Raw genomic sequence first — 57,671 nt, forward strand, 5'->3', positions numbered from 1 at the left:
ACACCATTATTACGCAAAGAATTCATCATCGATGAGTACCAAATTTTAGAAGCCAAAGCCAATGGTGCCGATGCTATTTTGCTGATTGCCGCGGTTTTGACCAAAGCCGAAATCAAATCATTATCAGAGTTTGCCCATTCTATTGCTTTGGAAGTATTATTAGAAGTACACAATGTCGAAGAATTGGAGAAAAGCATTATGCCGAGTCTTGATATCATTGGCGTGAATAATAGAAATCTCAAGACATTCGAAGTGAGTTTGCAGACCAGCATTGATTTGGTTACCCAAATCCCGAATGACTTTGTTAAGATTTCTGAAAGTGGTTTGACAACAACTGATGACATACGATTGCTAAAAAGCTACGGATTTCAAGGCTTTCTAATCGGAGAAAACTTTATGAAAACGGATGATCCCGGTGCGGCTTTGGAACAATTCATCAATCAATTGAAAGCGTAATGGAAACAAAAATCAAAATATGCGGCATGAAGTTTCCTGAAAACATTATGGAAATAGCAGCAGTACAACCTGATTATTTAGGCTTTATTTTCTACGACAAATCGCCGAGAAACTTTGAAAATGAAATCCCTGAATTGAATAACTCGATCCAAAAAGTAGGCGTTTTCGTCAATGCTACTTTGGAATATATTATGGAAAAAGTCCACCAAAACAATTTGGATTTAGTACAATTACACGGTGAAGAAAGTCCGGAACTTTGCCATCTATTACAACAAAGAAAACTTAAAGTAATAAAATCGTTTAATATAGATAACCAATTTAATTTTAATAGTTTAAGCATTTATTACAATTACTGCAACTACTTTTTATTCGACACCAAAGGCAAGTTATACGGAGGCAACGGAACCGCATTCGATTGGCGTATTTTGGAAAGGTATTATTTAAACAAGCCTTACTTTCTCAGTGGCGGCATTGGTCAAGAAAGCCTAAGCGATTTAAAAACATTCTTCCAAAAAGACTATGCTAAGAAATGCCTAGCCATCGACCTCAACAGTCGATTCGAGATTGAACCCGGATTAAAAGAATCGATAGCTCTAAAAACATTCATTCAAAATTTAAAACAACAACCATGAAATCAAGATACAGTGTCAACGAAAAAGGCTTCTACGGCGAATTTGGCGGTGCTTTTATCCCCGAAATGCTCTACCCAAATGTGGAAAAATTGCGCCGGCAGTATTTAAAAATCTCATCCGAACCTTCTTTTCAAGACGAATTTAAAGCACTTCTAAAGGATTATGTCGGTCGCCCTACTCCGTTATACTATGCTGAGCGACTTTCGGGACAATTCGGCGCTAAAATCTACCTTAAACGCGAAGACTTGTGTCACACCGGCGCACACAAAATCAACAACACGATAGGACAAATCATTTTAGCCAAGCGATTGGGCAAAACCCGAATTATAGCCGAAACCGGCGCGGGCCAACACGGCGTTGCCACTGCAACGGTTTGTGCGTTAATGGGTTTGCAATGTATTGTGTATATGGGAGAAGTCGATATCGAACGCCAAGCACCTAATGTAGCGCGCATGAAAATGCTCGGTGCCGAAGTTCGTCCGGCGAGTTCCGGGTCTAAAACCTTGAAAGATGCTACCAATGAAGCCATTCGCGATTGGATTAGCAATCCCGAAGATACGTTTTATATCATCGGTTCTGTAGTTGGCCCACATCCTTATCCCGACATGGTCGCGCGGTTCCAAAGCGTGATTTCAGAAGAGATCAAAAGTCAGTTACTCGAAAAAGAAAACCGTAAAAACCCTGATTACATCATCGCCTGTGTTGGAGGCGGAAGCAATGCTGCCGGGGCTTTCTATCACTTTTTAGATGAAAAAAGCGTAAAGTTGATTGCCGTGGAAGCTGCCGGAAAAGGTGTTGATTCCGGCGAAAGTGCCGCGACTTCAGTCTCGGGCAAAATAGGCATTATTCACGGAAGCAAGACTTTGTTGATGCAAACGAATGATGGCCAAATCACCGAACCCTACTCTATTTCAGCGGGATTGGATTATCCCGGCGTTGGCCCGATGCACGCTAATTTACACCAAACCCAAAGAGCCGAATTCATCGCTATTAAAGATGATGATGCGATGCAAGCCGGAATCGAATTAGCCCAAACCGAAGGCATCATTCCGGCGATAGAAAGCGCTCATGCTTTTGCCGTTTTGAAGCACAAAAAATTCCTACCAAATGATGTGGTGGTTATCAATTTATCCGGTCGTGGCGACAAAGACTTGAATACTTATATTAACTATTTTAAATTGTAGAAATGAATCGTATCCAACATAAATTATCAAACGAAAAAAAAATACTATCTATCTATTTTACAGCAGGATTTCCTATGTTAAACGATACTAAAAGTTTAATAGAGAAATTAGCTAAAAACAACGTTGACATGATAGAAATCGGACTGCCTTTCAGCGATCCTTTAGCCGATGGTCCTACCATACAAGCAAGCTCTACGCAAGCATTAAAAAATGGCATGACAACAACTATTCTTTTTGAGCAATTAAAAGACATCCGAAGCACGATTGATATCCCGCTGATCATTATGGGTTATTTTAATCCCATGCTACAATTTGGCGTAGAACATTTCTTGAAAAACTGTCAAGAAACCGGTATCGATGGCTTAATCATCCCTGATTTACCGCTTGAAATCTACCTTTCAGAATACAAAGAACTGTTTGATAACTTCGGCATTGCAATGATTTTCCTGATTACACCACAAACTTCTGAGGAAAGAATTCGATTGATCGATGCCAATTCGAATTCTTTTATCTACTTGGTCAGCAGTGCGAGTGTAACGGGAAGTAGAGATAGTTTTGACGAAAATCAGCTGGCGTATTTTGAGAGAATTGCGGCTATGAAGTTAAAAAATCCTCAAATTATCGGATTCGGAATTAGCAACAAAAGGACGTTTAAACAAGCTATCAAACATCAAAAAGGCACCATTATCGGAAGCAGTTTTATACAATATATCTCGGAAAACGGAATTAACAATATTGAAAATTTCATTCGAAATATACTTTAGATAAATTACCATATAACTCTGAAAAACAATTTTTTAAATAGCCAGCATAGATTTTACTTATAATGACTTATTTGAGACTACTACCGCCCTACTTATTAAGCTAATCACTTAGTTATTAACAATTTGTATTGTTTCTGAAAACAATTTGCTAAATTTGGTTTAATACTGTCAAAAACAACCAACAAAACCAAATTATCATGGGACTATTTAACAACCGAGAAAAGAAACTCATTGAGGAACTTCACCAAAAAAGCGAAAGCCACCACAAAGAGATCAGCAAAGAAATTGAGGACCTGTTAGAAGACCTAACTACTGAGTATGACGAAAATCAAGAAGTAGTAAGTGAGTTCTCTTATTTTGTAGAAGAACTGCAAACCAAGTTAAGCCCGGAAGATGCGCAACGACTCCAAGACTTCACCTCTCGCCTAACGAAAGTAAAGCGATGCGCTAAGAAAGGCGTTGAAGCCATGCGCGAACTAGCACGAGACCAACGAAAGATTAGCCGGGAAACCAGTTTAGAATATCAAGAATATTATTATATGCGATAATGCAAAGCCTCTTTTTTAAGGGGCTTTTTTTCTTTTGGTTTGCTTGTAGGTTGGGTTTTGTAGTTATTTTATACTCTTTTTTATATATTTGATATGGGAGAAAGTAAGCTTCTTGCCTGCTTATTGATAATGAAAAGGCAGATATATCTGAAAGCTTTAGATACTACTTTACAGAACGACCTTGCAGACATTTGACAGCTGCGAAAAACAACATAAGTTAATAAATATGGAAATATCGAACTGATTTAAACTTTTTAAAAATAAAGGAAGCCATGCAAAAATTACAATTTAAAAAAGAAATAAACGCATCAGCTCAAAAAGTATATGAAACGATGCTGGGCTTAAAGAACAAAGCCACTTACGAATATTGGACAGCAACTTTTAACCCTACTTCCAGTTACGAGGGTAGCTGGAACAAAGGAAGCAAAATCCTTTTTGTGGGGACAGATGAAAATGGTAAAAAAGGAGGAATGGTTTCTGAAATTGTAGAACACAAGCCTGCCCATTTTATTTCCATTCGGCATTACGGATTTTTGGACGGAGATACCGAAGTAACCATAGGCGAACAAGTAGAAAAATGGGCAGGTGGACACGAAAATTATAGCTTTCAGGAAAATAATGGCATTACAACAGTAGCTGTGGAGATGGATACTATTGATGAATATTTGGAGTATTTCAATAACACTTATCCAAAAGCATTGGAAAAATTAAAAGAAATTTCAGAACAGTAAAAAGAACAATTGATACTGATAATAAAACTACACCTAACAGCCGTTCGCAAGCAACTGTTCCAACCTTTCATCCATCAACAACCTTAAACCCAAACTTAACTCACAACAAAAATGACACTTAAAATGCGACATATAATCATAGCGTTGTTTTTTTCGCTTTTCGGCACTATTTTGTTTGCACAAAATTCTCAGACAGACTACATCAAGAAAGACAGTATAATTATTATTGAAAAACAGCCCGATAAAGGATTTTACAACGATTATATTCTATTTATTCCGAAAGGAACTAAACTGAACAAAAAGACATTCCTACTTGTAGAACCTAACAACACGGGTAAATTAACAGACAGCATTGAAATTCATAAAAAACATGCTATCGACTTAGCCTCTGTAAGTTCCGTAGGGAATAATATCTCTACTGAGTTAAGAATACCTTTACTCGTCCCCATTTTTCCAAGACCGGCATCAAAACCATTGACTTATACCCACGCCTTAGACAGAGATGTTATACTAGAACAATCAACCAATTTGAAACGACTCGACTTGCAGTTGTTGGAAATGATAAATGATTCCAAAAAAGTTTTAAAGGCATTGCAAATTGAAGTAGAAGATAAATTTTTTATGAGCGGTTTTTCAGCTTCTGCGACTTTTACCAATCGTTTTTCATTTTTACATCCTAACAAAATACAAGCATTAGCCATCGGTGGGTTTAACGGAGAACTAATGCTTCCGCAAAATGAAATCAACGGCAATAAACTCAACTATCCGCTGGGAACGAATGATTATGAAAAAATAGTCCAGCAAAAATTTGACTTTAAAACCTACCAATCAATTCCTCAAATGATCTACATGGGTGCATTAGATGATAACGATGCGGTGCAATTTGATGATGCATACAGCAAAAAAGAACGAAAAATAATCAATGACAACATCGGGGCAACCGTACAAAAAAGATATGTAGCCTGTCAAGATTTCTATTTGAAGTCTAACATCAATGTCACCTTTAAAACATATGAAAATGTGGGACACTGGACTACCTCAAATATGAATCTGGAAGTTATTAAATTCTTCTTAGGCCAAATGAATGCAAAATAGAAAACTACCGCTAACCACAGTTTCAAGTAATAACCCATTCTGTCTTCCTAAACCAAAAAAACTACTACCTAGAAGTTTAACTATCTCTAGAATTGAATAACATCCTACTACTTCATCCCCGGAAAGGTTTTAATCTTCACCCGAAAAGTATTTTTGTAATTTCAACAAGCTTTTTCACTCAAAATCCTCTAACACCAAAGTGAGCCTCTTTCCCATCACTTCCAATCTCCTTCCCACAACTCTCCTAACAACATTCATTTTAAGTTAATTTTTTGATGAAATAACTCTCTTTTTATATATTTGAAAAATAGATAATTTTTAAAAAAAAGCAGAATTCAAGTACACAATCAACTCAAATACAGTCATAAAATAATGAAATCAAGAAATCTATTAAAACTGTCACTTTTGTTTATTGGAATCTTATTATCCGGTAACTTCATTTTTGCGCAAACCAAGACAGAAAAAGAAACTTTAAGCATTGATACGGACCATGCTGCTATAACCATGGAAGCTAAAAAAGTTGGTTCTTATCTAGAAGTAAGAGTGTATAACAATCACAATATTACTTATAACATAACCTTTTCTACTGAGGTAACCTTAAGAGGAAACAAAGGTGAGATAACGAAAACACTCCAAACATCCGGCGAAGTAGCACCTAACAAAAGTAATTATGCTTATGCCCATATTGGCGAAGCTGATCCGGCCACTACTACTTATTTCTCCTTAGAAAATGCTAGAAATATTAATTTCTCCGCAAAACCCATCAATACACAAGCAGCGCAAGAAAGCACCACTAACAATCATCAAAACACTAACACCACCACCACAGCCAACAGCGACCCAAGACCCGGAGCCAATGCATCAGTACAAGAACTGGCCGCCTGGCAAAAAAGACAATATGCTAACACCTCCAGAACTTCAAACAATACAAGTCAAAATAATTATACTAGTAACAACACTGCTACATCTACCCAAAACACCTCAAACAACGGAGTAACCCAAGCAGACCTTAATGATTTATTAGAACGAAACAGACAAGAAAGCAACAGAATTTTAGGCCTGTCTCCCTCTACTGCCAATAAAACAGCAGAACAAACAGCCGGTGACGGAATAATGGGAATAGCTGATGCCTGGGTCAAATCTCGACAAGAACGAGAAGAACGGGAAGAACGTGAAGAAGAAAAAAAACGCATAAGAGCAGAAAACGAAAGAATTGAAAGAGAGGAAAGGCTAAGAAAAATCAGCAACCGAAGTATCATTATCAATAAATACCAACCCAAAGAAATCCCACTATCTTCCAGGGAAAAAGCTCCTAAGCTCTTTTACTTTATCTATGCCTTTGATAACGCTAATTTAAACCAAGAATATGGTGCCGCGGTTTATGTGTCTAACGTATTCGAAATAGGCACTTTTAATGATGGAACCAGAGCTTATACCTCAACCGTCAAAAAAGAAATTGAATTCCTAACCAAATACACCGAAACACTACATGGTTATTATTACACCGCCGATGAAGCCGAGAAGCTCCGTCAGTCTTTTATTTCTTTGCTGCAAGATAATGGTGTAGCCATTTACAATATTAGCTACAAAGGAAAGCCAAGCACTAAAAAAGACAATGCAAACTCGGAAACCAATAAAAAACCCGACTCCAAATATGGAAAATCCATTATTATAAACGACCAAAATTTAGCTCCGGCAAAAATAAACACTTCTAAACCAACAGAAGTACCAAAAAGAAACATCGAAAAAGCAGAAGAAGAAAAGAAAAAAAGCAAATACGGTAAAACCATTAAAATAGAGTAATCATGAAACAATTAATTATATTTTTTTTAGTTTGTTGCAATCTAGTAACTTTCGCTCAAGGCGGTGCTCTGGCAGACCTTAAATTTGAAGAAGTCGAAATAGCCTTCAACAAACAAGATTATGAAACCACAATTAAAAAACTAGATGAGTTTGATAAGGTTTTTGGCTCGGTTACTTCAAAGTCTTTGTATTTGAGAATTGTTTCGCAGGACATCATACACGATTATTATGATATTAAATCTCCAATTCTTATAAATCTCAGTAAAAATACGAATGCTTATTTAAAAGCGTTTCAGGACGGCGAATTAGACGATAGGTATAGAGAGGTTTATGCGATATCTGAAAGAGTGAGTAAAGCTTTAGAAGTAAAAAAATGGAAAGAAGCTTCTGAATATTTAAAAGGTGTGAACGCGTATGACAGGAAAGCCTATGACGAAGCCATTAACTGGTTTAAAAAAGCAGAGCTAAACGGAAACCTTGCTGCAAAACATCATATTGGTTTAATTCAGTACACTCAAAAAAACGAAAAGGAAGCAATTGAGTACTACTATAAAGCTGCCAATGCTGGATACACGCCTGCAATGAGGATTATAGCTCGTATTTTAAATAGAGGAATTGATGGCATTCTAGTTAAAAGCCAAAGAGAATCATTAGAATGGTTTTTAAAAGCCGCTGAGAATGGCGATTCGGAAGCAAATTATTACGTAGGGGCAATGTACTATTATGGCGAAGGTGCTGAAATTAATAAACCAGAAGCTTATAAATGGTATTTAAAGGCAACCTATAAGGGTAATGCTGACGCAATGGAAGCGATTGCAATGCAATATCATTCAGGCCAAGGAGTAACTCAGGATTTTGAAAAAGCTATGTATTGGTATAAAAAAGCACTAGATAAAGGTAAAACGCCTTACAATAATATTGGTGCACTTTACTATAGTGGTAGCGGCGTTTCTAAAGATTATGCTGTAGCATTAAGTTGGTATGCAAAAGCGGCAAACGCTGGCGACATGAGAGCATCAAATAATGTTGGGGAAATGTATTTAAATGGAGAAGGTGTTGAAAAAAATTATGACGAAGCGTTGAATTGGTTTAAAAAAGCACTTGAGAGCAACTCAACGGAACATAAGGAAAGAGCTAAAAAAGGAATAGGAACCTGTTATTATGAACTTGGGAATGATTTTTTTAATAAGCATGATTATACAAACGCCCTTGAGAATTATAAAAATGCTTTTTCATATGATAAAATAAGTGCTAAATATAAAATTGCCGAAATGTATCGTAATGGTTTTGGCGTTGAAAAAAATAAAAAGACCGCAAAAGAATGGGAAAATAAAATGGGTACAAAAATGGAAATGACAAATTCTTTAATGGAGAGCCTAATTAAAAAAGATTAAATTTCGGTATACCTTTAAAATTAAATCATGAAAAATATAGCTAGTACAATATTTTTATTCCTATCCATCTTAACTTTCGCACAAGAAAGCGCCTTAGCCGATCTTAAATTCGAAGAAGCAGAAATAGCCTTCAACAACAAAAACTACTCCTTAGCCCTTAACAAAGTAGACGAGTTTGATAAACTACTCGGAACCATTTCAGATAAATCATTATACATCAGAATCATCTCTTTGCGCAAATTGTTCAATGACCAAAAACTCTGGGAAGACAAAGCGCAATCAGCATTACTCTTCTCACTCCAAAAATACACGGCTGCTTATGTAAATCAGGTGACCGATTTAGACGACAGATACCGCGAAGTATATGACATAAGCCAAGAATTAAAATTTCTTCCTAAAACCGAAGCAGACTATAAAGTCGGCTTGCTAGATCTCAATATAGCCTCCGGAGAATACTTCGCAAAAGTTAAAAATGCAACTTGCGAATACTATAAAAACAACAATAGAAAAATGATTTATGAATGGAAAGGAGTTTGCGAAAACGGCTTTGTTTCGGGTGATGGTATTCTAACGGGTTACTACTTAGGCACCAAAGAAGTGTCTTATCAGTACACTGGAAAAATGAAAGAAGGAAAAGAAAATGGCATCGGTACAGCATTTTGGTATAACTACGAACAAGGGCAAGCGAAGTACGAAGGAAATTTTGTTAATGGTTCTTTAGAAGGATACGGTGTCTATGAAAACTATAATGTAAAAGCAAGCGGATTATTTAAAGACAATGCCCCTAACGGAGAAGGCAAATTCCTTTTCAAAAGCTCAAACACCGAGTTCAGCGGAATTTTACAAAACGGAAAGCCTTATAACGGCAAACTCGTCAACTTAAACTCCGGTAAAGTCACCCGAATTTATACCAATGGTACTTATCAAGAACAATAACAGAACATCATTTTTCAATAACCTCGCATGAAAAAAATATTTCTATCCTTCCTCTTTCTTAGTATTCAAAGTGCAATGGCTCAAAACGCTATCGCCGATCTTAAATTTGAAGAAGCAGAAACAGCCTTCAACCACCAAAACTACACAGTCACTCTTGACAAACTTGATGAGTTTGATAAAGCCTATGGTACTTTAGCCTCTAAATCACTTTATCTTAGAATTGTTTGTCAAGATAAATTGCTCAATAAAGACATCCTATTTGAAAGCGAAGAACAGTTTGCCTTAATGGCTGCCTTGCGTAAAAATACTACTGCCTATATAAAAGCCATGGAAAGCGAAGAACTCGACGATAAATTTCGGGAAGTATATAGCATTAACGAAAATCTTACTACATACCCTGAAACCCTCAAAGAGTATAAAGAAGCATTAATACAACTTGAGCAAGCCAGTACTATTGATGATTTTGTAAACGTTAAAAACACTACTAACTGTAAATACTTTAAAGACGATAAAAAAAAAGTCATTTACACATGGGAAAGCTCATGCGAAAACGGATTTTTATCGGGCAAAGGTATTTTAACCGGCTATTTTTTAGGCACTAAAGTTGTGTATTCCCGAACGGAAGGTTATTTTGCCAACGGAAGAGAAGAAGGTTACTGCACGGTAACCTGGCAAAACGGAAATAAATTTCAAGGCAATTTCAGCAAGGGCAAAAAAGAAGGTCATGGAGTACTAACCGGCCCTAAAGTAAACTATACAGGCAATTGGGTAAATGATAAACTCGAAGGGTATGGAAAATACAGTGATTCCCAAAAAGTAACTATTGAAGGACAATTCAAAGACGGCAAACCCAGCGGACAAGTTATCATCATAAAAAACAAAAACAACACCAAATACGAAGGAACTTATTATAACGACAAACCTGATACCGGCCGTTGGACAGACAAAAACTCAGGTCGTATACTTGAAGAATACATCAACGGAATTTTACAATAACAACCATGAAAAAACTATTTATAACACTACTCCTGCTTACTGCCCAAATCACTTTGGCGCAAAACGCCATGGCCGACCTTAAATTTGAAGAAGCTGAAACAGCCTTTAACAATCAAAACTATACAACTACTATTAAACATCTCGACGAGTTTGATAAACTATATGGTTCAATTACCGCTAAATCATTATACCTTCGAATTGTATCTCAAGACAAACTATTTGAGCCTTCAAAACTTTACGAAAAACAAGATCAATTTACCTTACTCACGTCTCTACGTAAAAATGCGAGTGCCTATCTAAAAGCCATGGAGAGCGAAGGGCTCGATGACCGATACCGCGAAGTTTACACCATCAATCAAAAACTCCAACAATACCCACAAGACAAAGCTACTTTACAAGCAGAAATACAAGCCATCAATGACAATCTGAACAAATACGTCGGTATTTACAACTCAGACCCCATGTATGCCCTGCAAGTTGAAATCACAAAACAAGGCAATACTTTATTCACAGAACTTTTAAACAAAACAGGGCCCAAATCAGAAAAACAACCCCTAAAGTTTGTCCGAAAAGACGAATACATCATTGAAGTGTCAAACACCTCACTTAAATTCAACCCAGCAAACGCTTCCTTCACCATGAATCTACAAGGAATAGAATTTGTTTTCAAAAAACAATAACCATAAAACGCATCACCAACAACCGCTTTCAATTTTTTTGAACGGTATACATAAAAACCATGCCTTCATCTTAAGATAAGGTTTCTCTTGGCACGCAGATGGTTTTGAAAAGTGCGAAAAAGATATTTTCAGGGTTTATAATGGGCTTATCTTTCCCTTTGTTGGTAATATAAATATGTGCAGAAAATCAGTCCTCAATTAAGCTTATGCAAGTTGAAAATACAATAAAACTTAATCGCTACTACTTCTTAACAATCATTTTGGTAAACGTTGCTCCTGAGACATCCTTCAAAGTCATTAGATAAACACCCTGATTCAAAGAAGAAACATCAATTCTGGTAGCGTCTTTAACCGAAAGCACCAATTGCCCCAAGTGATTATAAAGATCAATGGTCGCAATAGAAACCTCAGAAACAATATTCAAAACGCCATTCGTTGGATTAGGATAAACAGACACCTTATTAGCATCAAAATCTACCACAGACAACGTTTGAACAAATTCAGTCGAGGCGGTATTGGTAATAATAGGAGGATTAAAATCAAAATAAATACCCGCAGTCGCGTTGATAACATCACCCAAGACTACATTATTCTTTGGTTTAATTTTAAAAGCGACAAAGCCATGAGAGTTGGGTTCATCATTAGTGCTGTCGGGTAAATTAATGTTGTTAAACACAAAACTTACCTCGCTACCGTTACGAATGGTAACGTTACCGTCATGGCTCAAGCTTTCCAATTGCATCGTGGTCCAATCTAGTTTGCTATCCAAAACATGGTCTACACGAACATTAACTGCCTCGGCAGTACCGGTGTTTTGAAAACGGATCAGGTAGTGCAAGTATTCATCGGCATCTTCTATCAGCACTTGGTCACCTTCAACACAAGTAATATCATTAGGGTCATAGGCACCTTCTGCGGTTATTTTACCGGAAAATACATTGTCGTTTTCAGTATTGTCTCCTGTTATCGGGTTTATGGTTGCGGTGATGGTTAATACATCACCAATATTGGTCGTAGGTGGCGCAAAGACATTAAAATACAAGTCGATGATTCTGTATTCAAAAGGATAAATACCGGTAAAATTAAAGGTCAAACTGTTAGAGGTTTGAGAAGATACTGTTTCGCTTGCATTGAGGAAGCTTAATTTCGTACCATCAAACTCAAAAACAACAGAACCACTCAAGAGCGTCAGACCTGCATTTCTATAGACTATACGATAGTTAGTATCAAATCCCGGTCTTGTTCGGGTGATAGGATAAAAACTCACCGCTAAATCATCGATATCACCAATAGGTTCTACACAAAAATTGACTACGTCATTGTTGCCCAACCCAGTGAAGTTAGACACAAAAGTGGCCGGACTTGGGGTGTAATAATCAGCTTCAGAGGCAACTCTTGTGGTTACACTCCCTACTCCGGTCGTATAAATCTGAAACTGTCCGTTTTCCTGCGTAAACGTAGCGTTGGTCGTTGTGTTGTCTGTAGCAACTACTAAAATGCCACTCAATAACGGATCGGTTCCGTCGCAACCATCGTTTAGCAAATCAAAACGCACGGAACCACTAATACTATTCGCAGGCAGTACGCCTAAATTCTTATGCCATGAAATCTTATCCACTTCAGAGATAGAGACAATATCGAGGGTGTTATTGTTATCAATATCAGCAGCATATAAGTTGTTCGGGCTGATGATTGTTTGCGAAATAATCTGTTGTGTGTTGGCAAAAGCTCCTTGACCGTCTGTATTCTCATACAACGCTATCAAATAGTTATTGCCGGCAGAGGAAGAAGCTATATCTATATCACCATCATTATCAAAATCGCCCACAATGACACTTTTAGGATAAGAAAAAAGCGTGCTTATGATTTGAATTGGACCAAAGCTTCCTAAACCATTCAAATTTTTAGACCAACCCAAATAAGAGTTGGAAGAGGTTTGACCAATATCCCCAATGTATACCAAATCCTTATCGCCATCGCCATCAAAGTCGGCTATTTTAGTTGAGTAGGCTTTATAGTTACTGGTCTCAATAAGTTGTCTGGTACCAAAGGTTCCCTGACCATTGAGGTTCAGAAAACGCATCATGCCATAGCTTCCCGCTACGGAAATATCTAAATCACCATCGCCATCCAAATCACCAAAATCGATATCATACATGGTGAAATTAGCAATGTTGTCTATCGTTTGTTGCGGACCAAAGCTCCCTAGCCCAAGGTTCTTGTACCATGCAATTCGGGTGGTTCCCAACGCAAACACATCCATATCGCCATCACTGTCAATATCTGAAAGGTACACCCTAGAGGAATTATACAAGTTCGTATCAATAAATTGTGGCGCGGCAAAGGTGCCCAATCCATCCGTGTTTTTATACCACACCACCGCATTATCTAAATAAGCCGTAGCCAACACATCCTTAAACCCATCACCATCAACGTCACCAACAAACACCGAAGTCGCGCCATTAATCGTAGTAGATATAATGGTTTGCGAATTATGAAAATTACCTTGACCATCTAAGTTTTTGAACCATGATATTTTATCATCCCAATAGGATGCCGCTACAATGTCCTTATCGCCATCGCCATCAATGTCTTCAGCCACGACAATACGACCACCATCAATGTGCTTGGTTAGGATATCAGGAGCGAAAGCGCCTGTGCCATCAGTATTTTTATACAACGTAATGTTGTTGTCCGTATTGGTTGCTGTCAGAAAATCTAAATCGCCATCGCCATCCATATCAGCAAAATAAATATCACGTATGTCTCCGGAATTTGGCCCAATGAAGATTTCACTACTGAAATTGCCCGTGCCATCTACATTCTTGAACCAACCGATGGTTTTATCGTCATTAGACCCAAAAATCACATCCTTATCTCCATCACCATCTGCATCCGCTATGCGAACTACCATAGCGCCATCAGCGGTGACAGACAACACTTGTTGTGCCCCAAAAGTACCTAGGCCGTCTAAGTTTTCATACCACGCAATTTTATCATCAGTGGCTGATGCCGATACTACATCCATATCGCCATCACCATCTAAATCACCGGCATATACCGAAGTAACATAGTTTACTGCTGTCGATATTACTATGCGAGTGCTAAAGGTTCCCAAACCATTATTGTTGTTTTTATACCATGAAACACCGTGAGAACCCGATGATGATGCGTAAGAAGACACTATATCCTTGGCGCCATCGCCATCAAGGTCGGCCAGATAAAAACCCGGAACACCGGAAGCATTGGCATCCACATTTACGGTTGAGCTAAAAGTTCCTAAGCCATCGCTGTTTTTCAACCATCTTAACTTACTATCGCTGGCAGAGGACCACACCAAATCTAAATCGCCATCATTGTCGATATCTGCCGCCATCACTTTGTTGACCAATGTGGCAAACAAAGCCTGTTTCATTACAAACGTACCGTTGCCATCGGTGTTTTCATACCACACCACGTTATTGCCTCCTAGGGAAGCAGCCACCACGTCTATATCGCCATCATCATCAATATCGGCGGCACAAACGCCCCAAGGCGCCTGAATGGTCGTTGAAATAGACCGCAGCGTTACTTCATGACCGGTACCATCAAGATTTTCTAACCATACTAATCGATTGCCAAAGTATGACGAGGCCAAGACATCTTGGTCGCCATCGCCATCAAAATCGGCAGAGGCTACCCCATTAGGCGATTGCACATAGCGCGAAGGGTCTATAACCACATTTTCGACAAACCCGACTTGAGCCTTTGCCAATAGAGCAGAGAATAGTATTAATGAGAAGGTAATTTTTAATTTCATGGCGTTCTTTTTAAAGATTTACAAACTTAAACAATTATCAATCAGTAGCAAGTGCTAATTTAGGATTTGGGATTTAAGGGTTCGCTTGAGCGAGAACGCCATTGGTAAGGTTAGGATATGACGTTACATAGGCGCGCGGACGCCTTACTCAGGTGCGCGGCCCTTGTGCAAGCGCAGGATATAGGTTTTGACAAGCGCGCGGATGCTTTTGTTAAGTGCGCGGACGCTTCTGTTAGGCACGCGAAAGACTTTGACAAGTGCGCGGACGGGTTTGACAAGCACGCGAAGGACTTTGACAAGCGTGCGGACTGTTTTGACAAGCGCGCACTCCTTTGGCAAGCGCAGGATATTAGGTATTTAACGGTTTGGAATGGGAGTATTTTACCTTTTATCGGCTTTTTTTTCCTTTGGTCTGCTTGTGGGTTTGGTTTTGTAGTGGTTTTGCACGCTTTATATATATTTGAGTAAGAAAATATAGCTCTTAAGCATCTATTTAGTTATCATATATATAGGTACATCATCAGCTACAGTAGAGGACATTGCTAACTTTGAATATTTAGATTTAAACAAACAGGCAATTTTAAACTATTGATGTCCGACCTAACAATAACCTAATCCTAACAACTCACAAGAATGTAGAAAAGTTGTAAATAACATTATAAAATAGTAGTTTATGGAAGAGATACTTAATGGGTTTATCAAGCCCATCATCAAACAACCCTCATATATTATTCTAGGTTCTATAATTGGGGCTTTCGGAATGGTTAATGTTCTGGATTCTATTATATTTGCTTTTCTCAAACAACCTTGGTCTCTTATTCCTGTTTGGTTCAGAGAGCTTCTTTTGGTATTTCGAGCTATTCTTCATCCTATGTTTGATTTTTTACTTGGTTGGTTGTCAATTGAACTAGCGGGAGTATGGAAAGATTATTTATCCATGGGAATAATTGTTATGTTCATGCGCGTTAGGTCAACCTCTGTAATCACGGAAGGAATCAAAAAAGAAACCCTGAATTCCTATAAACAGAAAGTACTCCATAAAGAAATAGTGCTCACCAAGAATTCGAACCGTTTTACATGGTTTTTGTTTTACTCAAGCCGCTTGGCTTATGCTCTATTACTATGGCCTGAAAAACTCTTTGGAGCCATGATGCGTTTTTGTACTGGTAATAAGAAAATAGTTGCAGAAGGTTCTCAAGTAAAAGAAGTAGTTCAATCTCAATATGTGGTATTCTTTTCGAGCGTATTTTGGTTTTTAATTATTCTTGTGTTATTTGCCATTTTCAAAGCCGCAAGCATCTCATAGAAACTTTAAGTTGTGCATTATCAGAAAAGCACGACAGCTGCTAACATTATGCTTTTGCTTCCACTGTCACCCTAAGCTCGCCTGTCCTGAGCCCAACGAAGGGTCAAAGGCCTTTTCATAAGAATTTTATGTTAATAACTTAACTAAAAACCACTACTCTTGAGGATTGTTTGCCCTTGACTAATTTTGTAAGTTTGAGAGATTACAAAATAAAACTATGGCATTAAGTTGGAATGAGATAAAAGACCGAGCGATTAAATTTTCTAAAGAATGGGCTGACACTGCTAATGAAGAAGCAGATGCAAAACCTTTTTTAGATGCGTTCTTTGATGTCTTTGGTATTACCCGAAAAAAAATAGGAACATTTGAACACCGTGTCAAAAAAATTTCTGATGCCGATGGTTATATTGACCTGCTATGGAAAGGCACCATTTTAGTGGAAATGAAGAGCCGCGGCAAAAACCTTGACAAAGCTTTTATACAAGCCAAAGATTATACCCACGGACTAAAACAAAACGAACTTCCTAAGTACATCTTGGTTTGCGATTTTGATATTTTCCGCTTGTATGACACCGAAGAACAAAAAACAACCGAGTTCAAACTCGCTGACCTTTACCTAAACGTGCAAAGCTTTGGTTACTTACTTGGTTACCAAAAGAAAGTTTACAAAGAACAAGACCCTGCCAATATCAAAGCGGCGGAGCTGATGGGCAAACTCCATGACCGATTAGAAGAAATAGGTTATGACGGTCATCCGCTAGAAGTGTACTTAGTCCGAATTCTTTTTTGTCTTTTTGCCGAAGACACCACCATATTCAACAAGCAACAATTTCAAGATTATATAGAACAACGAACTGCCGATGATGGTTCAGACCTTGCCGCCCGCATACAAGAACTCTTTCAAGTACTCAACACTCCTATTGACAAACGATTTAAAAATCTTGATGAGCAACTCAATGAGTTTCCTTATGTGAATGGCAAACTGTTTGAAGAGGTATTGCCCTCAGCCAGTTTTGATACTAAGATGCGACAAGCTTTGCTTGACTGTTGCTATATTGATTGGAGTAAAATATCGCCTGCCATCTTTGGATCTATGTTTCAAAGTGTAATGAACCCTAAAGAGCGCCGAAACTTGGGTGCGCATTACACCAGCGAGACCAACATATTAAAACTCATCAAACCTTTGTTTCTTGATGACCTTTGGACAGAGTTTAAAAGCATTAAAACCAACAAAAACAAACTAGCCGAGTTTCACAAACGCATTAGCACTTTAAAGTTCCTTGACCCGGCTTGTGGTTGTGGAAATTTCTTAGTAATTACCTATAGAGAATTGCGTTTGCTAGAACTTGAAATCCTCCGCGCTACCTACAAATCAGGGCAAGGCGTTTTAGACGTTCGCGAGATTATGTATCTCGATGTCGATATGATGTATGGCATAGAGTATGAAGAATTCCCTGCTCGTATTGCCGAAGTAGCCATGTGGCTCATTGACCATCAAATGAACATGATGATAAGCAATGAGTTTGGGCAATACTTTGTACGACTGCCGTTAAAAAAAGCCGCTAAGATTGTGCATGGTAATGCGCTAAGAATTGATTGGAATAATTTAGATGATGCAACACATTTTAACATTAAAGCTAATGTTACCAATATTTATAATGTAAATGAACCTATTGAAACCTATGATGTATTAAACATTTATTCAAAAACAGTAAACGTAAATCCAGTTCATTCGTTGCAAAACTCTAATAGTGGTAAATGTTCATTTGATTATATCGTTGGTAATCCACCTTTTATTGGTAAAAAAGAACAAAATGCAAGTCAAAAAAATGATGTAGAAATTATTTTTAAAGGAATTAAAGGAACAGGTCTAATGGATTATGTTTCTTGTTGGTATGTAAAAGCTGCTCAGTTAATTCATAATACAAAAACCAAAGTTGCTTTTGTTTCAACAAACTCAATAACCCAAGGTGAGCAAGTAAATATTTTATGGAATTTGTTATTAAATTACTACCGTGTTAAAATACATTTTGCTCATAGAACATTTAGTTGGAGCAATGAAGCCAAAGGAAATGCAGCTGTTCATTGTGTAATTGTTGGTTTTGCCAATTTTGACACTAAAAACAAAACAATATATGAATATGAAGATATCAAAGGTGAATCTCATGCAATTAAAGTAAAAAACATAAATCCCTATTTAGTTGAAGCAAAAGATATCTTTATTGATTCCAAAAGGAATCCAATTTGTGTTGTTCCAGAAATAAATTATGGGAGTTTTGCTTTAGATGATGGTAAATATACTTTATCAGAGAAAGACCGTCAAGAAATAATTGCAGAAAATAAAAATTCAGAAACCCTTATTAAACCATTCATAGGAGGAAGAGAGTTACTACACTCTGAAAAGAGATATTGTTTATGGCTCTTTAATGTTAATCCAAATAAAATTAGAGAAAACTCTAAGATAATCGAAAGAGTCAATGCTGTCAAAAAATGGAGGGCAAATAGTGACAGAGTCACTACAAAGAAACTTTCAGAAACACCAACAGTATTTGCTGAAATAAGACAACCGAATTCAAATTATTTAGCTTTTCCAACTGTATCTTCAGTTAATAGGAAATATATTCCTATAGGATTTTTAGAACCAAATATTATTGCTTCAAACCAACTATATATTATACCAAATGCAACTCTTTTTCATTTCGGAGTATTAACATCTCTAATGCATATTAGTTGGATTAAAAATATTTGTGGTAGATTAAAGAGTGATTATAGATATTCAAGCTCTATAGTCTACAACAACTACCCATGGCCGGAAAACCCTACAGACAAACAAGTCAAAGCCATAGAAGAAAAAGCACAAGCTGTACTTGATGCTCGCGCGGCTTTTCCAAATAGTTCATTGGCTGATTTATATGACCCATTAACTATGCCGCCTGCCCTAGTCAAAGCCCACAATGAGTTAGACAAAGCGGTTGATACCGCTTATAGCAAACAAGCCTTTACCAGCGAAGCCAAGCGCATGGAGTTTCTGTTTGAATTATATGAAAAGTATACTGCGGATTTGTTTAGTAAGGAGAAGAAAGGGAAAAAGAATTAGTTTATGGGGAAAGAAGATAAAATTCAAAAAAAAGAAAACAAAAGATTAAAAAATGAATGGAATGCATTTAGAAATTCTGTTTATGAAACTAAATCTAAAAGTCAGGATGATTTTGAAAAATATATTAATATTATCGCAAGTGGTGGTTTAGCTATTACAATAGCTTTTTTTGATAAGATAGTTGATATTAAAATTGCTGAATACATAGCATTAATTATAATTGGCTGGATATTATTAGTTTTAACTTTGGTATCAAATTTAATTTCTCATTATATCTCAATTGACTATTCTCAAAAAACAATTAATGAAATTGATAATGAAGATTACGATAACGTTTTAAATAACGTTGGTAAAAGAATTAAAATAGTAAATCAGATAAATCTATTTTCAATAGGAAGTTTAATAGGCGGAATAACTTTTATAATTGTATTTGTAATTTTAAATGTATCTAATATGAATAATGACAAACCTACTCCAAAACCACAAACACCAAAACCATTAACAGAAGAAAAAGGAAGGCCAATAAATAATCCTCCTCAAAGTAAACCCTCTACAAATCCAAAAAAATAAAAAATGGAAAAGAATTCAAAAAAAGAAATGAAACATGTTGAAGTAAAAGCAGGTCGTACAATTCAAACTCCTTCAAATGCTTTAAAACCCAAAGTTACTCCGTCTCAAGGCATAACAAAGAAAAAATAAATGTCGAAGTGTATTGAATGTGGTCAACACTTATCGTACAAGGTAGTTAATTATTCTTCTAATAACTATGGTGTCCTATTATGTATTAAGCATCAAGATTGGATTGAATACATTAGTACCATAACAACACAAGAAAGCTGGGCTTGGAAAATCAAACAAATTCGAATTAGTAATTTTAAAGTAAAAAAATAAACACTACTGTCAACAGCCGTTTCTCGCAATAGCTAAGTTGCTTAGTTACCTTGACGTTTTTTCTTCGCTAAAAAACTTTATCTTTAACAGTAAATAATCTGTTCCACAATTCGCAACTGTAGCAATCTGCGGCACGTTATAGGTAACCTTCACTACGATTGTAAAAAAAACATTGCTAACCATGTGATTGGTAACATTTTTCTATTATATTTGAATTAACAAATTTCAATTAATTTTATTAAGACAAATACCACTCCAAGTCTTAAGAAATAAATAACTAGACACTTTTTTGGTGTGCGTTATTCTTATATCTAGCCATTATAGTACAAATAGTATCGTTTTACTTCCCAGTAAAAGGAAGAAACTTTAATATGTAAACATGAAATAAAAAAACTAAAAAGAGAAAGCCACTACAAGACGTAATAGCTCTCACTGTCAAAAGAAACAATCTTCCAAAAAAGCTAAAATTAACATGTTAAAATTATGAAAAACATATTTAGAAAAATCTTAATTCCTTCAATGATTTGTATTTTGTGCATTATATCAAGTTGCGAAAAAGAGATTTATGAAAATCATCTTAAAAAAGAAGGGAAAAGTAGTGTGACATTCAGGGAATTTCTTTCTGAAACACAAATTAAAAATTTCAAAAAACAAATTAAATTAAAAAATAACCTAACTAATTCTCAAGCTAAGTTTGAAGAAATTCAAAGCTATTACATTATAGACACCACATTAGTAATGAAATACATAGACCCGAACTTAAATGAAAAATACACCTTTAAAATTGTGCCTGTAATTGAAATACCCGACCCAAATGAGCTATATAATTTAGTTTATAGTAAAGAAAATGATGTTTGGGAGTTTAGCATATACATTCTAGAAAAAAACGAAGCAATTATAGATTATTATGATTATGAAAGTTTAACTAAAATCTATGATAGTAACCAAGTAAATTTTACCCCAACTATGCTTTGTTTTAGTACCATTTATCACTGTACTCGAACAGGGAGTTGTACTGCCACATTCTGTGATCAATGTCTTTTGTGTACCACCCCTATAATTAATCCTTGTGATGATCCAAGCCTAGCAGTCGGATTATATGCAATACAAGACTTGTTTTTAGCAAACAATGGTCCAAGCGGAGGCGGCGGAAGTCCATTAACAGAACCATGCACTTCATTAAAAAATCTTGCAAATCCGCAGAGAGGAAATATAAAACCGTTAATTGATTCCCTAACACAAAAGGTAACCTCTCCAAATTCTAATAAAGAATTCGCTATAAGTTTTAAAAGAAACTCGAATCCAAATCCAACCTCTGAGGATGATGAAAATATTTACACCAACACACTAATAAACACTGGGTTAGAATCAACTGTGCCAATACCTTACGGTGATGAATACATTGGTGGCGCACATAATCATACTGAAAAAGGTCATGATATGTTTTCATTTAGCGATGTCAGAGTTTTAATGAAAGCCTATAATGGTGCGTCACTGGGTAGGAAATCAGATGTTGTATTAATACTAGTTTGTAAAGATAATTATACTGGGGTAGTACATAAATATGCTATAAAAGTTGATAATATTGATAGTTTAAATAATCAAGTATTTACAAAAATGAATGACGCAGATTATGCAGGTCTCCCCGAAATAGACATACTAGATAGGCTAAATAAAAAAATAGGTCAAAAATATGATAATAATTTACCTACGCTAGAAAAATGCTTTCTTCAACAATTTGGTGCGTTTGGCATATCTTTATATAAAACTGACAACGACGATTTATCAAATTGGCAAAAATTAGAGCTAGAATCAACAGGTAATCTTGGAACTGGAAATCAATTAAATGTAAAACACACACCTTGTAATTAAAAAATATAATCATGAAAAATATAGTCAAAATATTATACGTATTCATAATCGTAACTAGCTGTAAAGCTCAAGTAATTGACATTGCGCAGCAAACCGGAGATCAAATAACAGGAGCTTATTATAAAGATACGCAAAACTTATTGAACACATTTGAGGGAACTTATTTTTATACAGATGGATTAACCTCTCTAAAAATTATATTTCAAAAGAAAGTAATGTCTACGCCAGCAAATAACAGATTCTATGAAGATTTACTTATAGGTGAATACCAGTATGTTGAAAACGGAGTAGAAAAATCAAATACACTTTCTAATTTAAATACTAATTATTCAAACGGATGGAAATACAGCATAGATGGAAACTCAGTTATAGGTTTTGGAAACCCCGGATGTAACGAATGTTTATCAAATGAAAAAGCATTAAAATTAGGAATAGTTGAAGACTCAACCAATAATCAAGGTATTTTATATGTTAGAAAAACAATAATTCAAGGTCAACAAGCTATTGAAGTTACAGTTGAATGGGAAGGAATAAAAGCTAGGGATATAAATGATTCAGAAATACAACAACCAACAATACCTAGCCAAACTTTTATTTTAATAAAGCAATAATATCATTCGAAAAAATAAAATCAAGAACACCTTAAATTTTTAAACACTATGTCATCAACATCATAAGTAGACACGCAAAAAACATCAATAAAAAATAACCCTCTAAACAAAAACCACAACCGCCGGTAGCACTATGGCGCAACCAACAAGCAAACTAACTGCTAGCCCACTTAGGAAAAAGTGTTTAACATAGTTAATTATAAAGTTTTTAATTCGTGAAATCAATAGTGCTTTTTGAGGATTTTTAGTGTTAGAAGTTTGACTTGCGAGAAAAAGGGTTATTTTTGTTTAAAGCTATTGCCAAAACCAAAAGACACTAATAGGACAACAGTAAAATACTACCGTGATTAGTACTTAACCAAACGAGAAAACAACATCGATTGTATATATTTAGACTATGAATACAGCAACTAAACCCAAACACATTGGTCGCAACATCAGCCGCATCCGCGAACTCCGTCAAATGAAACAAGAAGTATTGGCGATGGCTATAGGTGTGAGCCAGCAAACTATTTCTACCATTGAAAACAGCGAAACTGTTGATGAAGAAAAGCTAAAACAAATTGCAGAAGCTTTAGGAGTTAGTGCAGAAGCCATTAAAAATTTTACAGAAGAATCATTGATAAATATCATTAACAATACATTCTCAGACTTTAAAGATAATTCATCAGCCATTAATTATGGCTGTACCTTTAATCCTTTAGATAAAGTGATAGAACTTTATGATGAAAAAGAAAAACTTTATGAACGGTTATTACAAGTCGAAAAAGACAAAGTAAGCTACTTAGAAAAGTTGCTTAATAAATAAACCCATAATTATAGTTTACGTTTGCAAAAGCCTTTCGAAAGAGAGGCTTTTTTGTTAGCTAAGTTGTTGATAATTACAACCTCAAAAATCACAAACATTAAAAATTTGTAATATTTTTACATACAATGCTTTACTCAAAAAGTATGTTGCTATTAATTCTTACAAGTCTAAATTAGGAATAGATGTATGATAAAATAATACAACATATAAATTAGATAGCTGAAATGATTTTGACGTATAGAATATTCAACAACATATAGACAAAAATAAAATGATTAAATATTTAGAAAAATTACTTTATCAGAAAACCGAAGGAACTCAAAGCGAAATTTTATTTGCTCAATGGAATTATGATAAAAAAGTAATACCTACTGCGTTAAATGCTGTTTCTAATTTGTTTCCACATTACAGTCTTCATGACGAATCGCATTCAATTACAATAATTAACAACATAGTTAGAGTATTAGGCAAGGAAAAAATAGAGAACCTTTCCGCTATTGATATTTGGTTGATTTTAGAAGCTAGTTATAGTCACGACATTGGTATGGTGGTATCTAGCGAAAAACTCATAGAAGCTTTAGGCTCTAGTGATTTTATAGATTTTTTTATTGAAATTCAACAGGATAAAAAGAATGGTTTAAATGATTTTGCAAATCAATTCAAAATTGAAGAAAGAAAAATAAAATACAACTCAAGTGAATTAAACCTTGAATTTCACGATGGCATTAAATTTATCCTTGCTGAGTACTTTAGAAGAAAACATTCAGACAGATCAAAAGATATTATAATTAATCCTAAAGATGAGTTACAATTATCATCACCAAGAGGTGTAATTCCACAAAGAATTTTTAAAATATTGGCTGACATATGTTCAAGTCATACAAAAAACTTTGATGATGTAATGAAATTGCCTTTTTGTGAAGTTGGGATTGATATTGAAGATTCACATCCAAGATTCATTTCTTGTCTCTTAAGGATTGGTGATTTATTAGACTTGGATAACAATAGGTTTTCTGAGGTGATGTTAAGAACATTAAGTAAAATACCTATAGACACATTAAATCATAAAGCAAAACACCTTTCAATAGAATCATTTAGAGTTGATAATGAAATAATTGAAGTTGAAGCTAAATGTTTTGATTATGACACTGCAAATATTACTCAACATTGGTTCAATTATTTAAATTCTGAAATAACTCAACAAATGATTAATTGGAACAAAATTGTTCCTTTTAAAGAATTCGGTTATTTACCTACCATTGGGAATTTAAAGGTAGAACTTTTAAATTATGATTATATTGATGGTAAAAAGAAACCAAAATTTTCAGTAGATACTGATAAAGCGCTGGAATTATTACAAGGCGCTGGTATTTACGAAGGTGCTTATCAATGTATTCGAGAAATTTTACAAAATGCTGTTGATGCATCATTATTGAGAATTTGGCTGGAGTATAAAGATGAATTGGATTTAGTATCTCCAAATACGATTGATTTCAATAAAATTACAAAACAATTTGCAATTAATGTAGAAATAAACGAAAAGGAAGTAATTGGTGATAATAAAATTTGGGAATTCAGTATTACTGATAAAGGAATCGGTTTATCAACATACGATTTAAACTATTTGATGAATACAGGAAGTTCATCAAAAAATCGTAAAAAATTAAATATTATTGATACAATGCCAATATGGCTTCGTCCTTCTGGAACTTTTGGAATTGGTTTTCAAAGTATATTTATGCTTACAGAGCAAGTAAACATAGAAACTAAAAGTTTTTTTAATGAAGAATTTCAAATTATAGAACTTAATAGTCCAAACTCCATTAAAGATGGAGGGATTCTAGTACAAAAGAAAAAAACAAGTCATAAAATAAAGCCTAGTACAAAACTATCATTTAATCATAAAACTAAGGCAATCCCAGATAGTTGGTCAATAAAAAGTGAACATAAAAATGCTAGCAGAATTGCTCATAATTATGATCCTTTCTCACATGAATCTTTAGATATAGAATTAGGAAAAATATTCGACGAAATATTTGATTTCTCATTAAAAAGCTATATTCCAATTAAGTTGCATCTTAATAAAACTGAAATTGATACACATAGCAATAAAAATAAATTCAAATATTTTGATGAAGAAAATTCATTGGAATTAAATATCCATCATGGTAAAAAAGAAAATGGTTGGAGAGTTGTCACTTATTATAAAAATCAAAAAGCGGACAATAGTCTTAATACAATGTTTTTAGGTTTTGAATTAAATATTCACAAACACAAAGCCTCAGAGGTTTTAACCTTAAATCGAAATAAGATTAAACCTGAATACAATCACAAATTAAGAGAACAACTTTTCACAAGTGCCTTCAAAGTAATTATTGAAAACTTTTTTGAAATATTTCAGGATGAAGAGTCCAGAAGTATTGGAAGTATGTTTTTAAATTATTACCATAATTATTATAATTTTTTAGGACATTTCGACATTAAAAAATTTAATCAATGGCAGAAACTAAAAATAGCTGTTGCAGACAAAAGTATTGAAATGTATAAACTTCTTAATAGTATTGAGACAGTAAAATTAGTTTATGACAATAGAGATTATTTAAAATACGGTGATCTTTATGAATTAAAAGGAAAAGAACTTATCATCAACTTTAGAGGAACAAGACCTGCGTATGATTATACTACTTTTCTTTTACATAAAATAAGTGAAGTTATGTCTTCAATAGTAAAAATTGAAAATGTTGAAACTAGTTTAAAAGAAATTTATTTTTCAAAAAAGAAACAAAAAAGTTCTGTAAATGAATCCGAAATAAAAAAGATTTTAATCAAAACCAAAACAAGTTTTTATTCGTCAAGAAGTATTATTCCATGTACAGAAAAATACCTCAAATTAAGATTAAATGATAATGCAAATGAAAGTTATGTATATCAATATGTATTTGATTATAATATTAATTTACCCTATCCAAAGATGCTTTCTCCATTTATTTCATGTGAAGGTGAAAATGACATTACTAATCTAGAAATTGTATTAAACGACAAACTTTATGAATGGGTTTATAAAAATAGATATGATAGTAAAACAAAATTAATTGAGATAAAAAATAGTTACGAAGAATTTATTAAAGAATTTAAAATTGAAGAACTAAATTAGTATAATCACCCAGATAACATATGTTAAAACTCATGGCTAGTTTTTCGGTAAGTTGCCCGACAGCGAGGATTTACAATCCGTGCCTAAAAAACATCAAACCTTTAAAAAGGTAGAGGGCTTGAACAGTTTCCCGTCCGCGCCCTCATACAACTTGTAGCAGGAACGGAACGTTAATTTTCCGTTCCTGCGTTTATTATAATACAAATGTAAACAAAACATTTATATCTTTATGAAAGAAAGGATCTCATAGAACCTAAACAGTTCTGATGAGGCAATCAGTTCTACTAAGCGAAAGAAGTCACTCTTTCGCTTTTTTTTTTTATAAAAGCCACCAAAACCCAACAGCCCAGATTTACAATCCGTGAAAATCTGTCTAATCTGTGTTATCCGTGGCCAAAAACTTTGCAACACATAACAGCGCTATTTTAAACCCAAAAAGTGCCTGTCAAACATCGAAAAGTACCTAACAAAACCCGAAAAGTGCTGAACGAAACCCGAAAAGTGCCTGAGCCTCTTCAAAAAGTGCTGATGCATTTCGTAAAAAGCCCAAAACCTTCCCCAAAACACACATTTTAAACCATTTATGCCTTTTCACGACGTTTTTTTGTCAAAAATATCTTCCTACAATCGCAACAACCGTCATTATTACAAAAAAGTACGACAACAAATCTTACATTTTATTGAAAATACTTCAAAACCAACAAGTTAAAAAATAATTTTGTTACGATATTCTTACAATATCATTCAAAACACTAACAATCCAATAAAAATGTATTTTCTGTCATTTTTAATTTGTTTCGTACGAAAATCTTTCTATAACTTTGACCCGAAGATAGAACCCAAATCTATCAAAGTATTAACTTAATTTGTTTATTATGAATCAATTACAAGAGCGAAAACGCTCCATGTACTACGTTGTCGAAGATTTTCTGGCAACCGTACCAGCGGCTACTTTAGCCACACTACCACAGTTTGAAAACAACCTTGTGCTATTTACCGATACGGTTGGACTCATCAGAGCCGAAAGCGAAAGCCAAACCACCAACAGAATCGGGTATAGAATTGTAAAAGACGATTTGAAACTAACCATGACGCGTGAAGCTATTGACGTTGCCACGCGCATTAGAGCCTATGCCATTAACGAAGGGAACACTGTACTGCGTGAAGAGATGAATCAAAGGATGAGTAATCTTTATAAAAGAGCTGACACGGTGTGTGCCGATATCTGTTGGTTTATCCACGGAAAAGGCACGGAGCTCTTAGCCGATGTTGATCCCTATGGCGTAAAACAAGATATGCTCGATGAACTTAGCGCCAGTATCACCGAGTATGTTGCTTATATCCCTAAACCAAGGGCCGGTATTGTAGAACGCAAACAAGCCACCGCCGAAATGCTGCAACTGTTTGCCAACAGCGACAGCATCCTTAAAACAATGGATGCACTCATGACCATGCTACAGTTTACCGACCCCGAAGTATACAAAAGCTATTTCTCGAGCCGAAAAATCATTCGTCCCGGCTATCGCACACTTTCCCTGCGTGGCCTAGTGACAGACACCGAAGGTTTACCTATTGCAAAAGCCAATGTAATCATAGAGAACGCCAACATTTATAGAAAAACAACAGACGTTGGTGGCTTTGAAATAAAAGACCTCGCCAGCGGTATGTATACAGTAACCATCAACAAGCCGGGCTTTGTAGAAATGCGCACCGTAGTAGCAGTTACCGCTACACAACGCAGCGAAATAAATATTGTCCTTTCAGAAGTGGCAAACAAAACCGCAAAAGTAGCTTAGTAATTAGATACCACTCAATAATGCGGAAAAGCACCTTGTTTTGAGGTGCTTTTTTTGTTTTGTAAACCTGAGTTTAGGTTATCGTGTAAAAACCAACGTATTCCCTTTACTCAAATTAGCATCAAAGGCATAGCCTTCGTAGTTAAATCCTTTTAAATCATCAATGGTTTCAGCATTGGTGTCTATAATATAACGCACCATCATGCCTCTCGCCTTTTTGGCAAAAAAACTAATCATCTTGAGCTTGCCGTCTTTATAGTCTTTGAATTCCGGCGTAATAACCGGCACTTTCAACGCCTTAGTATCCACCGCGCTAAAGTATTCATTACTCGCCAAGTTAATAAACAGTTCGTCCTTTTTCAATTCGTCATTCAAGGCTTTGGTAATGGTTTTTTTCCAGAACTCATAAAGGTTTTTGTTTTTACCAATCGCCATAGACGTTCCCATTTCCAGTCGGTACGCCTGCATTAAATCTAACGGTTTGAGCAAGCCATACAACCCTGATAAAATGCGAAGCTTGTCTTGTAAAACCGCTAACTTCTCTTCGGGCAAAGTATAAATGTCCAAACCAATATATACATCACCATCAAAAGTAAAAATGGCCGGTCTGGCATTCTCAGTAGTAAACGGCGTATGCCATTCTTGATTGCGTTGCCAATTGAGGTCTGCCAACTTATCCGAAATGTCCATCAGTTCCATCAGCTGCTTGGGCTTTTTCTTCTTCAACGTTTTCTGAATCGTTTCGGCTTGTTTCAAAAACAAAGGTTGCGTACCGGCAATGGCGGGAATTTCTTTCTCAAAATTAAGTGACTTGGCGGGCGATATAACAATCTTCATGTGGTATACTTTATAGAAATCAAAAATACTAATTCGGGAACTAAAATCATATACGGAAAAATGATTTGTTTTGATGTCACTATTGGCAAATCTTATAAATATTGACCAAAATCATATAACACCACAACGGCTTCGCCTCCATACATTTGCAATAGTAAAACCTTGACAAACCCATTTTACCCTATTAAAAATCAATGCCTTATGAAAATAGCTTTTATGTTTTGCCGTGTATTGCTAGTGATTTTCTTCGTCAGTTCGTTGACGCTTGTGTCCTGTAAAAGTAAAAAAACCGCCGTGGAGAAAACCACAGAAATCGTAAAACCCGTAGAAGTAGCGGCAGTGAAAAAAGACCGGGCTTATGATTTAGGCAAAAGACTGTTAGAAACCTGTAACACTTCGCGCTTCAAAGCCTTTAGTACTACAGAAGCTACAGATAAGGTTCGCCAAAACGCTACTAAGGAAAAGATATCCATCATTTGCAAAAAGATCAACATGAGAAACGGTCGGTTTCAAGGGCTTAGCCTCATTGACGTTACCCATAACAAAATCACCGATGAATATACTTTTCGCTATAACATTGATTATGAAAAGAAACTATACAAACGCGAACTTTATGTAACGGTTGACACCGATAATAAGGTCTCCGCCATTGCTACCAAAGAAGTCAACCCCAAACCAATGTAACGATTGCCTTGGGCCTAAAGTACTATCGCTTAGTTCTTTTAACCCATTGTCTTTATCGGGTAATGCTTTTTTTGCTAAATTTGAGTGTTGTAATCCTTTCCATTTTTAAAATACAAACGCCATGACTAAAAAAGCAGTCTTATTGTGTACCCTATTTTCGATATTGTTTTCAGCTTGTTGCGCTACTAAAACCAACGACGTCAAAACAACCACCGGCAAAACTGCATTTTATGATGAGGCTTGGGAACTCGAATACATTTCGGGAACGCGCATTGCGTTTGAAGGTTTGTATCCGGAAAAGAAGCCTTATATCATGTTCAAAGATATATCCAATGAATTCAGCGGCAACACCAGTTGCAATGGCTATAGCGGCAAATACACTAAGAAAGAAAACAGCATCCAATTTGGTGATGCCATCAAAACCATGATATTCTGCGAAGGCGGTGGCGAAGAAGCTTTTCTTAAAATGTTGGGAAAAGTAAACAAATTTGCCATTGATAGCGACAATAAATTACTGTTACTGATGGATGATGTTCCAATGATGCGCTTTAAAAAGATTGCTAAACCCCAACAATAAACTGTGATGAAAAAATCTATCTTCTTGCTCCTGGCCTTGCCACTATTACTCGTTGGCTGTAAAAAAAATGAAGTGGTTGTTTTTGGAGAACCGGTTACAGTGAAACCAACCACCGTTTCCCCCGAAGCATGTTATGCTTATGACAAAGACGGTACTGCTATTTCCTTACAAATAAAAACTACCGGCGAAGAGGTAACAGGCACTATGGAGTATGCCATTGCAGAAAAAGACAAAAACACCGGCGCAATAAAAGGAAAATGGACCAAAGACATACTATTGCTTGACTATACTTTTCAATCAGAAGGAACAGAAAGCACACGCCAAGTGGCTTTTCAACTGAAAGACAACCAACTCGTTGAAGGTTATGGCGAAATGAATGAAGACGGCACAAAATTCAAAGATGCTTCTCAACTGACATTCACCTCAACCATGCCCTTAAGTAAAACCGATTGTCCTAAATAATTGGTTTTGATGTCCGATTCTCTAAAAGATAAAGCTATTTTTATTGGTGCCGCTTTAGGTTGGTTTGCTGTTATCATGCAGTTTGTCTTGATGATGCAAAACAGAGTCGAATCGTTAACCGAAACCACGATAAGGTTTTTTAGTTTCTTTACCATACTAACCAATAGTTTGGTGGCTTTATACTTTTCGGTGCTGTGGTACAAAAAGCCAACTTCACTTCTCACCCGATTTGTAAAACCCGGCTTTCTTACTGCCATAACGCTCTATATTACGATTGTCAGCGTGGTTTATCAATTTGTATTGCGCGGTATTTGGGAACCCACAGGCATGCAAAGACTGGTAGATGAAATGCTTCACACCATCATTCCGATTTACGTTGTGGTGTTTTGGTTTATCTATGAAAACAAAATGAGCGTTGCTTGGAAATCAATTCCAAGTTGGTTGCTTTATCCCTTTTCATACTTAGTTTTTATTCTTTTCAGAGGACATCTTTCAGGGTTTTATCCTTATCCGTTTGTCAATGTAACCGAATTGGGTTTAGAGAAAGTCCTAATCAATAGTGGCGCTTTGGTCTTTGCCTTTTTGGTATTGGCTTTTGTTTTTGTCGGTATTGGAAAGTCGATGAAGTTTAAAACGCCCAATAATACAACTCCGGATTCTTAACCTTACTCACATCCAAAACTGCATTTTTATCATACGCTTTCCAAGGTGAATTGGCGAAGAAATACAACTTGTTTCCCACCATGGTAGCCAAAGCCGGTTCGTCAAATTCAGGACGATTGTTATCAAGAATGCGGAAACTTTCGATTCCGTTTTGAGCACTATTCAAGTTCAACTGTGTTAGTCTTATCGGTGCTACGCCATTTTGCACGGCTATCAATTTGTTTTTGTAAAACACCAAGCCGTCAATGCCTTTACCAATAGTTCCTTCGGGAAGTTGTAACCAAGTTTTAGATAAAGTTTTCACATCAACCACTGCAATTCCTTTCAAATAATCGGCAACGAAAAGCCTATCTTCTTGATCATTAATCGTTATACCTTGCAGATTAAACCCTTCGTTTTCAAAAGACACCCATGGTTTCATTTCCTCGTTTTCAATCTTGTAAAGCATTGGTTTGGCACTATCGGAAACATACACCACATTGTTTTTAGTCACCAATAAATCCCCGAAAACGTGATGACCTTCTACCGTAAAACGCCTTACTATTTGCTTGGTTTTGATATCCACTTTCAGGATTTCAGCTTTGCCCTCAAATTCTTTTGAGAAATTTTCCATTTCCGGCATAGCCGAAGTCGCTACCCATAAGTATTGCTCTTTGGCATCGGCTTTCATGGCAAAAACAGCGAACACATTGGCTTCTGCCAACCAATCTTTACAAACTCCGGTTTTATGATTAAAAGAAACAATCTTTCTTTTGTGAATACTAGACGCTAACCACGTTTTGGCTTTCGCCAAATAAGTAACACCTTCAGGATGCAAAGTCGTTTCAGACAAGGTGACCACTTTATTAGAATGGGCAATCAAAGTATTCTGAGTAGATTTTAAGTCCAGAACAGCTTTAAAACCTTCGGTGTTTTGTATCGAACTGAAATCGGTGTCTTTCTCGAATTCGGTGGTATTGTTCATTAAAACCAATCGCTTTAAAACTGCCAAAGAAGCATCGGTTTTGCCGTTCAAAGCATAAGCAGAAGCGAGATTGTAAGTAAACGTTGGATGAAAAGGTCTAAGACTGTCGAGTGTTTTAGTCAACTTTAAAAAAGTGACGTAGTCTTTCGCTTCATAAGCTTTGACACTGTTGTTGTACATTTCTCTTTGCGATTGCGCCGAAACAAAAGGGCTGATCAGCCATAAAAGTAATAGTAGAGACTTTTTCATGATGGTAAATTTTAAACAATAAAGGTTTGACGCAGAAAATGATAATTTATTACAATGGTCTTGAAATCCTTTTGCATTTTGACTATTTTTACGCAACACATTATAACTACAATGAAACACCGTAATCAAACCCGCAAAGAAGAATTGGCCAACGCCATTTCGCATGGTTTGGGTGTGCTGTTTTGTATTATCGCCATGCCGATTGTTTTGGCTATTACTTATGACAGTAACGATTTAAGCACTTTTTATTCGGTGGCGGCTTTTGCCATCGGGATGTTTTTAGTGTACAGTTGTTCTACTTTTTATCATTTTGTTCAAAAAGAGAAGTCGAAAAACTTACTTAAAATAGCCGATCACATCAGTATTTATTTTCTCATTGCCGGCACTTATACGCCATTGATGATAAAATACCTGCCTTCAGAAACAGCTTTTATCTTTCTTACCACGATGTGGACAGTGGTTTTCTTGGGCATGTTTTTCAAAATCTTTTTCATCAACAGGTTTGAATGGTTGTCAGTTGTTCTTTATTTGATAATGGGCTGGATGATTGTTTTTGTGATAAAGCCTTTAATCGACACCGTTCCGTTGGAAGTCTTTTGGTGGATTTTAGGTGGCGGTTTGAGTTATACTATTGGCGTTTATTTTTATGTCAAAAGTTATAAGCTGTATTTTCATACCATTTGGCACGGCTTTGTTTTATTGGGAACAATACTTCATTTTGTAGCGATATATAAAAGCCTTTAATTTATCATGGAAATCTTTATCATTTGTGTTGTTGCGTTTATTGCTGCTATTCTGACCTTCTTTTCCGGATTTGGATTGGGAACCATCTTAACGCCTGTATTCATGATTTTCTTCCCGGTTAATATTGCCATCGGATTAACAGGCGTAGTTCACTTTTTTAATAATGTCTTCAAATTGATTTTAGTTGGCAAAATAGCCGACAAAAATGTTGTTTTGCGTTTTGGAATTCCTGCAATAATAGCGGCGGCTTTAGGTTCGTGGTTGTTGTCAAACATTTCAGATATAGCACCACTTTTTACCTATAGTCTTTTTAACAGAACCTTTGAAGTCTTTCCGGTGAAGTTCATCTTGGCAGTGTTGTTAATCATTTTTGCTTGTCTTGACCTTATACCCTATTTCAGCAAATTGGAATTTGGCAAAGAAAAGTTACCGCTTGGTGGCCTCTTAAGTGGTTTCTTTGGCGGATTGACTGGTGTTCAAGGTGCATTGCGCAGTGCTTTTCTTATCAAAGCCGGATTGTCTAAAGAATCTTTTATCGCTACGACTGTTGTGGTTTCTACTTTTGTTGACGTTACTCGTTTGAGTGTTTACACCACACGATTTGACAAAGCCGAATTAACCGATAACATGACCTTGGTGATTTGTGCGACTCTATCAGCAATTGTTGGTGCTTACATTGGCAACAAGTTATTGAAAAAGGTGACCTTGCATTTTGTAAAAATAACAGTAGCCATATTACTAATCCTTCTTTCAATTGGATTAGGTTCCGGATTGTTATAATGCTCTTTCTACATTAATGTAGGAATTATAAAAACAATCCCAAGAATTCTACAACGGACTAACAAATGGAATGCTAGACCTTTACTTAAAAATCACATGCAAACCGATGTTCATACCGCCAAGCTTTTAAGGAATGAAAAAGAAGTTCCTAAATCGATTGCTCATATCGTCCTTGAAATCGTTGAATATGTTCCGCATAGCATAGCGCGCAAAACCATTATAGAGAATAAAAACAATAGCTTGACTGCAGTTTCATTTGATGAAGGCGAAATATTTTGCGAAAAGACCACGGAATATGATACCTATATACAAGTAATTGATGGCAATGCCGATTTGACTATGGGTAAAAAAGACATAAAACTCAAGTTAGGCGAAAGCATAATAATTCCGGAAAACACCCTGTTCTGTTTTATTGCTAATGAACCTTTTAAAGTGACGATAACCATCATTAAAAACTCCATTTAACTCTTTCATAATGGCCAAAAAAAATACAGCAGAACAACTCAAAGAAGTACGCGAAGGGGTTAATGAAAATCAAAAAGCATTGGAAAAATGTCATAATGATTTAAAAATTGCGAACAAAAAGGTAGACAAGAGTATCGTCGATAAGGAAAAGGTATCGATAGCCCTAAAAAGTGATTTGGAAGAAATGATGTTCACCATCTCACATAGAGTTAGAAGTTCGGTAGCCAATATCTTAGCCATTTCCACTTTAATTAATGAAGATGACACCATTGAAGCTGACGAACTCAAAGAAATGATTAATATTATTTTTACCTCAGCAGAATCTTTAAATAAAGCTACTGAAGAGTTATCAAAATTCATTCGAAACCGAAAAAACAAATTACAGCCTAAATAACTTTTTAACAATTTCATAATCCACAGTATACTTTTAAAAGTGAAAAATATTTTATCTTTATATAAAACTGAAAATCATGGAAATCAATTGGATTGTAATCGTAATCGTAGCAATCGTTGCTTTAGGATTAGTTGCCTACTTGGTTCGTCAAAATCAAAAAGACAAAAAAAAGGTGACCAAATATTTCAATGCCAATCCCTCTGAATTGAGCGAAGAGGAAGAAGAACTGAACAACCTGAGATAAAACCAAACTGACCGATATACCAACTTCTTGCCTATTCTTGCGATGGTCTTTTTTTGTATTTTAGCTTAATCTAAAATCAAAAGCATGTTTACTATAGAGCAAATCAAAGCCGCGCATTCCAAAGTAAAATCGGGTGCCGATTTTCCCAATTATGTTCAAGACCTTATTCAATTGGGTGTAACCCATTATGAAGCCTTTGTTATCGACGGACATACCGATTATTTTGGCAAAGCCGATTATAAAACTTCTTCAACGGCAAAGTATGAAGCTTTAATTTTAGCCGATGAAAGTAACATCGACCAATTCACAGCCGACTTAAAAGCACACCAACAAGGTAAAACTGATTATATGACTTTTTGCAATGACGCTGCCAAATCCGGTGTTGAAAAATGGGTAGTTTGTATGGACAAAATGACTTGTGCTTATTATGACAAAGCCGGAAAAGAAATGCTGGTGGAAATAATTCCGGGTTAAAAACAAAAAAAGCAGCTGTCGCTGCTTTTTCTATTTATTATCCTTTTATACCTATTCTTTCAAAGAAGCCATATCAATTACAAAACGATAACGCACATCGCTTTTTAGCATTCTTTCATAAGCCTCATTAATATCTTGCATTTTGATGATTTCTATTTCCGAAACAATGTTGTGTTTACCACAAAAATCAAGCATTTCTTGTGTTTCAGCGATTCCGCCTATTAAAGAAGCGGCAACTGATTTTCTTCCCATAATCATTGGAACCGTATTCAAAATTGGCTCTAATCCACCTAAATAACCGACCAAAACCAACGTTCCACTAATTCCTAAAGTCCCGATGTAAGGATTCACGTCATGTACATAAGGAACCGTATCAATGATCACATCAAATTTTCCGGCTACCGAAGCCATTTGAGCTTCATCTGTAGAAATGATTACGGCATCAGCACCTAAGTCTTTAGCATCTTTTTCTTTATCAGGCGTTCTGGAGAAAAGGGTTACTTCGGCCCCTAAACCTTTGGCCAATTTGATGGCCATGTGACCTAATCCGCCAAGACCTACTACGGCAACTTTAGTGCCTTTGCCTACATTCCAATGGCGTAATGGTGACCAAGTGGTAATTCCGGCACAAAGAAGCGGCGCCACAGCAGCCAAATCTAAATTAGCCGGTACTTTTAATACAAAATGTTCATCGACTACAATTTTTTGAGAATAACCACCATGAGTGGGTTGATTTAAATGCTTATCAAATCCGCCATAAGTTCCTGTCCAACCGTTTAAGCAGTATTGTTCTAAGTCTTTTTCGCAACTACTACAAGTTCTGCAAGAGTCTACTAAGCAACCTACGGCAGCAAAATCGCCTACTTTAAGGTTGGTTACTCCACTTCCTACTCGAGTTATTTTACCCACGATTTCGTGTCCGGGCACAACCGGATAAGTAGTCATTCCCCAATCGTTCTTTGCAAAATGCAAATCAGAATGGCACACGCCGCAATACATAATTTCGATTTCAATATCTTTAGCTAAAACGTCTCTGCGTTCGATAGTCATTTCGGCCAAAGGAGCATCCGAAGCACCCGTACCATAAGCTTTTACATTTGTTGTTGCCATTTTTTATATAGTTAATTGTTTGATTATGAATTATCCTTTAAAGGTAAGTAAAATTTGATTTACAATATCTTCTCTAATCTTTTTTATATATTAGTTATAACAATAAATTCACTTTCAACTAATTGATTTTAATATTAATATTTCCTGTTTTTAACATTTGTACACCTCCAACTCATTGATTTGGTCTTTATAGTCAGCTGGAAGTAAGATGCCTTTGAGTAGCCAATCCATTTTCATCAATCTGCTCACTTTATACACGGGCACTATAGGCGTCAGCAATGAAAAATCACTAAAGTCTAATAATGTTTTGACTCTATCCGGACACACTAATTTTTGCCCTTCAATCAATACTTTAAAACGCATGATACCGAGGTGTTTTTTATATTGTTTAAAAAGATCAGCTGTAAACTCACTTTTTTGCAAGTCTGCTATTAAATGGGCTTCTCTTACCGGAAGCCATTCGATATAATTCGATGGCAGTTCTTTCAATCCCATTCTGAGACCAACGCGGTAAAAAACATTATACACCTCTTCCTTTTCTGCGTCGGTTAGCTTTTCTTCGAGCAACTCGTGGGCCGAAATCGAATAATGTATCAACATAAATAATACATCTCGGTAAGCCCAATCAGGTATGGTAGCACCCCGATTTTCTTCTACAGCAGAATGTATTTTCCGCATCGTATCAATGGCTTTATTCGCTTCGACCATAGGCGAAAACACTATCATTTTGGCATATCTTACCGTAGAAAACAATCGACCTAAAGGATCCGAAGGCAACTTACCCGTAAAATAAAGCCAATCAACTGCTTTATTCAAAGCAAATTCTGCCGCCGCGCCGGCAAAAATGAAAAGTATCGTATCACTCTTTCCCCAAATTTTTCTCACTACCGAATGTTGTTCCACAAATAATTCCATAACGTACAATTGATTTTAAGCTAAATTACAAATAATTTTAATTCAAAGCACTTTGTTTTTCAAAGTTTATTTTTTTTTACAAACAATAACTGTCATACCAATTCATTTGTCTTGAAAAAACCAGAAAATCCAAAACCTAAACCCAGTCAACTGTACACTAATTTCAATATCTTTGTCTCAACTAAATCGATATAGTAATGGAAGAATGCATTTCGGTATTTGATATGCTTAAAATTGGTGTCGGACCATCTAGTTCTCACACACTTGGCCCATGGCGAGCCGCAGAACGTTTTTTAAACGAGTTAAAAGAGGACAATCAATTAGATAAAATCACTCATGTAAAAGTAGATTTATACGGTTCGTTATCCCTAACGGGTAAAGGTCACGCGACTGATTATGCTGTAATGCTCGGATTAAGCGGTCAAGATCCGGAATATATTCCGGTGCAAAATATCGATAGTATCATTCAATCAATTGCTAAAACACACCAAATCAATTTGGCAAACGCTTTAGTAATCACTTTCAACCCTGAAACAGATATTGTTTTCAACAAGAACTTTCTGCCGTTTCATGCCAATGGAATGACTTTTACAGCTACTACCAATGACGGTCAAGAAATCATTTCTACCTTTTACTCTATCGGTGGCGGATTTGTGGTTAAAGAAGAGCGCGTTAATGCCCAAAAGAAACACCAAATCAAATGTGCGTTTCCCTTTCCAATTCAAAATGCGGAAGAATTATTGCAATACACGATAAAAGAAAACAAATTGATTTCCGAGATTGTCTATGCCAATGAAATCTCTATGCGTCCCGAAACAGAAGTCCATAGCGAACTTATGCGCATTTGGAACACGATGCTCGAATGCATGTTTATTGGTTGTCACTCTGAAGGAATTCTTCCCGGCGGTTTGAACGTACGCCGTCGTGCTTTTGACATGCATCAAGGTTTGATTGGATTATCCAATTACAATTCGCCACAAGAATGGCTTGAATGTATTAGAAAAACCGAAGTAAAATTTCGCCAAATCCTCAAATGGGTAAGTTGTTTTGCTTTAGCAGTCAACGAGGTGAACGCCGCCTTAGGTAGAGTAGTTACAGCACCAACAAACGGTAGCGCAGGAGTTATTCCTGCCGTATTAATGTACTACTTAGTCATCGAAAACCACCAAGCCGACGAAAAGCAAATCAAACAATTTTTAATGGTGGCCGGAGAAATCGGTAGTATCTTCAAAAAAGGTTCAACCATCTCCGCTGCAATGGGAGGTTGTCAAGCCGAAATAGGCGTTTCTTCCGCTATGGCGGCCGGAGCTTTGTGCGAAGTCATGGGCGGAACACCGGATCAAGTTTTAATGGCTGCCGAAATCGCCATGGAACATCACTTGGGCTTAACCTGTGATCCAATTGGCGGATTGGTGCAAATTCCGTGCATCGAAAGAAATACCATGGGTGCTATAAAAGCTATAAACGCTGCAGAATTGGCTATGGAAACTGATGCTAAAAACGCCAAAGTTCCTTTAGACAAAGTAATCGATACGATGTGGCAAACGGCTAAAGACATGAACTCCAAGTACAAAGAAACTTCTGAAGGCGGTTTAGCTGTGGCTGTAAACATGGCAGATTGCTAAATAATTCATTCATTTAAATGAATGAATTATGCAATTTTTTTCAACAATAGTATAATGGTATCTTAGGCAGATAATAGTAGTTTCGTTTATTAGAATTACTATGTTATGAAGCTATCACAATCAATCTATTATGTTGATCCTGAAACTGAAAATGCCTTAGTATTTAAAAATACTTTTGAAGGCCTTCGTCACAGTGTACAAAACTTTAGTGACGGACATGAACTCATACACAATTTGGAATTTTCAACCCAACTTCCGGATATTATATTTTTGGCCTATCAAATGCCTGTTATTAACGGAAAAGAAGTCCTTGATATTATTAAAGAATCCAAACAATGGCATAAAATTCCAATCGTTGTATTATCGGACGTTTTTCCCAGAAAAATGGTACGCCGTTATATTAAATCAGGCGTAAACTTACTAATGAAAACACCACGTCACAAAAATTATATTTCCGATTTCAACCAAGTAATTCATTCAAAATTCAATCCTCCCGAAGAATTTAAAGTGAATGTTTTAAGCGAAAGTTTTTAATGACAATTCAGCTTGAAGTAAAAAGTGCTACCCAATCCGAGTTGGCTTTCCAATCCAATAGTTCCGTTTTGAGCTTCTATAAATTCTTTGGAAATTGCCAAACCCAATCCGGTTCCCGATTTATAACTGCCCGGAATTTGAAAATACTTGTCAAACACTTTCATTTGGTAACGCTTATCAATTCCTTTCCCTTTATCGGTGACTTGAAAAACAATCTGATTATTTTCTAGTTTCAACTTTACAATTACAGTACTATTTTCGGAAGAATACCGAATGGCATTCGTTAAGAAATTAATCAAAACCCAAGACGTTTTTTCACTATCAGCTTTAACTTGCGGTAAGTCCGTTTCTGCTTCAATCAATAATTCTATTTGCTTTTGGTCTGCTTGTACACGAACGGCTTCAATAGCATAATTTATAATCTCATACGGACTACTTTTATCGATGCTCAACTGAATATTTCCTGTTTCCAGTTGGGACAATTCTAATAGTTCGCCAGTTATTTTCAACAAGCGTTGACTATCCTCTTTTATACTGTCTATCAATTGTTTTTGGTCATCATTTATACTTCCTGTAGCATTATTTTCAAGTAATTGCAAACTCATTTTGATGGAAGAAATGGGTGTTTTCAACTCATGAGAAACAGTTGCAATAAAATTGGTTTTGGCAAAATCTAATTCTTTAAAAATGGTAATATTTCGCAATATAATTACGTTTCCAATATCTATTAATTGCTCTTCACCGGTTGGTTTTATGGTAATATTTACAGTTTCCTTTTCAAAATAACTCTCTTTCCCATCGGCAAAAATCTTCATTGGATGTGCTTTTGAACTTTCCAATTCATTGACGATTAAAGACTTTATCAAATCATTCTTCAAAGCTAAGGTTGTAGCCAATTGTCCAATGACTTCTTCCTGTTTTAAACCAATAATCTTTAAAGCTTCATCGTTTACAAACAAAATAACTCCGTGATGATCCAAACCAATTATCGGATCGTGCATATTATTAATTAAGGTTTCCAATCGTTTCTTTTCGAAGGTCAATTTGTGCAAATTACTGTTCGAGTACTCTTCTAGCTTTTCAGCCATGGTATTGAATGATTTCGCCAAATCACCAAACTCGTTGTGATTGGTAAAATGTACTCGCTCACTATAATTTTTATTGGCAATTTCTTTGATACTGGCAGTCAATTCCTTTATTGGATTGGCAATATTATTGGGTAGATTGACCAACAAATTAAAGGCTATCAAAAAACAAAATGTCCCGACAATCGCAATCCATAAATTGGCCGTTTCTGCCGTTTGTTGCGCAATATCACTTTTGACTTTTATAGCATTCATATTGAGCTTCATAATCTCAAAGATGTCTTGCCGAATCAATGCTTTTATCTTTTCATCTGTTCTGTTTTTCTCTAATAAAAGAAAGTTTTTTTGCAGGTTATAGGTCACTTTATCTTCACCAACTTCAGTAATATTGGTTAATTGCTTTTTTAAATTGGTTTCAAAAAGAAGAATGGCTTTAGGTTCATCAACAGCTATTTCATCCAACGAAGAGAGCATATTTCTGGAATATTCCAAAGTAATATAGTTGGCATTGAGAATGTTTTGAGTGTCTTTCTTAATCATAAAAATATAATAAGCACTCAACATGGAAAGGATAATTATTAGGGTAAATAACAATCCGACACCGAGATTTAATTTGGTTTTAATCTTCATGACATTATTTTACCGCGAATTCGCGAATTATATTTTTTGAAAAAGGTTTAACTGCACATCAGGATTAAATCTGCAAATCTTCTGTAAATTTTCATGATAAAATCACTAAATCAACATTCGATTTCGACAAACTATTCAATAGTCTTCTAAAAATAGTAGTGGACAAAATTACTTTAAATAAATTGAAATGGGGTTTGCCAATACAAACAGTGGTAATGTCTTTCTGCTCCACAATTTTCAACATCGCATCGGTGATATTGGAACTTTCAATCTTAATCACTTCGGCTCCTAATTGTGTGGCCAATTTGAAGTTATTAATCAAATGACGCTGTTTGTCGAGTGCAATTTTATTCGGACTTTCCTTTGGCGTTTCCACATACAAAACATACCAGCTTCCGTTGTAATAACTCGCCAATCGTGCTGCTTTCCTGATGACAATTTTAGCTGTTTTATCATTGCTACTAATGCATGCCAATACTTTTTCATGTCTTAATGCAACGTTTTTCGGCACTTCATTTTCAACTTTTCGAACCACTTGACTCGCTACTTCTTTCAAAGCCAATTCACGCAATTGCAGAATTTGATCGGCTTTAAAAAAATTGGTTAGCGCCGTTTGGATTTTATCTTGCGTGTAAATTTTGCCTTCTTTCAAACGCGTAATTAAATCCTCAGAAGTCAAATCGATGTTCACCACTTCATCAGCTTGTCGCAATACGTTATCGGGAACGCGTTCTTGGACATCAACACCGGTGATGCGCTTTACATCTTCATTCAAACTCTCAATATGCTGAATATTTACAGCAGAAATCACATTGATTCCGGCTTCCAGAATTTCCAAAACATCTTGCCAACGTTTTTCATTTTTGCTACCTTCAATATTGGTGTGTGCGAGTTCATCAACAATGACTACTTCAGGACGCAAATTGATAATGGCTTGCACATCCATTTCCTCCAAATGCTTTCCTTTATAGAAAATACTTCTGCGCGGAATGATAGGTAAACCCTCTAATAATTCGTGTGTTTCTTTTCGAAAATGGGTTTCGATGTAGCCAATTTTGACATCAATTCCATTTTTCACCAAAGTATGCGCTTCTTGCAGCATACGAAAAGTTTTGCCTACACCGGCACTCATGCCAATGTAGACTTTAAACTTTCCTTTGCGCGATTTCTGAATTAAATCGAGGAAATGCTGGGCGTTATTTTGTTTTTCTTGTTCCATAGTCATTGCGAGGTACGAAGCAATCTTTTAAATTTCTCGCAAAGACGCGAAGTCGCAAGTTATACTATCAAAATCTTTGCATCACTGCGTCTTTGCGAGACCATATATTTAAAACGAAATCGCCAACGAAGTCGTTAAAAAAGTATTGTTATCTGTCGGATTTCCATCTTTCAAAAACACTTCGTCTTTGCTCGATAAATTTCTAGCTTCAATTCTGAACATCACATTATCGGAAACTAAATAATCAAAGTTTGCAGAAAATCCGTAGGTCTTAAATCCGTTTTCAGTTCCGGTTGCAATAATGACACCTTGCTTGTCTTGGTAATATTCACCACGTACCGCAATCTGAGTTTTAGCTGTTGGCTTGTGTTGCAAAATCACTACCGGCGAATACCAAACGTCATAATCACTGCTTCCATTCACAGTTTGTTGCGCTCCAATATCAAATCCCGCAGTTAAATTCGTTTTGTCTGAAAATTTAAATTGACCATAAATGTTGTTAAAATAGCGCCACTTTCTGTCGTTATCCGGTTGTTCGTTTCCAACATACGTACTCCAATTTAAAGTCGTTTTTCCGCTTGGTTTATACGTGATTTGCGTTCCAAAAGCCGGTGTTTGATTACCGTCAATCTTTTGTATGCGTTGCCAACCATTCAAATACATCGCTGCCAAATACCATTTTTCAGAAGGCGAAGTATATCCAATTTTGGCTCCGGCTTCATAATAAGGTGAATTATCAGCCAAAATACTTCGGGTCAAATTCTGGCAATCTTTTCCTATTGCACTTTCAAAACCAATGTGTGATGGCATAATTCCGGCATCAATCCATAAATTATGTTTCGAAGATATTTTCACCCCAACGTTGGCTTCAAACACATTTTTCAACAAATCTTGCTCAGCAGCCAAGTTATATTCGGCATACGTTCCGGCCATAATCGCGAAATTTCCTCGCACATTGTCTTTGGCATAATTCACTTTGGCCAATCCTAAATTCAAATTCAACTCATTGTGTTTGTTGTGGCTGTACACAAATCCGGGACGCAAATGGTTGTCCGGATTCCCAAAATCATAACTGTAATACGTTTCAATATACCCCGAAAACGTTAATGGGCTTTTTTCATTTGTTGCTTCTTGAGCGTTAACTGTTGTAAATCCGAAGGCTACTAATGTAGTAATTATTATTTTTTTCATTTTGTATAATTTTTATTTGATGCTAATCCGGCTATCCGTTGCAATCTTTTACTTTTTAAAGAAAAAGTAAAAGGATTTCTCCCGAAACTTCGGGACTATCCGGGCTAGGGGTTTTCGTTTTTTAAGAACTTCTATTTCAATTTATCTAATTCAATATTCAATCGCAACACATTTATTTTTTCTGTCCCTAACATTCCCAAAAGAGGTTTTTCAGTATTTTCGACAATTAAATGTAACACTTTTTGTTTGTCAATATTACGTGTTTTTGCAATGCGGTCTGCTTGAACTTTCGCCCCTTGAACCGAAATATTCGGATCCAATCCACTTCCCGAAGCTGTCACCAATTCCGAAGGAACTTCACTACGTTGTACTGATGGATTTTTCAATAAAAAGGTATCTATTCTGGTTTTTACTTCTGCCAAATAATCAGGATTGTTCGGTCCTTTATTGCTTCCTCCGGAACCTGCTGCATTATAATCTACCGCTGATGGTCTAGACCAAAAGTACTTGTTTTGAGTAAATTTTTGCGCCACATTGATATGGTGATTTTTTCCGTTCACGGTGACGATTTCACCTTTTCCCTGATTAGGAGCCAACTGTGCAATTCCAAGAATACTCAACGTGTAAATTCCGGAGAAAAACACGGCACAAAACAGTGTTAATCTAATTGCTGGTATTATATTTTCTTTCATAATTATTGTTCTATTATTATGTGTTTTTATTAAATTTTACTTTCTATCCGTCTATTATCTATTTGTCTATCATCTCCCTAAACAAAGACCGACACTAGTAAATCAATCAACTTAATTCCAATAAACGGAATGATTACACCGCCAATTCCGTAGATAAATAAGTTTCTACGCAACAAGGCCGAAGCACCAATTGGTTTGTACGCTACGCCTCTTAATGCTAACGGAATCAAGAACGGAATGACAATCGCATTAAAAATCACCGCCGATAGAATGGCGCTTTCGGGACTGTGTAATCCCATGATATTCAAACCTTGCAACGCCGGAATGGCTGTAATAAATAATGCCGGAATAATCGCAAAATATTTTGCTACGTCATTCGCAATAGAGAAAGTCGTAAGTGTTCCTCTGGTCATTAACAGTTGCTTTCCAATTTCTACAATTTCAATTAGCTTCGTTGGATCATTGTCTAAATCGACCATATTTCCGGCTTCTTTGGCAGCTTGCGTTCCGCTGTTCATGGCTACACCAACATTGGCTTGTGCCAACGCCGGCGCATCGTTAGTTCCATCACCCATCATGGCAACCAATCTTCCTTCGGCTTGCTCTTTCTTGATGTAATTCATTTTATCTTCGGGTTTGGCTTCAGCGATAAAATCATCTACACCAGCTTTCTCCGCAATAAATTTGGCTGTCAACGGATTATCTCCCGTAACCATAACCGTTTTGATACCCATTTTACGCAAACGTTCAAAGCGTTCTTTCATTCCGGTTTTGATAATGTCTTGCAATTCAATAACACCTTGAACTTGGCTATTTTTAATGACCACTAAAGGCGTTCCTCCATTAGACGAAATGGTAATCACTTGTTTTGCAGTATCTTCCGGAAAAGAATTCCCTGCTTGAAGGGCAATATTTTTTGCGGCATCTTGGGCACCTTTTCTGATGTTGGTTCCGTCTTTCAAAACCACACCGGAAGTTCTGGTTTCGGCCGTAAATTTGATTAAAGTCGCGCCTTCGATAGATAATTTATTGGCGACGTCTTGCCCAGCCAATTCCACTATACTTTTTCCTTCCGGAGTATCATCCGCCAGCGAACTCAACACCGCCGATTGGATAAAATCTTCCTGCGAAATACCTTTGGCTGGATAAAAAGCCGTTGCTTTTCGGTTTCCAATGGTGATGGTTCCGGTTTTATCCAGAAGCAAAACATCAATATCGCCGGCAGTTTCGACCGCTTTTCCGGATTTGGTAATCACGTTGGCTCTTAAAGCTCTGTCCATTCCTGCAATTCCGATTGCTGATAGTAATCCACCAATGGTTGTTGGAATCAAACACACAAAAAGCGCGATAAATGAGGCAATGGTTATGGGTGCATTCGCATATTTTGCAAATGGCGCTAAGGTTACCGTTACGATAATGAATACTAACGTAAATCCGGCTAACAAAATCGTCAAAGCAATTTCGTTGGGCGTTTTTTGACGGCTTGCACCTTCCACCAATGCAATCATTTTGTCCAGAAAACTTTCGCCAGGTTCAGAAGTAACCATCACTTTTATTTTATCTGACAACACTTTTGTTCCTCCGGTTACTGACGATTTATCGCCACCGGCTTCTCTAATGACCGGAGCACTTTCGCCTGTAATGGCACTCTCGTCAATTGTTGCCAAACCTTCAATGATTTCGCCATCAGTGGCAATAATATCTCCCGCTTCGCAAACAAAGATGTCGCCTTTTTTTAGTTGGGCTGACGAAACATAAGTTCCGTTTTCTAATTTGGCCGGCGTTTCCTCACGTGTTTTTCGCAAACTATCGGCTTGTGCTTTTCCTCGTGCTTCGGCTATGGCTTCGGCAAAATTGGCAAAAAGCAAGGTTAGAAATAGTACGATAAAAACAGTGAAGTTGTAGGCAAAACTCCCTTGCGAATCTTCTCCCAATAAAATCCAAAGACATACAAAAAGCATAATGGCTGTTCCTATTTCGACGGTAAACATTACCGGATTTTTGAACATGATTTTAGGATTGAGTTTGACGAAGGACTGTTTGAAAGCTTCGGCAACCAACTCTTTTTGAAACAATTTATTTTGAGATGTACTCATGATATTTTAATTATTGAGCCGAAAAATGTTCAGCGATTGGACCTAAAGTTAAAGCTGGGAAAAACGATAAAGCGGCTACGATAAAAATCACTGCAAAAACCATTAATCCGAAAGTGGAAGTATCTGTTTTCAAGGTTCCGTTACTTTCCGGGATGTATTGTTTTTGGGCTAACATTCCGGCAATGGCGACTGGTCCGATGATGGGTAAGTAACGCGCCAATAACATCACAATTCCGGTGGCAATATTCCAAAACGGCGTATTATCACCTAAACCTTCAAATCCGCTACCGTTATTGGCTGAAGATGAAGTAAACTCGTATAACATTTCACTAAATCCGTGATAACCCGGATTGGCCAACCAACCTGATAAAGCTTCGGGATCATTGGCATACAAATGACTGGCTAAAGCGGTTCCAACCAAAATTAAAAAAGGATGTAACAAAGCGATAATCATAGCAATTTTCATTTCTTTGGCTTCGATTTTCTTACCGAGGAATTCGGGCGTTCTTCCCACCATCAATCCGCTGATGAAAACACCTAGGATTATAAAGATGTAGAAATTTAAAAACCCAACGCCCACACCGCCATAAAAACAGTTAATCATCATTCCGAGTAGCGTTGTCATTCCGGTTATTGGCGTCATACTATCGTGCATAGCGTTTACAGAACCATTGGAAGTTGCTGTAGTATAAGTTGCCCAGTTGGCGGAAGCAGCCGAGCCAAAACGCACTTCTTTTCCTTCCATACTTCCCATATCTTGGGTTATTCCCATATGAGAAATAGCCGGATTTCCATTCATTTCACTAATTACTGCCGGAATCAATAACATTAAAAAACCTAATGTCATTACGCTGTAAATTGTCCACGATAGTTTTTTACGTTTTAGAATAAATCCTAAGGTGAAAACCATCGCAATTGGAATTAAAATAATGGAAGCATTTTCCACCATATTGGTCAAGTAATTTGGATTTTCCATAGGATTTGATGAATTCGGACCGTAAAATCCTCCTCCATTAGTGCCCAATTGTTTAGGTGCGACAAAAGCAGCCACAGGGCCACGACTTACATTTTGTTCATTTCCTTCTAAAGTGGTGATGGTATCTTTTCCTTCAAAAGTCATTGGCGTACCATTCATCACCAAGATTACAGCCACTACAAATGATAATGGCAATAAAACTCTTGTACAAGAACGAACGAAAAAACTATAGAAATTGCCTAAAGTTGTAGCCGTTTTTTCTTTCATCGCCATAAAAACAGCAGCGCAAATAGCCATTCCACAACCGGCGCTTATGAATTGCCAAAGCATCAAGGTCAATTGGCCTAAATAAGACAAACCACTTTCACCGGAATAATGTTGTAGGTTGGTGTTGGTAATAAAACTCACAGTAGTATTGAAGGCTAAATCACCACTCATGGAAGGATTTCCATCCGGGTTTAAAGGGAGCCAAACCATATTGGTTAAAACCAACATAGAGATTACAAACCAAACTGCATTGATAGACAAAAGTGCCACTAAATGCTGTTTCCAGTTCATTTCTTTATTGGGATCAATACCTCCTATTTTGAAAAACAATTTGTCGATTGGATTAAAAATTTTGTCCAACCAAGTACTTTCGTAATTGAAAATTTTGCCGATATAACGACCAAGCGGAATGGCTAACAGCATAACCAATCCGTACATAACGATAATTCCGAGTATTTCTGAGTTCATATTTAGAATTTTTCGGGTTTAATTAAAACATAGCAGATGTAAATAAAAACCGCTATGGCGATGATAAAAAGTGGTATCATAATTTAGATTTTTTCAAAGATTTGAATCATTTTAAAAAACAGAGCGAAAAGTATTAATCCGCTTGCAGAAAGAATAATGGTCATCATACTCCGGAAGTGTTTATTTGTTTCAAATATTCCGCTTTAAGCGATTGCGGAAAAAGATTGGAAATACTGCAATGACGCAATTCCATGAAAGTAGAAACCGAGAAAACGTAAACATTAGAAATGGCGTTTTTGGTTTCGGAACTTCCTGTAGTAAATAACCGTTCGGCCAAAGCCAAACATTTTTTGGCTCGTTCAATATTTCCTGAAACGATGGCTGATTTTGTTATTTCAGCAAAACGTTCGGCTTGTTTGTAAATGGTGGTAACCTGATTTTTCATGTGAATGAATTTTTTATGTTCATCCGCCTAATGCCAAAAGTTGTTCCAATAAAATAAAAACGCTGTAAGTAATTGTATCTGTTGGATTTGTAATTGATGTACCAAAAATAGAGCATAAAAAAACCTATCAAATTGATAGGCTTTTATCGTTTTGGAAAGAAATTAAAATACTCGAAGGAATTTGTGAATTTGCAGTAAAACTACTGAATATTATATTCGTCCAATTTTCGATACAAGGTAGCAATTCCTATTTCTAATAATCTTGCGGTTTCTGCTTTGTTGCCTTTGGTGTAATTGAGTACTTTTTGAATGTGTAATTTCTCAATACTTTGCATTGAGAAAGCCGACAGGGTTTTATTGGAATTGTCTTGCTGATGTTGGATTTCATAAGGTAAAACAGCTGGAGTTAAGACATCATCGGCTAAAATTACGGAGCGTTCGATGATGTTTTTCAGCTCTCGCACATTTCCAGGCCAATGATAACTTTCCAATTTTTGAAGAAAATCTGGTGCGATTTGCAATGCTGCCTTATTGGTTTTAGCCGAAAATTGTTTGACAAAATAACTTGTCAAAGGCGAAATGTCTTTGATACGTTCGCGCAATGGCGGAATGTTAATTTCGAAAATATTCAATCGAAAATACAAATCCGAACGGAAATTATGGTTTTCACTTTCGGTTTTCAAATCTCTGTTGGTCGCCGCAATCAGACGGAAATTTGATTTTTTTGAACTCGTATCGCCAACCGGAATATATTCGTTGGTTTCTAAAACACGAAGCAATTTGGCTTGCAAATCGATAGGCATTTCCCCTATTTCATCCAGAAATAAAGTACCGCCATTGGCTTCTTCGATGAAACCTTTTTTGTCTTTTAAAGCGCCGGTAAAAGCACCTTGTTTGTGTCCGAATAATTCACTTTCCAGAATTTCTTTGCTGAATGTACTGCAATTTAAAGCTACAAATGATTTTCCTACTCGATTACTATTTTCATGAATCGCTTGTGCAAAAACTTCTTTTCCGGTTCCGGTTTCACCAGTTAATAAAACGGTTGAATCGGTTTTGGCTACTTTTTTAGCCAAATCAATTACTTGTTCCAAAGCCTTTGATTTTCCTATGATGGTGTCAAACGAATATTTGTCGGAGATGCGTTTTTCGAGTTGTTTGACTTTTTTCTGGAGTTGCGATTTTTCGATGGCTTTGTGAAGAAGCGGAATGATTTTATCATTGTCGTCGCCTTTTACGATATAATCGAAAGCACCGTTTTTCATGGCTTGAACACCATCGGCAATTTTTCCGAAAGCGGTTAACAAAATCACTTCAACTAAAGGAAAATTAGCTTTAATTTTTTCGAGAAAATCAACACCATTTCCGTCAGGTAATTTTACATCACACAATACAACATCAATATCGTTAAATTCTAATTTCTTAAAACCCGATTTTAAATCACCGGCTTCAATAACATCAAAACCTTCCGATTTTACTATTCGAGCTAAAAGACCACGCAATTTTTCTTCGTCGTCAATGATGAGTATATTTTTCAAATGGAATGCAATTAGGAGGCAAAATTAAGTTATTTACTTTCGCCTTGTATCAATCAGATGAACAATCTTCCATATTGCTCCGTCCAAAAACAAGGTAAAAGCATTCACGCCTTGGTGACTCAACTTACCGTTGATGTAGAATTCATAAGGCGTCCAAGCGTGAGCCATCGTACCATCGACTTGAATGGAGTAACTTAAAATTCGTTCTTCAAACTTTATTTCTGCCGGAATAGTAGCTATGGATTTATAAAACTCGTTAACCTTTTCATCCGTCAGTTTATTGCCTTTCGCATTTTCTTTAATCGATTGTAGCATCAATTTTTCACTACAAGTCGATTTGATTTTTACAGTATCCTTGGCATGAAAGCCTTCAAAAAAAGTTTCGATGGTTTTTTGCACGGCTTCCTTTTGGGCTTGACCCGAAAAACTGAAAAGCACGAATAGGAATAAAAACGCATTTTTCATCTTTAGTACTTTGACCATTTGTAAAGTTCTTTCCAAGTTGGTTTTTTGCCATACATCAAAATCCCTACGCGATAAATTTTGGCCGCAAACCAAACGACAAGTAAGAAAGTAGCAAACAATAAAAACAACGAAACGGCTATTTGCCAAAGCGGAACACCAAACGGTATACGCATCATCATCACAATAGGTGAGGTTAACGGAATCATTGAAAAAACTGTGGCAACGGTTCCATGCGGATCATTGATTACAGTAAAAAAACCGATATAAACGCCCAAAACCAAAGGCATAATGATAGGCAATAAAAATTGTTGTGAATCGGTTTCATTGTCCACAGCAGCTCCAATTGAAGCGTAAAACGAACTGTATAAAAAGTAACCGCCGATGAAATAAAATATAAAGGAAATTAGAATGGTAGCAATAGGTAAATTCCAAAGTTCTTTCATATACATGGCAAGTGAACCGCCTTTTTGAGCTGCTTCAATTGCCTGAGCATTAACACCCGAAGTTGCGCCCATTTGTATTCCGAAAATAGAGGACATGACAAACATGGCGGTCAATCCGAGGATAGCCCAAATCATAAATTGTAAAATTCCGGCCAACGAGGTTCCGATGATTTTCCCCATCATCAATTGGAATGGTTTTACCGAGGAAATAATCACCTCGATAATTCGAGATACTTTTTCTTCGATAACACTTCGCATCACCATATTACCGTAAATGATAATAAACATCATGATTAAATAACCAAATGCGCCGCCAATTGCAATTTTGATTTCGTTTAACCCTTTTAAAGCCGTTTCGCCCGAAGCTTTTGACAAGCTGATAGAAACATTGGCTTCCGATTTCTCAATGGCTACTGTATCTAAACCTGATTTGATAAAATTTTCTTTGGTGAGTTTTTGACTGATGACGTCTTCTACATCTTCAATAAAAGAAACGCTCGGACTATCATTGGAAATATATTGGATACCACTTTCGAGAGTTTTGCTATCAGTAGCTTTAGGGATAACCAATAAACCTTCGTAGTGCTCACTTAGGATGCTGTCTTTTAGAATTTTGGTATCTACCAAAGACAAATCGACATATTTGTACTCGTCATCGCTTTTGAATTCGTTGATAAACAAACCGCTTTCGTCGTGTATGGCGATTGTTTTTTTATCGGCTTTCATCGTACTTAAATAACCCACAAAAACGGCAATTCCCACAAACAATAACGGACTTAAAAAAGTCATAACAATGAATGATTTGTTACGCACTTTGGCGACAAATTCTCTCTTGATAATTAGATTAAGTTTACTCATTTTTTTAGACTGCTTAGATTTTTGGATTATTAGACTACTTAGATTTTTGGATTGCAGATTTTTTTCTAAAAATCTAACAATCTAACTTTCTAACAATCTATTCTGTTACTGTTTTAATAAAAATATCATTCACACTCGGAATTTTTTCCACAAAATGGGTTACTTGTCCGCGTTGGACTAAAGTATTCAATAGTTCATTTGGTGTTGCGTTTCCTAAATTGATTTCCAACTTCAATTCGTCATTCAACGATTTAAAATCGGTTTGTGCCAAAGTGAACTTTTGTGACAAGTCATACATCAAACCTTCGATGTTATCCGATAGAATTCCGACTTCGTAATTGTTAGTTCTGAATTGCTTTTTCACATCGGTCAATTTCCCTTCAATGAGCTTATTGGATTTGTGAATTAAGGCTATATAATCACACATTTCTTCCACGCTTTCCATTCTGTGTGTAGAAAAAATAACGGATGTTCCTTGTTTGTTCAGCTCAATGATTTCGTCTTTAATCAAGTTAGCATTCACCGGATCAAAACCTGAAAAAGGTTCGTCGAGAATAAGCAACTTTGGTTTGTGCAAAACGGTTACTACAAATTGTACTTTCTGTGCCATTCCTTTGGACAATTCCTGTACTTTCTTGTTCCACCAACCTTGAATTTCCAAACGATCAAACCAATAGTCTAATTCTCTTTTGGCTTCGGCTTTGGTCAAACCTTTTAATTGAGCCAAATAAAGACATTGCTCGCCTACTCGCATGGTTTTATACAAGCCACGTTCTTCGGGCATATAGCCGATAGAATGTACATGAGACGGATTTAGTTTTTCACCATCGAGAATGATTTCGCCACTATCGGGCATAGTAATTTGGTTGATGATGCGAATTAGGGAAGTTTTTCCGGCGCCATTCGGACCGAGAAGTCCGTAAATGCTGCCTTTTGGAACGGTTAAAGAAACTTCGTTGAGCGCGGTGTAATCACCGTATTGCTTTACGACTTTGTTTACTTCAAGTATATTGCTCATACTTATGTTTTATTTTTGTAAAAGTAACCAATAAGTAGTCAAACAGAAATGTTTGTTACAAAAAAAACCCACCCTAATTTTTACAAAAGGATGGGAAAAATTGCTATGAAAAAGAAATTACTTGTTTCCAAGTAATAACCAAATGTAAAACTATTTTTTTAATTATGAAAACATATCTTTTACTTTTTCAAAAAAAGATTTGTCGCTTTTTTCAGGTTTCGGAATAAAGTTGTCATCGGTTAATGATTTTTCGAAAAACTGACGCTGTTCTTTACTCAAACTCTTTGGCGTCCAAACATTTACATGCACCAATAAATCACCGCTACCATAGCTGTTTAGGCTCGGAATTCCTTTGCCTTTCAGACGCAAAATTTTACCCGATTGGATGCCTTCTTCAAGCTTAATTCTCACCTTTCCATTTACTGCTTCAATCTCTTTTGAAACACCTAAAGCAGCTTCGGGAAAGCTGATGTATAAGTCATAATGCAGGTTTTCGCCTTCACGTTTTAAGAAATCGTGTTCTAATTCTTCTATAGCCACGATTAAATCACCCGGAATTCCATTCCCCGGAGCATCATTCCCTTTGCTTGAAACTTTTAATTGCATGCCGTCTACAACGCCAGCCGGAATTTTAATAGATACGGTTTCGTCTTCCAATATCATTCCATGCGCATCAGCATTGTTTGGCTTACTGTCAATCATTTGCCCAACGCCACCACAAACATGACAAGTGGTAGCCGATTGCATTCTGCCCAAAATAGTATTGGTTACACGCAATACTTGTCCTTGACCGTTACAGGTTGAACAAGTTTTATATTTTACGCCCGGTGCTTGCACCTTGCGTTTTACTTTTACTTTTTTCTCTACACCATTAGCAATTTCTTCCAAAGTCATTTTTACTTTGATACGAAGATTGCTTCCTTTAGCACGGCGTTGTCCGCCACCGTTTCCGCCGAAACCACCAAAACTTCCGCCACCAAAAGCACCTCCGAAAATATCGCCAAACTGACTGAAGATATCATCCATGTTCATATGATGTCCGCCACCATAGCCACCAGCACCGTCAAAAGCGGCGTGACCATATTGATCATATTTGGCTTTTTTATCAGCATCACTTAAAACTTCATAAGCTTCTGCCGCTGTTTTAAAGTTCTCTTCCGCTTCTTTATTTCCCGGATTTTTATCAGGGTGAAACTCGATAGCTTTTTTTCGGTAGGCCTTCTTTATTTCTTCTGCTGAAGCGCTTTTAGAAACGCCTAATATTTCGTAAAAATCTTTTTTGCTCATGATTCTTTATTATTGACCGATTACCACTTTTGGAAAACGAATAATTTTGTCGCCCAATTTATATCCTTTTTCAACAACGTCTACGATTTTACCTTTCAAATCGTCACTTGGCGCAGGAATCTGAGTAATTGCTTCGGCAAAATCAGCATTAAAACTATCTCCAGGTCTGATGTCTACTTGCTCCAAACCTTTGGAAACTAAAGTATTTTTCAATTTTTCATGAATCAGTTCTACGCCTTTTAACAAAACTTCATCTTCGGTTTTAGCAATTTGAACCATCGCTCTGTCAAAATCGTCTAAAACAGGCAACATGGCTTGCAATACTTCTTGATTGGCAGTTTTGAATAAATCAATGCGTTCTTTCGTAGTTCTTTTTTTAAAATTTTCGAATTCTGCAAAAAGACGTAAGAACTTGTCTTTTTCTTTGGCTAATTCTTCTTCTAATTGTGCTTCAACACTAAGTTCTTCAGCCGTTTCAATTTCATTCACTACATTTTCAGTTGCATTTTCAATTGGCTCTTTATCCGTGTTATCCGTATTCATTTGTGACGTATTTTTAAAAATATTCTTGATTTTCATTTTTGAGTTTTACTCCGAACACTCGGAATGCAAAAGTACTGCCATTTCTTTTAAAATGTCAAATTGTCATTCTTTTTTGTTGTTCTGATTTGAATTCTCAGATTTTTTTAACCAAAATTTAATATAATTTTAAGACTATTACGTTTTCGTTTTAATTAAATTTGTTAACACGATTAAGAAAAACACTATCCTAGGTTAGCTTAAAGCTGTAATAATTATTAATTCAACAATCTTTATAGTAAAAAAAAGTGCTGTCAATTAACAGCACTTTTTTTATGGGTATAAATTATCAATCGCTTTGTCTATATCGGGGAATTGGAACTGAAAACCTAAATCTAAAATCTTATTGGCGCTCAGGTTTTTGCTTGAAAATAATAGGTATGACATTTCGCCTAAAATCAGTTTCATTACAAATTCCGGTATATTGGGTAACCAAAGTGATTTTTTTAAAGTTTTGGCAATCGTTTTAGTCAATACTTGATTGCTTATCGGATTTGAAGTAACAGCATTATAAACTCCTTCTAATTGTTTTTCTAAAGCAAAATTATACAAGGCAACCAAGTCATTTACATGTATCCAAGATTGGATTTGTTTCCCGGATCCCATAGCAGAACCAAATCCTAATTTGATTGGCTTTACCATTTCGGGCAGCGCACCACCTTTATTAGATAAGACAATTCCTGTTCTTAACTTGCAGACTTTGATACCTAGTACCTGAAAAACGTTGACACTGGCTTCCCATTTTTTGACCACATTGGACAGGAAACTATCTTCTGAATCTTTGGTAGCTTCGTCATACACTTTATCAATTCCATCAGGATATATAGCGGTTCCTGAAGCGGAAATGATTTGTTTTATTTGGTGACTTGGATGTTTTTTGACCAAATTAAAAAGCAGTTCGGCGGAAAGCGTCCGACTCTCAATAATTTCTTGTTTGTACGCATTAGTCCAACGCTTAGCAATATTAGCTCCGGCCAAATGGATAATCGCATCAACCTCAAAAATACAGTTCTCATCTATTTTTCCTTCTTGTGGATTCCAATAGAAACCTATATAATTAGACTGCGATTCAATCTTATCTTTTGAAGTGGTCAAATAATGAACCGTATGACCTTTTGCTAATAACAATTTTACCAATTCGCTTCCTATTAAACCTGTCGCGCCTGTAATCAGTATTCTCATTTTGGTTATTTTTATCAAAGTTACAATCGAATCATCATAAAAAAACCCTAATTGTAAAGGGTTTAACGTTTGTTGACTACTTTGATTTGATGCTCCATTCAAAATTCATTTCAGAGACTTGTTCCCCTTTTTCGTTTATGCCAATAGATTTCATCCAAATTGTTTGTCCTTCTCCGGTGGCTATAGTTCTTTGAATGGCTTGGTCTATTAAATGACCATCGGCGCAAGTGAAAGTAATTCGACCGGTAGCTTTTTTGGTAAAGTTTCCGTTGTTATTGGCGACCAACATGGAGATTTTCTTTCCGGATTTCTTAATCTGCATCATTACCAAAGCGCCTGTTGTTAACTCAGCCGCCATCGCTTGCACGGCGAAATACATCGAATTAAACGGATTTTGATTAAACCAACGGTGCTTAACAGTAACCACACATTGTTCACTCGAAATGGACTTAACTCTGACACCTGACCAAAAAGCTGATGGTAATTTAAAAAATAAAAAGGTATTCAATTTTGAAGGCGAAAATTCCATAAGTGCTTGATTTTGCTATAAAAGTACAAAAAATGATATCGTTTGCAACGATTCTTTCAATGTTAATATTTTGTTAAATCTTAGTACTTTGCATTGCATAATACCTTTTTTTAACCTTATCTTTGTATAAGAAATTAATGGTCTATCTATAGTATTATTAAAAATCAATTCTAATCATCAATTTAAAATCAAATAAAATGACAACTACTAACGAAAAAAGCATTGCTACATTCTTGCACTTGAGTGTTTTAACACAATATTTTATTCCTTTTGGAAATTATATATTTCCAATTGTTATTTGGAGTGCAAAGAAAAACGAATCAGAATTTGTCGATGCTAACGGTAAAAATGTTTTGAATTTTCAGTTAAGCATGTTCTTGTACACTATAGTATTATGTTTAATTGCCATTCCGATTTTGATTTATTCGA

At 36.1% G+C, this 57,671-nt stretch carries 55 protein-coding genes (2 of these 55 cut by a window edge); 34 read left to right on the plus strand and 21 right to left on the minus strand.

What is annotated here, in order from left to right; genetic code table 11:
- The 12 genes from trpC to B3C16_RS05265 all read left to right on the plus strand — a co-directional run.
- Positions 1-456, plus strand: partial view of an indole-3-glycerol phosphate synthase TrpC gene (gene trpC, locus B3C16_RS05210; RefSeq protein ID WP_291129539.1) — the 3' portion only. The gene continues 330 nt to the left of window position 1, outside the view; only the last 456 of its 786 coding nucleotides appear in the window; the start codon falls outside the window, past its left edge; the stop codon is at positions 454-456.
- Positions 456-1,088 carry a phosphoribosylanthranilate isomerase gene (locus B3C16_RS05215; protein WP_291129541.1) on the plus strand — a complete coding sequence of 211 codons (633 nt, stop codon included), beginning with the start codon at positions 456-458 and terminating at the stop codon, positions 1,086-1,088. Before trpC ends, B3C16_RS05215 begins: the two co-directional genes overlap by 1 nt.
- Entirely contained in the window at positions 1,085-2,272 is a 1,188-nt protein-coding gene (gene trpB, locus B3C16_RS05220) for a tryptophan synthase subunit beta (protein ID WP_291129544.1), read from the plus strand. Before B3C16_RS05215 ends, trpB begins: the two co-directional genes overlap by 4 nt.
- Before the next feature lie 2 nt (positions 2,273-2,274).
- Complete coding sequence (trpA, locus tag B3C16_RS05225; RefSeq protein ID WP_291129547.1) at positions 2,275-3,036, plus strand: tryptophan synthase subunit alpha; 762 nt, start codon at positions 2,275-2,277, stop codon at positions 3,034-3,036.
- 197 nt (positions 3,037-3,233) lie between these two features.
- On the plus strand, positions 3,234-3,584 hold the full coding sequence (locus tag B3C16_RS05230; protein ID WP_121314334.1) for a hypothetical protein: 351 nt from the start codon (positions 3,234-3,236) through the stop codon (positions 3,582-3,584).
- A 272-nt stretch (positions 3,585-3,856) separates the two neighbouring features.
- Positions 3,857-4,315, plus strand: coding sequence for an SRPBCC family protein (locus B3C16_RS05235; RefSeq protein ID WP_291129550.1), 459 nt, complete (start codon positions 3,857-3,859; stop codon positions 4,313-4,315).
- Positions 4,316-4,438: 123 nt separating this feature from the next.
- Positions 4,439-5,410, plus strand: coding sequence for a hypothetical protein (locus B3C16_RS05240; protein ID WP_147406871.1), 972 nt, complete (start codon positions 4,439-4,441; stop codon positions 5,408-5,410).
- Between the two features lie 372 nt (positions 5,411-5,782).
- Complete coding sequence (locus B3C16_RS05245) at positions 5,783-7,213, plus strand: hypothetical protein (protein WP_291129553.1); 1,431 nt, start codon at positions 5,783-5,785, stop codon at positions 7,211-7,213.
- A gap of 2 nt (positions 7,214-7,215) precedes the next feature.
- Positions 7,216-8,607 carry a tetratricopeptide repeat protein gene (locus B3C16_RS05250; RefSeq protein WP_121314338.1) on the plus strand — a complete coding sequence of 464 codons (1,392 nt, stop codon included), beginning with the start codon at positions 7,216-7,218 and terminating at the stop codon, positions 8,605-8,607.
- A gap of 27 nt (positions 8,608-8,634) precedes the next feature.
- Positions 8,635-9,543 carry a hypothetical protein gene (locus B3C16_RS05255; protein WP_121314339.1) on the plus strand — a complete coding sequence of 303 codons (909 nt, stop codon included), beginning with the start codon at positions 8,635-8,637 and terminating at the stop codon, positions 9,541-9,543.
- A 27-nt stretch (positions 9,544-9,570) separates the two neighbouring features.
- Positions 9,571-10,539, plus strand: a complete 969-nt coding sequence (locus B3C16_RS05260) for a hypothetical protein (protein ID WP_291129557.1) — start codon at positions 9,571-9,573, stop codon at positions 10,537-10,539.
- Between the two features lie 5 nt (positions 10,540-10,544).
- A complete protein-coding gene (locus tag B3C16_RS05265) occupies positions 10,545-11,219 on the plus strand; it encodes a hypothetical protein (RefSeq protein WP_291129560.1) in 675 nt (224 codons plus the stop codon).
- 241 nt (positions 11,220-11,460) lie between these two features.
- On the opposite strand, the gene B3C16_RS05270 is transcribed toward B3C16_RS05265, so the two are convergent.
- On the minus strand, positions 11,461-15,018 hold the full coding sequence (locus tag B3C16_RS05270) for a T9SS type A sorting domain-containing protein (RefSeq protein WP_291129562.1): 3,558 nt from the start codon (positions 15,016-15,018) through the stop codon (positions 11,461-11,463).
- Positions 15,019-15,691: 673 nt separating this feature from the next.
- On the opposite strand from B3C16_RS05270, the gene B3C16_RS05275 reads away from it, so the two are divergent.
- The 9 genes from B3C16_RS05275 (at position 15,692) to B3C16_RS05315 (ending at position 28,553) form a co-directional block, all read left to right on the plus strand.
- Positions 15,692-16,324 (plus strand): hypothetical protein, encoded by a 633-nt coding sequence (locus B3C16_RS05275; protein WP_121314344.1) that lies wholly within the window; start codon positions 15,692-15,694, stop codon positions 16,322-16,324.
- A 217-nt stretch (positions 16,325-16,541) separates the two neighbouring features.
- Positions 16,542-19,421, plus strand: a complete 2,880-nt coding sequence (locus B3C16_RS05280) for a class I SAM-dependent DNA methyltransferase (protein ID WP_121314345.1) — start codon at positions 16,542-16,544, stop codon at positions 19,419-19,421.
- 3 nt (positions 19,422-19,424) lie between these two features.
- Positions 19,425-19,991 carry a hypothetical protein gene (locus B3C16_RS05285; RefSeq protein ID WP_121314346.1) on the plus strand — a complete coding sequence of 189 codons (567 nt, stop codon included), beginning with the start codon at positions 19,425-19,427 and terminating at the stop codon, positions 19,989-19,991.
- Between the two features lie 3 nt (positions 19,992-19,994).
- Positions 19,995-20,120 carry a hypothetical protein gene (locus tag B3C16_RS05290; protein ID WP_291129567.1) on the plus strand — a complete coding sequence of 42 codons (126 nt, stop codon included), beginning with the start codon at positions 19,995-19,997 and terminating at the stop codon, positions 20,118-20,120.
- 675 nt (positions 20,121-20,795) lie between these two features.
- Positions 20,796-22,184, plus strand: coding sequence for a hypothetical protein (locus tag B3C16_RS05295; RefSeq protein WP_147406872.1), 1,389 nt, complete (start codon positions 20,796-20,798; stop codon positions 22,182-22,184).
- Positions 22,185-22,195: 11 nt separating this feature from the next.
- Complete coding sequence (locus B3C16_RS05300; RefSeq protein WP_121314348.1) at positions 22,196-22,795, plus strand: DUF6705 family protein; 600 nt, start codon at positions 22,196-22,198, stop codon at positions 22,793-22,795.
- Between the two features lie 397 nt (positions 22,796-23,192).
- Complete coding sequence (locus B3C16_RS05305; RefSeq protein WP_291129570.1) at positions 23,193-23,603, plus strand: helix-turn-helix domain-containing protein; 411 nt, start codon at positions 23,193-23,195, stop codon at positions 23,601-23,603.
- Between the two features lie 271 nt (positions 23,604-23,874).
- Positions 23,875-26,757 (plus strand): HD domain-containing protein, encoded by a 2,883-nt coding sequence (locus B3C16_RS05310; protein ID WP_121314349.1) that lies wholly within the window; start codon positions 23,875-23,877, stop codon positions 26,755-26,757.
- A gap of 905 nt (positions 26,758-27,662) precedes the next feature.
- Entirely contained in the window at positions 27,663-28,553 is an 891-nt protein-coding gene (locus B3C16_RS05315) for a carboxypeptidase-like regulatory domain-containing protein (protein WP_291129574.1), read from the plus strand.
- A gap of 78 nt (positions 28,554-28,631) precedes the next feature.
- On the opposite strand, the gene yaaA is transcribed toward B3C16_RS05315, so the two are convergent.
- On the minus strand, positions 28,632-29,390 hold the full coding sequence (yaaA, locus tag B3C16_RS05320) for a peroxide stress protein YaaA (RefSeq protein ID WP_291129577.1): 759 nt from the start codon (positions 29,388-29,390) through the stop codon (positions 28,632-28,634).
- A gap of 201 nt (positions 29,391-29,591) precedes the next feature.
- On the opposite strand from yaaA, the gene B3C16_RS05325 reads away from it, so the two are divergent.
- The 4 genes from B3C16_RS05325 (at position 29,592) to B3C16_RS05340 (ending at position 31,776) form a co-directional block, all read left to right on the plus strand.
- A complete protein-coding gene (locus B3C16_RS05325) occupies positions 29,592-30,074 on the plus strand; it encodes a hypothetical protein (protein ID WP_291129580.1) in 483 nt (160 codons plus the stop codon).
- 121 nt (positions 30,075-30,195) lie between these two features.
- Positions 30,196-30,651 (plus strand): META domain-containing protein, encoded by a 456-nt coding sequence (locus tag B3C16_RS05330; RefSeq protein ID WP_291129582.1) that lies wholly within the window; start codon positions 30,196-30,198, stop codon positions 30,649-30,651.
- A 6-nt stretch (positions 30,652-30,657) separates the two neighbouring features.
- Entirely contained in the window at positions 30,658-31,113 is a 456-nt protein-coding gene (locus tag B3C16_RS05335) for a hypothetical protein (RefSeq protein WP_291129585.1), read from the plus strand.
- A gap of 9 nt (positions 31,114-31,122) precedes the next feature.
- Positions 31,123-31,776 carry a Pr6Pr family membrane protein gene (locus B3C16_RS05340; protein ID WP_291129587.1) on the plus strand — a complete coding sequence of 218 codons (654 nt, stop codon included), beginning with the start codon at positions 31,123-31,125 and terminating at the stop codon, positions 31,774-31,776.
- Here B3C16_RS05340 and B3C16_RS05345 read toward each other — a convergent pair.
- On the minus strand, positions 31,742-32,989 hold the full coding sequence (locus B3C16_RS05345; protein ID WP_291129589.1) for a TPR end-of-group domain-containing protein: 1,248 nt from the start codon (positions 32,987-32,989) through the stop codon (positions 31,742-31,744). The genes B3C16_RS05340 and B3C16_RS05345 overlap by 35 nt on opposite strands.
- Before the next feature lie 111 nt (positions 32,990-33,100).
- Here B3C16_RS05345 and trhA point away from each other — a divergent pair, with 111 nt between their 5' ends.
- The 6 genes from trhA to B3C16_RS05375 all read left to right on the plus strand — a co-directional run bounded on the left by trhA (position 33,101) and on the right by B3C16_RS05375 (position 36,090).
- The gene (gene trhA, locus B3C16_RS05350; RefSeq protein ID WP_291129590.1) at positions 33,101-33,733 is read left to right on the plus strand and encodes a PAQR family membrane homeostasis protein TrhA; all 633 of its coding nucleotides are present in this window, start codon (positions 33,101-33,103) and stop codon (positions 33,731-33,733) included.
- A gap of 6 nt (positions 33,734-33,739) precedes the next feature.
- Positions 33,740-34,513: a sulfite exporter TauE/SafE family protein gene (locus B3C16_RS05355; RefSeq protein ID WP_291129592.1), complete on the plus strand. Its 774-nt coding sequence runs from the start codon at positions 33,740-33,742 to the stop codon at positions 34,511-34,513.
- A 96-nt stretch (positions 34,514-34,609) separates the two neighbouring features.
- Positions 34,610-34,978: a cupin gene (locus B3C16_RS05360; RefSeq protein ID WP_291129594.1), complete on the plus strand. Its 369-nt coding sequence runs from the start codon at positions 34,610-34,612 to the stop codon at positions 34,976-34,978.
- Positions 34,979-34,988: 10 nt separating this feature from the next.
- Entirely contained in the window at positions 34,989-35,372 is a 384-nt protein-coding gene (locus tag B3C16_RS05365; RefSeq protein ID WP_121314360.1) for a hypothetical protein, read from the plus strand.
- A gap of 76 nt (positions 35,373-35,448) precedes the next feature.
- Complete coding sequence (locus tag B3C16_RS05370; protein ID WP_158592579.1) at positions 35,449-35,616, plus strand: hypothetical protein; 168 nt, start codon at positions 35,449-35,451, stop codon at positions 35,614-35,616.
- 84 nt (positions 35,617-35,700) lie between these two features.
- The gene (locus tag B3C16_RS05375) at positions 35,701-36,090 is read left to right on the plus strand and encodes a DUF1398 domain-containing protein (RefSeq protein WP_291129598.1); all 390 of its coding nucleotides are present in this window, start codon (positions 35,701-35,703) and stop codon (positions 36,088-36,090) included.
- Positions 36,091-36,141: 51 nt separating this feature from the next.
- Here the strand turns inward: B3C16_RS05375 and B3C16_RS05380 are convergent, their stop codons facing one another.
- Entirely contained in the window at positions 36,142-37,200 is a 1,059-nt protein-coding gene (locus B3C16_RS05380) for an NAD(P)-dependent alcohol dehydrogenase (RefSeq protein ID WP_291129600.1), read from the minus strand.
- A gap of 150 nt (positions 37,201-37,350) precedes the next feature.
- On the minus strand, positions 37,351-38,115 hold the full coding sequence (locus B3C16_RS05385) for an oxygenase MpaB family protein (protein WP_291129603.1): 765 nt from the start codon (positions 38,113-38,115) through the stop codon (positions 37,351-37,353).
- Between the two features lie 197 nt (positions 38,116-38,312).
- Here B3C16_RS05385 and B3C16_RS05390 point away from each other — a divergent pair, with 197 nt between their 5' ends.
- The gene (locus tag B3C16_RS05390; RefSeq protein WP_291129605.1) at positions 38,313-39,740 is read left to right on the plus strand and encodes an L-serine ammonia-lyase; all 1,428 of its coding nucleotides are present in this window, start codon (positions 38,313-38,315) and stop codon (positions 39,738-39,740) included.
- Positions 39,741-39,845: 105 nt separating this feature from the next.
- A complete protein-coding gene (locus B3C16_RS05395) occupies positions 39,846-40,274 on the plus strand; it encodes a response regulator (protein WP_121314365.1) in 429 nt (142 codons plus the stop codon).
- Here the strand turns inward: B3C16_RS05395 and B3C16_RS05400 are convergent.
- The 16 genes from B3C16_RS05400 to B3C16_RS05470 all read right to left on the minus strand — a co-directional run bounded on the left by B3C16_RS05400 (position 40,271) and on the right by B3C16_RS05470 (position 57,242).
- Positions 40,271-41,989 carry an ATP-binding protein gene (locus B3C16_RS05400; RefSeq protein ID WP_291129608.1) on the minus strand — a complete coding sequence of 573 codons (1,719 nt, stop codon included), beginning with the start codon at positions 41,987-41,989 and terminating at the stop codon, positions 40,271-40,273. The two genes, B3C16_RS05395 and B3C16_RS05400, sit on opposite strands and share 4 nt — an antisense overlap.
- Positions 41,990-42,080: 91 nt before the next feature.
- The gene (locus tag B3C16_RS05405) at positions 42,081-43,208 is read right to left on the minus strand and encodes a sensor protein KdpD (RefSeq protein WP_291129611.1); all 1,128 of its coding nucleotides are present in this window, start codon (positions 43,206-43,208) and stop codon (positions 42,081-42,083) included.
- Between the two features lie 108 nt (positions 43,209-43,316).
- Positions 43,317-44,399, minus strand: coding sequence for a porin (locus B3C16_RS05410; protein WP_291129613.1), 1,083 nt, complete (start codon positions 44,397-44,399; stop codon positions 43,317-43,319).
- Between the two features lie 131 nt (positions 44,400-44,530).
- Entirely contained in the window at positions 44,531-45,091 is a 561-nt protein-coding gene (locus B3C16_RS05415) for a K(+)-transporting ATPase subunit C (RefSeq protein WP_291129616.1), read from the minus strand.
- A 77-nt stretch (positions 45,092-45,168) separates the two neighbouring features.
- The gene (kdpB, locus tag B3C16_RS05420; protein ID WP_291129619.1) at positions 45,169-47,187 is read right to left on the minus strand and encodes a potassium-transporting ATPase subunit KdpB; all 2,019 of its coding nucleotides are present in this window, start codon (positions 47,185-47,187) and stop codon (positions 45,169-45,171) included.
- Between the two features lie 10 nt (positions 47,188-47,197).
- Positions 47,198-48,898 carry a potassium-transporting ATPase subunit KdpA gene (kdpA, locus tag B3C16_RS05425; RefSeq protein ID WP_291129621.1) on the minus strand — a complete coding sequence of 567 codons (1,701 nt, stop codon included), beginning with the start codon at positions 48,896-48,898 and terminating at the stop codon, positions 47,198-47,200.
- A 2-nt stretch (positions 48,899-48,900) separates the two neighbouring features.
- Entirely contained in the window at positions 48,901-48,978 is a 78-nt protein-coding gene (locus B3C16_RS16490) for a potassium-transporting ATPase subunit F (protein ID WP_073246669.1), read from the minus strand.
- An 83-nt stretch (positions 48,979-49,061) separates the two neighbouring features.
- Complete coding sequence (locus B3C16_RS05430; RefSeq protein WP_121314371.1) at positions 49,062-49,343, minus strand: DUF7674 family protein; 282 nt, start codon at positions 49,341-49,343, stop codon at positions 49,062-49,064.
- A gap of 200 nt (positions 49,344-49,543) precedes the next feature.
- Positions 49,544-50,881, minus strand: a complete 1,338-nt coding sequence (locus B3C16_RS05435) for a sigma-54-dependent transcriptional regulator (RefSeq protein ID WP_291129625.1) — start codon at positions 50,879-50,881, stop codon at positions 49,544-49,546.
- Positions 50,882-50,914: 33 nt separating this feature from the next.
- Positions 50,915-51,364, minus strand: coding sequence for a nuclear transport factor 2 family protein (locus B3C16_RS05440; protein WP_291129628.1), 450 nt, complete (start codon positions 51,362-51,364; stop codon positions 50,915-50,917).
- Positions 51,349-52,647 (minus strand): ABC transporter permease, encoded by a 1,299-nt coding sequence (locus B3C16_RS05445; protein WP_291129631.1) that lies wholly within the window; start codon positions 52,645-52,647, stop codon positions 51,349-51,351. The genes B3C16_RS05440 and B3C16_RS05445 overlap by 16 nt, the downstream gene beginning before the upstream one ends.
- A 97-nt stretch (positions 52,648-52,744) precedes the next feature.
- Positions 52,745-53,665 (minus strand): ABC transporter ATP-binding protein, encoded by a 921-nt coding sequence (locus tag B3C16_RS05450; RefSeq protein WP_291129634.1) that lies wholly within the window; start codon positions 53,663-53,665, stop codon positions 52,745-52,747.
- A gap of 162 nt (positions 53,666-53,827) precedes the next feature.
- Positions 53,828-54,952 carry a molecular chaperone DnaJ gene (dnaJ, locus tag B3C16_RS05455; protein WP_121314376.1) on the minus strand — a complete coding sequence of 375 codons (1,125 nt, stop codon included), beginning with the start codon at positions 54,950-54,952 and terminating at the stop codon, positions 53,828-53,830.
- Between the two features lie 9 nt (positions 54,953-54,961).
- Positions 54,962-55,531, minus strand: a complete 570-nt coding sequence (locus B3C16_RS05460; protein ID WP_121314377.1) for a nucleotide exchange factor GrpE — start codon at positions 55,529-55,531, stop codon at positions 54,962-54,964.
- Between the two features lie 273 nt (positions 55,532-55,804).
- Positions 55,805-56,713, minus strand: coding sequence for a TIGR01777 family oxidoreductase (locus tag B3C16_RS05465; RefSeq protein WP_121315088.1), 909 nt, complete (start codon positions 56,711-56,713; stop codon positions 55,805-55,807).
- A gap of 76 nt (positions 56,714-56,789) precedes the next feature.
- Positions 56,790-57,242, minus strand: a complete 453-nt coding sequence (locus B3C16_RS05470; RefSeq protein ID WP_121314378.1) for a DUF4442 domain-containing protein — start codon at positions 57,240-57,242, stop codon at positions 56,790-56,792.
- A 197-nt stretch (positions 57,243-57,439) separates the two neighbouring features.
- Between B3C16_RS05470 and B3C16_RS05475 the strand changes: the two genes are divergently transcribed.
- Positions 57,440-57,671, plus strand: partial view of a DUF4870 domain-containing protein gene (locus tag B3C16_RS05475; RefSeq protein ID WP_291129641.1) — the 5' portion only. The gene runs 224 nt beyond the window's last position; the window shows 232 of its 456 coding nt (coding positions 1-232); its start codon is at positions 57,440-57,442; the stop codon falls past the right edge of the window.

Origin of the sequence: Flavobacterium sp. UBA7682, assembly GCF_002482945.1 — a bacterium.
Classification (GTDB): Bacteria; Bacteroidota; Bacteroidia; order Flavobacteriales; family Flavobacteriaceae; genus Flavobacterium.

Coding starts and splice junctions, on each gene's coding strand:
- B3C16_RS05335 (WP_291129585.1), top strand. CDS start 30,658: ATGAAAAAATCTATCTTCTTGCTCCTGGCCTTGCCACTATTACTCGTT.
- B3C16_RS05390 (WP_291129605.1), top strand. CDS start 38,313: ATGGAAGAATGCATTTCGGTATTTGATATGCTTAAAATTGGTGTCGGA.
- trhA (WP_291129590.1), top strand. CDS start 33,101: ATGAAACACCGTAATCAAACCCGCAAAGAAGAATTGGCCAACGCCATT.
- B3C16_RS16490 (WP_073246669.1), bottom strand. CDS start 48,978: ATGATACCACTTTTTATCATCGCCATAGCGGTTTTTATTTACATCTGC.
- dnaJ (WP_121314376.1), bottom strand. CDS start 54,952: ATGAGCAAAAAAGATTTTTACGAAATATTAGGCGTTTCTAAAAGCGCT.
- B3C16_RS05305 (WP_291129570.1), top strand. CDS start 23,193: ATGAATACAGCAACTAAACCCAAACACATTGGTCGCAACATCAGCCGC.
- B3C16_RS05445 (WP_291129631.1), bottom strand. CDS start 52,647: ATGAGTAAACTTAATCTAATTATCAAGAGAGAATTTGTCGCCAAAGTG.
- B3C16_RS05295 (WP_147406872.1), top strand. CDS start 20,796: ATGAAAAACATATTTAGAAAAATCTTAATTCCTTCAATGATTTGTATT.
- B3C16_RS05230 (WP_121314334.1), top strand. CDS start 3,234: ATGGGACTATTTAACAACCGAGAAAAGAAACTCATTGAGGAACTTCAC.
- B3C16_RS05340 (WP_291129587.1), top strand. CDS start 31,123: ATGTCCGATTCTCTAAAAGATAAAGCTATTTTTATTGGTGCCGCTTTA.
- B3C16_RS05410 (WP_291129613.1), bottom strand. CDS start 44,399: ATGAAAAAAATAATAATTACTACATTAGTAGCCTTCGGATTTACAACA.
- B3C16_RS05345 (WP_291129589.1), bottom strand. CDS start 32,989: ATGAAAAAGTCTCTACTATTACTTTTATGGCTGATCAGCCCTTTTGTT.
- B3C16_RS05450 (WP_291129634.1), bottom strand. CDS start 53,665: ATGAGCAATATACTTGAAGTAAACAAAGTCGTAAAGCAATACGGTGAT.
- B3C16_RS05375 (WP_291129598.1), top strand. CDS start 35,701: ATGTTTACTATAGAGCAAATCAAAGCCGCGCATTCCAAAGTAAAATCG.
- B3C16_RS05260 (WP_291129557.1), top strand. CDS start 9,571: ATGAAAAAAATATTTCTATCCTTCCTCTTTCTTAGTATTCAAAGTGCA.
- B3C16_RS05440 (WP_291129628.1), bottom strand. CDS start 51,364: ATGGTCAAAGTACTAAAGATGAAAAATGCGTTTTTATTCCTATTCGTG.
- B3C16_RS05370 (WP_158592579.1), top strand. CDS start 35,449: ATGGAAATCAATTGGATTGTAATCGTAATCGTAGCAATCGTTGCTTTA.
- B3C16_RS05400 (WP_291129608.1), bottom strand. CDS start 41,989: ATGAAGATTAAAACCAAATTAAATCTCGGTGTCGGATTGTTATTTACC.
- kdpA (WP_291129621.1), bottom strand. CDS start 48,898: ATGAACTCAGAAATACTCGGAATTATCGTTATGTACGGATTGGTTATG.
- B3C16_RS05315 (WP_291129574.1), top strand. CDS start 27,663: ATGTACTACGTTGTCGAAGATTTTCTGGCAACCGTACCAGCGGCTACT.
- B3C16_RS05275 (WP_121314344.1), top strand. CDS start 15,692: ATGGAAGAGATACTTAATGGGTTTATCAAGCCCATCATCAAACAACCC.
- trpA (WP_291129547.1), top strand. CDS start 2,275: ATGAATCGTATCCAACATAAATTATCAAACGAAAAAAAAATACTATCT.
- B3C16_RS05365 (WP_121314360.1), top strand. CDS start 34,989: ATGGCCAAAAAAAATACAGCAGAACAACTCAAAGAAGTACGCGAAGGG.
- B3C16_RS05285 (WP_121314346.1), top strand. CDS start 19,425: ATGGGGAAAGAAGATAAAATTCAAAAAAAAGAAAACAAAAGATTAAAA.
- B3C16_RS05235 (WP_291129550.1), top strand. CDS start 3,857: ATGCAAAAATTACAATTTAAAAAAGAAATAAACGCATCAGCTCAAAAA.
- B3C16_RS05460 (WP_121314377.1), bottom strand. CDS start 55,531: ATGAAAATCAAGAATATTTTTAAAAATACGTCACAAATGAATACGGAT.
- B3C16_RS05290 (WP_291129567.1), top strand. CDS start 19,995: ATGGAAAAGAATTCAAAAAAAGAAATGAAACATGTTGAAGTAAAAGCA.
- B3C16_RS05240 (WP_147406871.1), top strand. CDS start 4,439: ATGCGACATATAATCATAGCGTTGTTTTTTTCGCTTTTCGGCACTATT.
- B3C16_RS05385 (WP_291129603.1), bottom strand. CDS start 38,115: ATGGAATTATTTGTGGAACAACATTCGGTAGTGAGAAAAATTTGGGGA.
- B3C16_RS05430 (WP_121314371.1), bottom strand. CDS start 49,343: ATGAAAAATCAGGTTACCACCATTTACAAACAAGCCGAACGTTTTGCT.
- B3C16_RS05300 (WP_121314348.1), top strand. CDS start 22,196: ATGAAAAATATAGTCAAAATATTATACGTATTCATAATCGTAACTAGC.
- B3C16_RS05415 (WP_291129616.1), bottom strand. CDS start 45,091: ATGAAAGAAAATATAATACCAGCAATTAGATTAACACTGTTTTGTGCC.
- B3C16_RS05330 (WP_291129582.1), top strand. CDS start 30,196: ATGACTAAAAAAGCAGTCTTATTGTGTACCCTATTTTCGATATTGTTT.
- B3C16_RS05405 (WP_291129611.1), bottom strand. CDS start 43,208: ATGGAACAAGAAAAACAAAATAACGCCCAGCATTTCCTCGATTTAATT.
- B3C16_RS05310 (WP_121314349.1), top strand. CDS start 23,875: ATGATTAAATATTTAGAAAAATTACTTTATCAGAAAACCGAAGGAACT.
- B3C16_RS05465 (WP_121315088.1), bottom strand. CDS start 56,713: ATGAGAATACTGATTACAGGCGCGACAGGTTTAATAGGAAGCGAATTG.
- kdpB (WP_291129619.1), bottom strand. CDS start 47,187: ATGAGTACATCTCAAAATAAATTGTTTCAAAAAGAGTTGGTTGCCGAA.
- B3C16_RS05215 (WP_291129541.1), top strand. CDS start 456: ATGGAAACAAAAATCAAAATATGCGGCATGAAGTTTCCTGAAAACATT.
- B3C16_RS05250 (WP_121314338.1), top strand. CDS start 7,216: ATGAAACAATTAATTATATTTTTTTTAGTTTGTTGCAATCTAGTAACT.
- B3C16_RS05325 (WP_291129580.1), top strand. CDS start 29,592: ATGAAAATAGCTTTTATGTTTTGCCGTGTATTGCTAGTGATTTTCTTC.
- B3C16_RS05255 (WP_121314339.1), top strand. CDS start 8,635: ATGAAAAATATAGCTAGTACAATATTTTTATTCCTATCCATCTTAACT.
- B3C16_RS05360 (WP_291129594.1), top strand. CDS start 34,610: ATGCAAACCGATGTTCATACCGCCAAGCTTTTAAGGAATGAAAAAGAA.
- yaaA (WP_291129577.1), bottom strand. CDS start 29,390: ATGAAGATTGTTATATCGCCCGCCAAGTCACTTAATTTTGAGAAAGAA.
- B3C16_RS05270 (WP_291129562.1), bottom strand. CDS start 15,018: ATGAAATTAAAAATTACCTTCTCATTAATACTATTCTCTGCTCTATTG.
- B3C16_RS05470 (WP_121314378.1), bottom strand. CDS start 57,242: ATGGAATTTTCGCCTTCAAAATTGAATACCTTTTTATTTTTTAAATTA.
- B3C16_RS05245 (WP_291129553.1), top strand. CDS start 5,783: ATGAAATCAAGAAATCTATTAAAACTGTCACTTTTGTTTATTGGAATC.
- trpB (WP_291129544.1), top strand. CDS start 1,085: ATGAAATCAAGATACAGTGTCAACGAAAAAGGCTTCTACGGCGAATTT.
- B3C16_RS05395 (WP_121314365.1), top strand. CDS start 39,846: ATGAAGCTATCACAATCAATCTATTATGTTGATCCTGAAACTGAAAAT.
- B3C16_RS05280 (WP_121314345.1), top strand. CDS start 16,542: ATGGCATTAAGTTGGAATGAGATAAAAGACCGAGCGATTAAATTTTCT.
- B3C16_RS05380 (WP_291129600.1), bottom strand. CDS start 37,200: ATGGCAACAACAAATGTAAAAGCTTATGGTACGGGTGCTTCGGATGCT.
- B3C16_RS05265 (WP_291129560.1), top strand. CDS start 10,545: ATGAAAAAACTATTTATAACACTACTCCTGCTTACTGCCCAAATCACT.
- B3C16_RS05355 (WP_291129592.1), top strand. CDS start 33,740: ATGGAAATCTTTATCATTTGTGTTGTTGCGTTTATTGCTGCTATTCTG.